Consider the following 57,671-nt stretch of genomic DNA (forward strand, 5'->3'; position numbering starts at 1 on the left):
GCCGACTCAGCAAAGATTATGAATGTGACTGTTCATCGGCCGAATCCTTTGTGTATCTGGCGAACATTTATCGCATTAGCCGTAAAATTTAAACAGGTTCTTAGTTGATGAATATAATAAGGGAGTCCGTTTTCCGCAGTTACTTTTCTGGATTTTTGGCTTTCTTGGATTTGGTGCTGGTGCAGTTTACTCTTTTTTTCAAAAAGCAGAAACAGTGTACCTAACTGGCGGCAACACTGTACTTAAGCTAGATGCTCTCAATCCAACACCAGACGTTGTCGAAGATTTCATCAGGATACTTCATTTCCAAATCAGATCTTATTTGAAACAAAAGTATGGAGTTGTTGACATAGCACTTTCTAGAGAGGCCTCTATACATAACTTTAAGTGGTTAAGGGAAATCAATGCCCTTAATGAAGCTGAATACAAAGAATTGATTTATGAATTAAATACCAAGGATTTATTATGATTCAATTCCCAATTGCGTTCTGTAAAAGCAGGCGTTTGGCGACGGACCGCACGTCCAAAGATGATTAACTATAACAAAGTTGTAAAGGTAGCAGCGTAACTGTCGACCGACAAATACACCTTGTTAGGCAACTTTAGGCTTCCATTTCCCACCTATGCCCGGCGGTTTTCCTCCTGCGCTTTTTTTCGGTAAGCCCTTGGCGACAGGCCCGTCTGTTTCCTGAAGAAGCGCGAAAAGTAAGCCGGGTCTTTCAGATTCAGCGAGTAAGTAATTTCAGACAGCGACTGGGTGGTGTGCAACAGGTATTTTTTAGCCTCAGTAATCAGGTAGCCGTGAATGACCGCCAGCGCCGATTTTTTCACCAAAGCCTGACAGATCCGGTTCAGATGTACGGTTGTTATGTTGAGTTCCTGCGCATACTCCTTAACCGATTTTACCTCGTGAATAGATTTGCGGATCAGCTTCTGAAAAGAATGAAAATACTGTAGCGTCCGGTTGTCGGATGGATACACCTGCCGGTCGGCTTCGAGGCTGATGCGGTACAAGTGAATCCAGAGCAGGTGAATCAGTAGTTGTAAGGTAACGGCCCGTTCCAGATCTCCCCGCGCCAACTCCCGGCATATTTTTTCTCTGATGCTTACCAAGTCCGCAAATGCTTCCGCTCCTTCGGCAAACGTGAACTGATGGAGCCGGTTTACTTCCAGTAATACATGCGGAGAGGCCTTAAACAGGGTATCCAGGATCGGTTCAGGTAACGTAAATACCTCACCTACCATATCCGGCTCAAAATCGAATCCGTGCAGCGTGTTGGCCGGAATCAGCAACACACAGGGGGGATGAAGGGCCACCCGCTGCTGATCGGCCAGCAGCACCCCATTGCCCGATGTAAAAAAGAAAACCTGGACCAGATCGGTATGCAGATGCTCCCCGATAACCCAATCGTGCAGGCGGCTGCGCACTTCCAGCCATTCGTGGTGGATCAGTCCGTCGGTAAGGAGTTGCCGGTTGTCGCCGTAAAGGCCTTCAAACGTTTTAAAGGATGCAGGCATTTATGTTCTAAAAAGTCAACTATGGCCGTGAATTTGGGAAGAATGTTCTGTTTGTCCAAATTTCTTTTTTATTTATCCAAGATGATCTATGACAATCCCGGTAGCTTTGTGGCTGGTCCTAAACAGAACGTTTCCGTTTCTTTATGAGCCAACTCATCTATAATCATTTTGACCGGGACGTACACCCACCGTATCTGGCCCCCGGCTACAAATCGACGGTGTTGCGGGCGCCTACCCAGCCGTTAGTCGTCATTAAACAATCCCTGTCTGAGCTCACTGGTCCTGTCTTCGGCGATATGCATGTAGGGCCGCACGACCACGACCTGACCAAAAACTCGGTTAAAAACGGGCAGCCGCTGGGCGAGCGCATTGTCATCCATGGCTACGTGCGCGACGAAAACGGACGACCCATTCCGCACACCCTGATCGAAATCTGGCAGGCCAATGCCGCTGGGCGGTATGTGCACAAGGTGGATCAGCACGACGCGCCACTGGACCCTAATTTCCTGGGGGCCGGCCGGGTCATGACCGATGTTGAAGGGTATTATAAATTCTATACCATAAAACCGGGCGCTTATCCCTGGAGCAATCATTACAACGCCTGGCGCCCCAACCACATTCATTTTTCGTTGTTTGGACCGAACATTACCACGCGTTTGGTCACCCAGATGTATTTCGCCGGTGATCCGCTGCTGCCCTACGACCCGGTTTACCTGAGTATTCCGCCGAAAGGCCGCGAACTGTTGCTTTGCCAGTTTGATCTTGGGGTAACAGAACCGCATTTTGCCTTAGGCTACCGGTTTGACTTTGTGCTGAGAGGCCATAATGAAACTCCCTTTGAGACCAGATGATTGTTAATTGGTTCATTGGTTGACTTGTTAACCAGCGAACCAATCAACCAATGAACCAATTAACCATGACACAAACTCCTTCACAAACAGTAGGCCCCTACTTTGCCTACGGCCTGGTACCGGAACAGTACCTGTACGATTTTAAAAGCCTGGCCGGAAATCAGTTGGCAGATCCACTCAACGAAGCGGGAATCATCACTCTGACAGGAAAGGTATTTGACGGAGAAGGTCAGCCTATCTCAGATGCCATGATTGAGCTTTGGGACGCCGGTAATAAACGCTTCGGCCGTTTCGGCACCGGCACCGATCCTGAGAACCGGTATATCTTTTATGCCACCAAACCCGAATCCGTAGAGGGTCAGGCACCTCATTTCTCCCTGATCGTCTTTATGCGGGGGCAGTTACTGCATTCGTATACCCGGCTGTATTTTCCGGACGAAACCGAAGCCAATGAAAAAGACGAGGTACTGAACGCCGTTCCGGCCGGACGCCGGCAAACGCTCATCGCCCGCAAAACACCAGGCGGGTACGAATTCAACATTTATATGCAGGGCGAGCACGAAACTGTTTTCTTTGAGGTATAATCCAACTCATAACCTAACGCTCTGTGAGCCTGTATTCCGACCTATTTTACAGTGCCGAGATCCGCTATCTCTTTTCGGAAGGCCATGCTGTCGACCGGATGCTCCAGGTCGAAGCCGCTTTGGCTGGGGCTCAGGCGGCTTATAACATCGTACCGCCGTCGGTAGCAGACGTAATTCAGGATTGTTGCCGGGTAGAACTTATCAGCATGGGCAAGCTGAAAGAAGGTATTACCCTGAGTGGCAATGTAGCTATTCCGCTGGTCAAACAGTTGACGCAACTTGTACAGGAACGCGATCCCGAGGCCGCCAGATATGTGCACCTTGGTGCTACCAGTCAGGATATTGTCGACACGGCGACAGTATTACAAATCCAGGCTTATCTGGAATGGATTAAGGAGAAGCTAATCCATCTGGAAAACCTTCTGGTAGTGCTTACCCGAAGGCACCGCCAGACGCCGATGATTGGCCGGACGCTATTGCAACAGGCTAAACCCATTACCTTCGGTTTAAAAACTGCTTACTGGCTCGACGGTGTCAGCCGCTCGAAAAGCCGACTTGAAGAGACGAAGAAGCGAGTGCTGGTGGTCCAGTTAGCCGGTGCGGCTGGTAGTCAGAACAGCCATATTCCGAACGAGGTAAAGGAAGCATTTGCCCACATACTGGATTTGGATACGGCTAACTCATGGCACACCCAGCGGGATAACCTGGCTGAACTGGCATCGGTACTGGGGATACTGAACGGCAGTCTGGGCAAAATCGCCAAAGATGTTTCGCTGCTGATGCAGACCGAAATTGCCGAAGTGCTGGAAGGAAAAGCCGAAGGGAAAGGGGGCTCCAGCACCATGCCCCACAAGCGGAATCCGGTGACGTGTACAGCCATCCTGGCCAACGCCAACCGGGTACCCAATCTGGTGGCTACCATGCTGGCAGCAATGCCCCAGGAAAACGAACGCTCAGCCGGACTCTGGCATTCAGAATGGGAAGTGCTCCGCGACATAATGCAGCTAACTGCCGGGACGGTGGAGCGGAGCCTGGAACTCCTCAGCCAGTTAGAAGTAGACGATCAGCGCATGCGCCGAAATCTGGAGGTAACTAATGGTCTGATCTATGCCGAAACTGTCTCGCTGGCATTAGCACCAAAACTCGGCAAAGCTCAGGCACATGCGCTGGTCGAGAAAGCATGTGCGCTGGCTATCGACCAGCAAAAACACCTCAAAGAGGTGCTATTCGACCAGCATGTTGATTTGCCCAATCTGGAAGATTTGTTCAAACCTGAAAATTCTATCGGTCAGAGTCTCAACATCATCGACACCATTCTGCACCAACACGAATCCGGCAAACCTGACTAGCCTCAGCCAGCGATAAACCGCTCTTTCACTCAATCACTCTTTCGCTCTTTATGACTATCCATTATAAACTGCAAGGCACGCCAACCAGTCCGGTCCTGATTTTTTCAAACTCCCTGGGGTCGGAGATGATGATGTGGGACGACCTGGTACCGTACCTGCTGCCGTACTTCCGGATACTCCGGTACGATACCCGCGGGCACGGTGGCAGCGACGTGACGGACGGCCCGTACACCATCGACCTGCTGGGTCAGGACGTTATGGATCTGATGGATAAACTGGGTATTCAACAGGCGTACTTTTGCGGGCTGTCGATGGGGGGACTGATTGGGCAGTGGCTGGGTATTAACTACCCGGACCGCATCAGGAAACTGGTAATCAGCAATACCGGTGCGAAAATCGGTGACGATGAGCGCTGGAACAGCCGTATTGAGACCATTACCCAACAGGGCATGCAGGCCATTGCAGACGATACCATGGAACGTTGGTTCACTGATAGCTTTAGGATCAATAATGCGCAGCGCGTGGCCGAAACCAGAGCCATGTTTCTGCGCAGCCATGAAGAGGGTTATGCAGCCTGTTGTGCGGCCATTCGCGATGCCGATTTCCAGCAAACACTTCCGCAGCTTTCGGTGGAAACACTGGTGATCACGGGTGATGAAGATCCGGTGACCAACGTGGAGCAGGCCGAATTCCTGGCGACCAGTATTCCCAATGCCCGCCTTCAGGTATTGCCCGCCCGGCACTTAGCGGCTACCGAATTACCGCAACAATACGCCCAGGTACTGATCAACTTTCTGGTAGGTGAGTCGGTATTTGATCAGGGTATGCACGTTCGACGGACGGTGCTGGGGGATACGCATGTAGACAAAGCAAACAGTCAGATCAACGACTTCAACCGCGACTTTCAGGCATTTATTACCCATTACGCCTGGGGTGAAATCTGGACCCGGCCTGGTCTTTCCAAGCCTAACCGCAGCCTGATCACGATGGCCATGCTGATTGCCCTGAACCGCAAAGCTGAATTTCAGATGCACGTCCGGGCGGCACTGAATAACGGTGTGAGCGTGGCCGAGATAAAAGAAGTGATTATGCAGTCGGCTATTTATTGCGGACTCCCGGCTGCCAACGAAGCCTTTCACGCTGCCCTCGACGTTTTCGAGACGGCCGGCATCAGCCCTTCTTAGTCATGAAGCAGATTAGAACTCAGGTAGGTATTATTGGCGCAGGGCCGGCGGGTCTGACACTGGCGCACTGGCTCAAACAGCAGGGTATCGAGTCGGTTATTATTGAACACCGGAGCCGGGACTACGTGCAGGCTCGCGTCCGGGCGGGTTTGCTGGAACAGAATACCGTCGACATTCTGAAAGATCTGGGACTGGCGGACCGGCTCGTACGGGAAGGTCACGCCCATCACGGTGTGTACCTGAGCTTTGACGGCGAGCGCATTCGTGTTCCGTTTGATACTTATACCGGTGGCCGCCATATTACCATCTACGGGCAGCAGGAGGTGGTTAAAGACCTGACCGACGCCTGGCTGGCCGGTGGAAATACGTTACTGTTTGAGGCTCCCGCGCGCCAGATTGCAGACTATGACACCAAACAGCCCAAAATCTATTTTGAGCATGAAGGCGAAGAAGGAGTCGTAACATGTGACTTTGTAGCTGCCTGCGACGGTTTTCACGGCATTGGGCGCAAAACCATGCCTAAAAACAGCTACAACGAGTATTCCATAACCTACCCGTTTAGTTGGCTGGGTATTCTGGCCAACGTAGCCCCTTCTTCCGAAGAACTGATCTATGCCTACCACGAACGCGGCTTTGCTCTGCACAGTCTTCGCTCATCGACCGTCAGCCGGTTGTACATCCAGGTGGAAAACGAGGATCATATCGATAACTGGACGGACGATCAGATCTGGGAAGAATTATCGGTTCGGTTAGGAACACCGGGCTGGCAGCTGCACAGCGGGCCTATTTTCGAGAAAAGCATCACGCCCATGCGCAGCTACCTCATCGACAACATGCAGATAGGGCGCTTATTTCTGGCGGGTGATGCGGCTCATATTGTGCCCCCGACTGGTGGCAAGGGATTAAACCTGGCTATAGCCGATGTGAAGCATTTGGTAGATGGCTTTGTCGAGTATTACCGGCAGCATTCATACCGTGGTTTGGAGCACTATACCCAAACGGCGCTCCGACGCATTTGGCGGGCGCAGGATTTCTCCAACTTCATGACCACCCTGTTTCACAAACAGGATGATCACGGTTCTTTTCAGTACCGGCTGCAACGGGCCAAATTTGATTACATCCGTATGTCAGACGCCTACGCGGCTACCATTGCCGAGAACTACGTGGGTTTACCGTTTGACGCATTAACCAGATTTCCATGAAGCAAGTACCTATTATTGATGTTTATACAGCCGCTAAACTCGTGAAAGACGGCGATACGCTGTTACAGGGTGGTTTTGGCATGACCGGCAATCCGGTTCACCTGATGCACGCGCTGGCGGAAACCGGAACCAGACACTTAACGTTTATTGGGAACAATACGGGGGAAGCGGGCCTGGGTGGTGGACGGCTCCTCCGAAACGGTCAACTAAAAAAAATAATTGGCTCGTTTTTTACCTCAAATCCAGATGCGGTGAAAGCCGCTCAAAGTGGCCAGGTTGAGTACGAACTCCTGCCGCAGGGTACCCTGGCCGAAGCCATTCGGGCGGGGGGCGCCGGTATTGGAGGTTTTTATACGCCTACTTCGGCTGGCACTCCGCTGGCGCAGGGTCGCGAAACCAAAGTTATTGGTGGCGTTGAGCAGGTATTCATCCCTAGTATACGGGGTAATGTGGCCTTCATCCGGGCCTGGCGGGCCGATACAGCGGGTAACCTGCAATATCGTATGACGGAGAATAACTTCAACAAAGCCATGGCCACGGCCGCCGATCTGGTTATTGCTGAAGTGGAAGAGATTGTACCGGTAGGGGAGATTGCCCCGGAGCATGTGCATACACCCGGTTGCTTTGTCGATTATCTGGTACAGGCTACACTTACCCTGGAGGATCTGGGCACGTCGGCGTCGGTATCATCGTCCAAGAAAGTAGATGACCTGCGCATGAACATGGCGCGTCGGGCGCTGGCGGAATTGAAAAAGGGGGATGTAGTTAATCTGGGTATCGGTATTCCGACGCTGTTGGCTGACCTGATTACGGAGGAACAGGGTATTATTCTGCATACCGAAAACGGGATGCTGGGCGTGGGTCCGGTTCCGGCCGACGGCGGTGGCGCGATGGATTATCCCGTCAATGCCGGTAAAATACCCGTAACGGCGCTGAAAGGAAGCAGCTATTTCGATAGTGCCGATTCCTTCGCCATGATCCGGGGTGGGCATATCGATGTCGCCATCATGGGTGGCCTGGAAGTAGACGAAGCCGCAAACCTGGCCAACTGGGCTGTTCCGGGTAAACCGCTGCTCGGCGTAGGGGGAGCGATGGATCTGGCCAAAGGAGCCAAACGGCTGATCATTACCATGACGCACACCAATCCCGATGGTTCGCCCAAGATTGTGCCACAATGTACGCTGCCCCTGACGGCCACTGGTGTAGTCGATCTGGTCATTACCGATCTAGCCGTTTTCGCCTACCCGGCCGGTAAACTTACGTTGCTGGAGCTTATGCCGGGCGCAACCCTGGAGGAAGTAAAAGCGAAGACGAAGGCGGAGTTTTTAAAGAGTGAAAGAGCGAATGAGTGAAAGAGTGAATAGCTCCGCCACATTTCGCTCTTTCACTCATTCGCTCTTTCACTCTTTATATTATGGACGCATTCATCATTGACGCCATCCGTACCCCCATCGGAAGTTTTGGGGGAAGCCTGTCGCCCGTGCGGGCCGACGATCTGGCGGCATTACCTATAAAAGAACTGCTCGGCCGAAATCCGAACATTCCGGCTAATGCTATTGACGATGTCATTCTGGGCTGCCACAACCAGGCCGGCGAAGACAACCGCAACGTAGCGCGTATGGCGCTTTTGCTGGCCGGACTACCCTACACTGTTCCGGGGGAGACCGTAAACCGGCTGTGTTCGTCGGGCATGTCGGCCATCATCCACGCCAACCGGGCGATTAAGGCAGGCGATGGTGACGTCTTTATTGCCGGCGGCATGGAGCACATGACGCGGGGCCCCTGGGTGATTTCCAAAACGTCGAAGCCATTTGGTAACGACGCGCAAATGTTTGACTCGAGCTTTGGCTGGCGGTTTGTGAACCCGAAGCTGCACGCCATGTACGGCACCGACGCGATGGGAGTCACGGCAGAAAACCTGGCTGAGTTGTATGCCATCAGTCGGGAGGATCAGGATCTGTTTGCTTATAACTCTCAACAAAAAGCTACTCAGGCTCAACAGGTGGGCCGGTTAGCTGCGGAAATTATTGGGGTAGAGATCCCGTCGAAGAAAGGACCGGCTACGATTTTCGATACCGATGAATTTGTGAAACCCCAAACCACGCCCGATGTGTTGGCCAAATTGAAGCCGTCCTTTAAAAAAGAGGGTGGAACGGTTACGGCCGGTAACTCATCGGGGCTCAACGATGGGGCCGCAGCTATGTTCATTGCATCTGAAGACGCTGTGAACAGGTACAACCTGACGCCCAAAGCCCGCATTGTAGCCTCCGCCGTAGTTGGTGTTGAGCCGCGCATCATGGGCATTGGACCCGTTCCGGCTACGCAGAAAGTGCTGCAGAAAACCGGGCTTACGCTGAATGATATGGACGTAATTGAACTGAACGAAGCCTTTGCCGCTCAATCGCTGGCTTGCATCCGGGCGTTAGGGCTGGCAGACAACGACCCCCGCATTAACCCCAATGGCGGAGCCATCGCTTTGGGGCACCCGCTGGGTATGTCAGGTACCCGGCTGGTGCAAACCGCTACGCTGGAGTTGCATCGGCAGAACAAGCGTTACGCCCTGGCTACCCTGTGCGTTGGTGTAGGCATGGGGTATGCAATGATTATTGAGCGGGTGGTATAATTGACGAAAGACTTTTTTATTGCTGAAACAACAAGGGAGCAAACTGGTACAGGTTGTTACGCCAGGCTAAATAGGTATGGCCGCCCGGTACCTCCGTGTACCGGTACTTGATACCGTATTTATCGAACAGCGCCATGGTGTTCTTGTTGTTCTGGTAGGCAATGTCCTTGTCTCCACCCATCGCAATCCAGAACAGCTTCCAATTATTAATCTGCGGATTTTTCAGCACCTGAGCATATTTGGCTTCCAACTCCGACAAGACAGGCGGGAAATAACCGGTACTCAGCGGCAAGACGTAGCTGAACTTTTCGGGATTCCACAACGCGATGTTCATCGTCTGGATACCGCCCATCGACAGACCCGCCAGTGCCCGGTGCTCGCGTTGGCTGGATACGCTGTAGTTCTTTTCGACGAACGGGATAATGTCGGTCAGCAGGTCTTTGGCAAAGGGGTCCTGCTCCGGACCGGCACCCATCGCCAGGGCGGTACCCGGTACATGCCCGGCCGGCATGACCACGACCATCGGCCTGATTTTGCCTTCGGCCAGCAGATTATCCAGGATAAAGTTGGCCTTTCCTACCGTAGTCCACGACGCATCATTGTCTCCACCACCGTGCAGCAGGTACAGCACGGGTAACTTTTCTTTTAAGGTAGCGTAGCCCGGTGGGGTATACACGTGCATCCGGCGCGTGATACCCAGCGATGAAGACGGATACCAGACCGACTCGACCCGCCCGTGCGGCACATTTTTCACCGCCAGGTAATCGGTATCCTTCCCCGCCAGTTCAAAGATGTTTGATATGCCGTTCTGCGATTCTTTGAACTTCGGGTTTTTCGGGTCGAAGGTTTTGACGCCATCCACCGTAAAGTCGTAGGTGTAGACATTCGGGCTCAGTGGCCCCAGCACCAGCGACCAGACACCGGTTGGCTCTTTGGTGAGTTTCTGATTGGGAAAGCCGCTGGGAAAATCACCTGACACGGTAACATCAGACGCTTTGGGCGCGTAGATGCGAAGCTGCACCCGATTCTCAGGCAGCAACTTGGGCGAAACCAGCGTGTCATTGGGCGTATTGCTGCGAAAATTCGGCTGGGCATTAGCCCAAACGGGTAGCATTAGCAGGGTAAGGAGGAGTAACCGGGGCGTCATGAGTAATTAGTTGAGTGGTTAATTAGTTTGTCGGCTCTTGTGTGAATATTTATCGTCAGGGGGCTTTGGTGAGGAGGCCGTTGAAGGCAAGCCATTCGCCGAAGCGGTCAATCCAGCTATCGACCGGCAGGTTCTGCTTCCGCATACCAAACCCATGCCCACCTTTAGCGTACATATGCAATTCGGCGGGTTTGCCGGCCGCGATCCAGTCGTTGTACAGTTTGGTGCTCTGCGGGGCAAAACCCAGTTGATCATCTGTGGCCGCTGCCACAAAGAGCGGTGGCGCATCGGCCGGAACCTTGGAGTTATCCAAAGCACCCGTATAGGCATAGATTGGGGCTACAAAGGCAGGCCGGTTGGTTGCCGTATACGAAAACGCCACGCCAGCTGCGACCGTACCACCGGCCGAAAAGCCAATAATGCCGATGCGGGTGGGGTTGACCCCATACTGGGCTGCGTGTTCCCGGATATACTCAATCGCTTTCCGGCCGTCCGCAATTGCCAGCGGAACGACAGGTGCGTTTTCGGCATCCAGTTTTTTCATGCCGCGCATCTTTGGCATCAGTTCGGCAACGGGGTCATCCGTTATACTGCGGACTACCCGGTATTTGAGCACAAAAGCCGTTACGCCTTTAGCCGCCAACCATTTGGCTACGTCAATGCCCTCGCTATCGATGGAAAGGGTGTGAAACGCACCGCCCGGGCAGATTACGATGGCGGTGCCATTAGCTGTGCCGGGCTGAGGCTGGTAGACGGTTAAGGATGGACTAACTACGTTATATACCACCCTCGTATTAAACATATTTTTAGTGCTTTCCTTTTCCTGCCAGTCCCAGCCTTCGGAGCCGGGTGCCTTGCCGGAGTACAACGGAATTACCTGCTGAGCCTGGGCAGACCAGCCACATAGCAGCAACAGAGCGAGGGTTTTCGTAAACAGATGCATCGTAGGTATAGCTTGAGTTAGGAGAGACTAAGACTTTTGTACTGATTTCCGGTTCAGGGTTTCTTTGTCGAACCCGGCAATCTGACGGTACCGGTCCATGACGGCTTTCAGTTCTTCGTAGGGAACAGCATCGTTCGGATCGTTAAATCCGTCCGGGGCGGCTTCTTCCATCATGTCCAAAATCTGGTCCGGGCCTTTCTGCCGGTTTTGCAGCACCACCCTGGCCGTTGCCGGCAGCCGCTCGCGTTCATACCGCTCCAGCGCCTGATTGGCATCCATTTCTTCGACCAGGGCTTGTGTTACCGCTTCGGCATCCAGAATGGCCTGAGAGGCACCGTTGGAACCGATAGGATACATCGGGTGGGCAGCATCGCCGAGCAGCGTTACCCGGCCATATGTCCAGCGGTCCAGCGGGTCACGGTCTGACATCGGGAACTCATACACCGCCTTTGCGTCCGCAATCATGGCGCGTACATCCAGCCAGTCGAATTGCCAGTTCTGGTAGATGCTTACTAACCGCTCCTGGTCGGCCTGGCGGTTCCAGTCGCGAATTTGCATGTGGTAATCGTCCGGCTCCCGCAGATTGGCTACCCAGTTGATGAGCTGAAGACCGGATTCGTCCACTTCCCGAATGGGATAGGCAACCATTTTTTGCTTCAGGCTCCCAATCATAACCATGGACCGGCCTGTCAGGAAGGGAGGCATTACCGTGGTGCCCCGGTACAGCACATTCCCCGAAAAACGTGGCCCTGCTTCGTTCGGATACAATTGTTTACGCACCACCGAATGAATACCGTCGCAACCAATGAGCACATCGCCGGTATCGTTGCTGACTACCTCACCCGTTTCCCGGTTGATGAAGGTGGCGGTTACCGCTGTATCGGTCTGCGCAAACGACGCCAAATGATGACCCGTGCGAACGGCATCCGGACCAATTACCCGCTGTACCTGTTCAAACAACAGCCATTGGAAGTCACCCCGGTGGACCGAGAACTGTGGCCAGTGGTAACCGGCATATCGCCCGCGGGGTTCTTCCCAAAACAACTGACCGTGCTTGTTGTAGTAGCGGAGGTCCTGGGTCTCGACGGCGATTTGCGCCAGACGTTCGGCTAATCCCAAATCCGTTAGTACCCGCACACTATGGGGTAACAGATTGATGCCGACACCCAGGTGCTTTATCTGAGCGGCTGATTCATAGACCTGTACGGTGAAACCTGCCTGATGCAAACTGAGGGCCGTAGTCAGGCCGCCGATACCTCCGCCAATAATAAGTACTCTCATGCGTTTACCTGGATGATACACGGCCATTCAACCACAGATAGTCGTGTATGGCTTGCAAAAAGATAAAAAGGTAAGGATATAATCTAATCGGATTTTCTTACTTTGTAATAAGGATTACCTATTGATTGCCAGTGACGACCTCCTTGAAACAGGACACAAAGAAAATAGCGCCCCTATCGCCCCGCGAACTGAACGTACATCATTTCGGGGGAGAGGGGCAAATGCCCATGGCTGATTTTCACCACCTGTTTCATATAAACCGGATTGAAGACGTTAGCAAAAAAATCAGATTTCCCCTGCAGCCTCACCGGAAAACGGTATATGACTTCCTGTTTCTGACCGAAGGTCACACAATCCGTAGCAAAGGATTGCATCAGTACGAATTTTCCGGAAATACGTTCTTTTTTCTGCCGGCCCTGCAAATCTCTACGCATGAATACCTCAGCCCGGATGCGAAAGGCTTCTTCTGCCACTTCGACGGCATGATTTTCAACAAGCTGTTTCCGAATACACCGTTCTACGAAGAATTTAGCTTCTGGCATTTTTCAGGCGACCCCCTCGTCCAGATAAGCGACTCCCTGCAGCAGCCGGTGCTGAATATTCTGAATCGTCTGCTGACCGAATACGAACCTACCCAGTCGCTGAACACCAATCTGATCACGGCCTATTTGCTGACCCTGTTTACGGAGCTCAGCCTTGTCCGGAAAGCCAGGGGACCTATGGCCCAGAATGCAGCCGTCAGAGTCACGGAGAAATACAAGAACCTTTTGTCGCAGCATATTTATCAGACCCACAAAGTCACCGAGTATGCGTCTATGCTCGCCGTCACGCCCGACCACCTGAATAAGTGCGTCAAAGCAACCATCGGTAAAACCTCGCAGGAGTTGCTGGCCGATATGATTGTGCTAGAAGCGAAAGTGCTGCTTAGACAAACCCCGCTCTCCATCAGCGAAATCGCCTTCAAGTTCTCCGAAACCAATCCTAGTGATTTTACACGTTTTTTTAAGGCCAAGACCGGCCTCACCCCCAAGGAATTCCGGCAGCAGGCCGACTAAGTTACCAAATAATCAGCTAATTAGATAAAGCAACGGAGTGTGGTCAGCCATTTGTATCGCTTCGGGCAAATGCCGGATTCTGCATAGTTATTGCCGTTAAATGCTAATTTTTCCCGGTGCTGTCCTACTAGTTTTGTGAAACATATTACCCGAAAAATATAAAAAGCGAACAGTGCCTGCCAGCACCGTTCGCCCAACATAGGGTAGTTAACTGTCCGTTTCACAAACCCAATCAAAAAAATGCAAAAAAACAGACTTACCAAAGGAGTCATCCCTTTTTGGGTGCTCTTTCTGCTCTGCGTTCCTCTTTTTGCCCAGACCGGTTCTATTTCCGGCCGGATCATAGATGCCAAAGGAGAAGCCCTGGTAGGTGCTACGGTGATTATTAAGGGAACGAACAAGGGAAGTACGGCCGACCAGACCGGGGCCTTTACCATCAGCAACGTCGATAATGGGCCACATGCCCTCGTCGTATCCTTTATCGGTTACAAAACGCGGGAACTTGCCGCTTCGGTACCGCAATCGGGTAATCTGGCCATTACGCTGGAGAGTGATGTATCGGCGCTGGATGAAGTGGTAGTGACCGGGGTTTTCGACCGGCGGACCCGGATGGAGTCGTCGGTGGCCATTTCGACGCTGAATGCCCGCCAGCTGGAAGCGGTAGTGCCCAACAGTGCGGCCGATCTGCTCAAAAACCTGCCCGGTGTGTACGTTAACACCTCCAGGGGAGAAGTCGGCAACGCAATTTACACCCGTGGGCTGAACCTGAGTGGCGGCTTTTTCTACGTCTCCATGCAGGAAGACGGGCTGCCCATTATGGGGATTACCGGCCTGGTTAACCCCGATGGCTACTTACGGGCAGATGCCACCATTCAAAAGGTAGAGGGCGTACGCGGTGGTACAGCCTCTATTCTGGGGCCTAATGCGCCGGGCGGTATTTTCAATTACGTATCGAGAACCGGCGGTACCAAACTGGAAGGCGAACTACGGACCCGGCTGGGTCTGGAAGGCAATGGCCGTCACCCGTATTACCGGGGCGATTTCACCGTGGGCGGACCGCTGTCGGCCGACAAATCCCTGACGTTTAACATTGGCGGTTTCTATCGCCACGCCAACGGGGCCAAGTACCCGGGCTACCCGCTCAGCTACGGTGGCCAGGTAAAAGCCAACATCGTAAAAAATTACAGCTCTGGCTCCCTCAAGCTGTACGGCAAGTTCCTCGACGACAATACGGCTCCGTTTGAGTTTACGCCGACCGTCGACTTCTCGAACCCGCGTCCGGCCGGCAGCTTCACCAATACCAGCTCTACCCTGATTCAGTCACACCAGTTTACGGTACCGGGTTCCATTACCGGGGGTAAAACCTTCGAGTACGACACTCGTAAGGTTGGCGCGTACAACGACAAAGCTATTGGTCTGGTCTGGGAGCAGCAATTTGGCACCGGGTGGACGTTTACCAACAATGTTAAATTATCATCGAAAGACCATATCGCCCAGACCACGGCCGTGGTGTTTCCGTTCCGGGTCGACCAGCCTACGTTCTACGGTGTAACCAGCAATATCGCCCGCTTTGGTACCTATAACTTCTACGACCCGGCAACGGGCCAAAGCTACGGCACCGTTCAGCAGTTACCGCCGGCCGGAGCCGGGCAGCCGCTGCGGTTCATCCCCAGCAACCTGAACCTGCCCGGTGGAGATGTGTTGCCCAACGCGCTGTTCTACAACCCGAACCCGTATGGCGAGGTAAAGCTGAACGACCTGATCAACCAGGCGTCGCTGACGAAGCGGCTCGACAAAATGAGCTTTACGGCTGGTCTGTATTACGCATCCACCAAAGCAACGCGGTTGACCATGGTTCCGGCCGCTCAAAGTTTTGCTACGGTAGAAGACCGCCCGCGTTCGGTAGCCGTCAGGTACACCAATCTGGCCGGCGCTACATTTGACCTGACCAACGCCAACGGCATCACCAACCTGGGTGGCAGTGGCATTTACAACAACGAGGCCCGGATCAACCAGACGGCCGGCTTCTTCGGGCATAACTGGGAGATCACGGATAAGCTGAACCTGGACTGGGGGGTACGCGCCGAAAAGTTTGTGATCGACTCGAAGTTCACCACCCCGCGCCGGCTGGCCGACAATACCACCGGCGGGGCCGACGGCAACACATCGACGCTGTATGACGTCCGGGTGTGGACCAGCAACCCCGAGCAAACCTTCAAAAAAGACCTGCTCACCGTTTCGTATTCCGCCGGTCTGAATTATAAGGTAACTGAAAACATGGCGGTATACGGCCGCTTCTCGCAGGGCCGTAAATCACCGGATCTGAGCTTCTTCATGGATATTGCCAACCAGCAGCTTACGTCCGATATTGCGGTAGAAGCCCAAAGTATTCAGATGGCCGAACTGGGCCTGAAAATGCGTAAGGAAAAATACAGCCTGTTTGTAACACCCTTCTATACGCTGCTGAGTAATGTACCCAACTTCCAGATTTTCCAGAACCCGGACCTGACGTACTATGCCCCTCCCCGGGTGTACCAGAAGATTAGAACGGCCGGGGTCGAACTGGAAGGAACGTACACGTTTACCCCCAATTTCAGTTTGCGAGCTGTGGGCGTTTTCCAGAACTCGAAAGCCCTGAACTACGCCGTCTACCTGGCCAAAACCAATGGTCCGCAGGATGACGAACGGGTAACGTTCGACGGCAATTTCAACGATAACGTCGGTACCATGCTGACCATTACGCCGACGTATACGGTGAATAAGTTCATGGCGTCCATCAACTACCAGTATATGGGCAAGCGCTGGGCCAACGTGGGCAATGCCTTTGAGTTGCCGGCCTTCAGCGCCTTCGACCTGAATACGTCGTACCGCTTCAACCGGCATTTCCAGCTGAACGGTTCGATCAACAACATCCTGAATACCTACGGAATCATGGGATGGGCCGCACCGGGTGGTTTCCCGGCGGCCCTGGATACGCAGGGCTTTACAAAACAGATGCTGGAGGCTAACACGCAGGCCATATACGCGACCCTGCCCATTATGCCCAGAGCCTATTACCTGACGCTGAGTTACAAGTTTTAAATAAGACTCAAAAAAGCAGGAATAGGCAGCTTGATGGTTGTCTATTCCTGCTTTTTTGAGCATACTGTCTTAAAGCCGGCTGGCTGGGCGAAGCAAAGAATTCGCCGACTAAGCAGTATGGATCTGGAAGTAACTGACTTTAACCCTTATCATGCGGAATAAACCCTTCACCTACGAAAACGGCATTGTGGCCCTGATGGCGCTGACGTTTGGCTGTTTGTTTTTTGACCGGCTGGCGCTGAATTTTCTCATCCCCTACGTCGCGAAGGATCTGGATCTGAGCGATACGCAAATCGGTTTGCTGGCGGGGGCTTTGTCGCTGGCCTGGGCGCTGTCGAGCTATTTTTCGACGGCCTGGGCGGAGGCTAATAACAAGAAAAAAGGGGTTTTCCTGGTCGCCGTCGTTACGTTTTCGTTGTGTTCGGTGGGGTCGGGTTTGGCCGTTTCCTTTGGTACACTGCTGCTGGCCCGGCTGATTATGGGTTTCTCCGAAGGCGCTGTGATTCCGCTGGCGCAGAACTTTGTCGAACGCGAGTCGTCCCCGCATCGATTAGGGCTGAATGCCGGTATTTTGCAAGGAGTTGGGTCGGCTCTGTTCGGGTCGATTCTGGCTCCGGTTATTCTGGTGCAGATTGCCGAAAATATTGGCTGGCGTAATGCCTTCTACATCGCCGGAGTACCAGGTCTGCTGTTGGGGCTGGTTGCGTGGAAATTTATCAGAAAATCTACGGCGGAAAGCACCGTCGGCAAAAATACATCATCGACCGGCTTTGCGGAATTGCTACAATACAACAATGTCCGCTGGGGCATTGCGGTGGCCTGCTGCGTGTTTGGGTGGTGGTTTGCTACGCTGCCGTTTATCGCCAAATACTTTGTCGATGTACAGGGTATGAGCCCAGACCAAATGGGCCAGACCATGGGCCTGTTGGGCGTCTCCGGATTACTCTCCTCTATAATTGTTCCGGCGCTGTCGGACCGGATCGGGCGTAAGCCGGTCATGTTTATGTTTATGGGACTGGGGGCACTGTACCCTGTCTCCGTTTATTTTCTGAGTGGCTCGGCGTTTCAGTTGCCGGCCATGTTCATTACCTATTTCATGATGGGCTGTATTGCCATGATAGCCGCCGTAATACCGTCGGAAGCCGTTCCCGAACACCTTAGAGCAAAGGCAATGGGCTTAACCATGGGCGTCGGTGAAATTGTGGGCGGAGTGCTGGTGCCCGCGCTGTCCGGTGTGCTATCCGATACCATTGACCCCTCGGCGTTTCTGTGGGTGTCAGCGTCGCTGGCCGCTCTGGGACTGCTTTTTGTCACGAGGCTTCACGAAAGTCTCAAAAGCCGGATTATACAAGAAGAACTTATACTTAATTCCTGACCCAATGAAGAACGTCGTTGCGGGTATTGCTTCCCTGTGTTTAGTAACCCCTTTCGCACTTGCGCAGAAACCCGCTCAGCCGGTGTTGGGCAAACGCAGTGCCGAGGTCATAACTGACAAATCGCTGCAGTTTAAAGACCTCAACAAAAACAAAAAGCTCGATAAGTACGAAGACTGGCGACTGCCCGTTGAGGTTCGGGTCAACGACCTGCTGTCGCAGATGACGCTGGAGGAGAAAATCGGCTTTATGCTCATCAGCACCACCCGCATGGGCGGTGATAATGCGTTTGGACCCAATGCGAGCGGAGCCAGAGCCCAGATTACGAGCGCGTTTAACGAGGAGGATATGGTGACGACGAACAATATCTTTACCCGCAAGCCGCTGCCCGCCCCTATGATGTCGGCGGCTGGCACTACCAAAGGTATCATGCAGGCTCACCTGCGGCACTTCATCCTCCGCGCCAACACGGCACCGCGCACCATTGCGGAGTGGGCCAACAACCTGCAGGCCCTTTGCGAAACCTCCCGGCTTGGTATTCCGGCCATTGTGGCGTCCAACCCCCGAAACCATATCACCATTGATGCCGCCGTTGGCCTGAGCGTGGGCACAACGGCGTTTTCCAAATGGCCGGGTGAACTGGGCTTATCGGCTATGCATGATCTGAAACTCACCCGTGAGTTTGCCGATATTGCCCGGCAGGAGTGGTCGGCGGTGGGTCTTCGTAAAGGCTATATGTACATGGCCGACCTCGCTACCGAACCCCGCTGGCAACGCATCGAAGGCACCTTCGGCGAAGATGCTGACTGGGCAGCCAATATGATTCGCGAAGTAGTGCTGGGTTTCCAGGGCACTAAACTGGGCAACGGGTCTGTCGCCATGACGACCAAACACTTCCCCGGTGGCGGACCGCAGGAGGGTGGGCAGGACTCCCATTTCGACTGGGGTAAGTTCGCGCACTATCCCGGAGGTATGTTCGATTATCACGTGAAGCCGTTCAAAGCCGCGATAGAAGCCGGAACCTCATCCATTATGCCGTATTACTCCAGTCCTAAAGGCAAAGAGTTTGAAGAAGTCGGTTTCTCGTACAACAAAGCCATCATTCAGGACCTGCTGCGGAAGAAACTGGGCTTCAAAGGCATTGTCAACTCCGATACCGGACCCATTGAAATGATGCCCTGGGGTGTCGAAAACCTGTCGCTCCACCAGCGCTACCAGAAAGCGATCGAGGCTGGTGTCGATATCTTCTCCGGAACGGCCGACCCTACCATCCTGCTGGAAACCGTGAAGCAGGGTCTGGTTTCGGAAGCCCGCATTAACGAGTCGGTGGCCCGCCTGCTGAAAGAGAAATTTGAGCTGGGCTTGTTTGAAAACCCGTACGTGGATGTAGAGAAAGCGGAAAAGCTGGTCGGTAACGCGGAGTTCCAGAAAAAGGCGGACCTGGCCCACCGCAAGTCCATCGTGCTGCTGAAGAACGACGCGAAACTGCTGCCGCTGGCTCCCAAAACAAAAGTGTATTTTGAAACCTATTACGACAACGGGCGGAACAACAACCCCATCAGCGTGCTGAAGCCGGCCAATAACCCCGCGTTTGAGTTTGTATCGACCAAAGAAGAAGCCGATGTGGTGCTGGTATGGCTCGTCCCCAACGGGGGCGGCTTGTTCAGTTCAGCCGGCAAATCCATTGAACTAAGCTTATCGAAGAACCGGGTTGATGTCAAACACATTAACGACCTCATTAAAGGCAAACCGTCCATCATTGCTGTCAATTTCTCCAATCCCTGGGTGCTGGATGAACTGGACGGCGCATCGACCAAAACCGTGCTGGCAACGTTTGGGGCAACCCCGGAAGCGCTGCTCGACATCGTGAGCGGAGCGTATAAACCCACCGGTAAACTGCCGTTTACCATACCGGTCTCCCAAAAAGCAGTCGACGAAAACAAATCCGATGTGCCGGGATCTCAGGAGCCCAACGGCTACGCACTCTTCAAGTTCGGGCACGGCCTGAGCTACCAGACCGGTCAATAACCGGACCAATACGTACACATGCTGATTCGACACAACGCACCCAACCCGCTCAAAAACTGGCAGGTCAACCGCAACGACATCCGCTTTCTGGGCCGGAACCTGCAACGGCCGGAGTGCATCCTGACCGAACCCGACGGCACGGTCTGGTCGGCCGATGCGCGGGGTGGCCTGGTCCGAATGACGCATAGCGGTGAACAGGAAATCATCAACCCGTTTCAGGATACCGGAACCGAGCTCAATACGGCGGATAAGCAAGCCGATTCAGCGCGTTACATCGCATCGGTGGGTTCGCTCCCCAACGGCGTTTGTTTCGATAGCAACGGTAATTTCATCATTGCCAACTGGGGGACCAACCACCTCGAACGCATGACCCGCGACGGTCGGATGACGACGCTGCTAACCGAAATCGATGGTCAACCGCTTGGCAAAACCAATTTTCCGCTCCGTGACGCCAAAGGCCGCATCTGGTTTACGGTAACCACCCGCACCGAGCCCTGGAGCGACCAGATTAACACCCGCGCCACCGACGGCTACATCGCTCTACTGGACGAGACCGGTGCCCGCATCGTGGCCGAAGGCTTCTGCGGCACCAACGAAATCCGCTTCGACGACAACGAGGAGTGGCTGTACGTGGTCGAAAGCTCGGCTTGGAAGATTAGTCGCATGCGCGTAAAACCCAACGGCGACCTCTACGACCGGGAAACCTACGGCCCCGAACGACTGGACGGCTTTCCGGATGGATTCGCCTTCGACGCTTACGGCAACCTCTGGGTTACGCTCATCTTCACCGATGTGCTCGTAGCCATTACCCCCGATGGTGAGGTACTGACTTTACTGGACGACAGCAATCCCGATACCAGGAAGCGGCTGTTTGACGCCTACGAAAGCCGCTCTGTTACGCCCGAGATTCTGGCCGCTACGCAGGGAACGATTTGCCCCTGGATGGCCAGTCTGAGTTTCGGCGATACCGATTTGAAAACGGTGTACCTCGGCAGCTTACGGGGAACAAGCGTGCCCTACTTTCAAAGTCCGGTGTGTGGCCAGAAAATGATTCACTGGCGATGAGCAGCCTGGCTGACTTAACGGTAATTAGCACTATGAACCTTTCAAAACAGACCGAACTTGTATTGGCTCAATACCATCAGCGGATGGAGGAGGAAGCCCAACTGATGCAATCACTACCGCTGGAGGAGGGCATGCGCCGACGGGATGAATTTCTGCTGTCGGTGGGCGAAGAAACCGCTATGCTGCTGTATAGCCTCGTCAAAGCAGCTAAGCCCCGGATCATTCTCGAAATAGGTACGTCGTACGGTTACTCAACCCTGTGGCTGGCCGAAGCGGCTAATACCTACGACGGTCACGTCATCAGCCTGGAAATGGACGCGGCAAAGGCTGACTATGCGCGTCAGAAGATCCGGGAAGCCGGACTGGCCGATAGAGTTGAATTTGTCGTTGGCGATGCGCTGGATTATCTGGCAAAAACGGCGCAGACATTCGATTTTGTGCTGGTTGACCTTTGGAAAGAGCTGTACACTCCGAGTTTTGACCTGTTCTTCCCTAAACTTCAGGCCGGAGCTTACGTCATCAGCGACAACATGCTTTTCCCGCCCCACTCCAAACCGGAAATGGACGTGTACCGAAAACACCTTGCCGATACTCAGGCCTTTGATACAGTGCTCTTACCCATCGGCAGCGGCATCGAAATCAGTAAGCGGAGATGAAACGATTTGAGCAAAAGGTAGCCCTGGTCACCGGAGCCGCATCGGGGATTGGCCGCGCTACCGCCCTTTCGTTTGCACAGGAAGGTGCCAACGTGGTTTTGGCCGATGTTACTCAGGAAGCCGGAGAAGCCGTCGCGCAGGAAATCAGAGCTTCCGGGGGCGACGCCTTGTTTGTGCCCTGCAATATCGGCGAGAGAGCCGACATTGTTAACCTCATTCACCAGACAATTCAAACGTTCGGGCGTATTGACTGTGCCGTCAACTGCGCGGGTATTGCGGGGAAGGTATCCAAACCGGTTCACGAGTACCCGGAAGAAGACTGGCTGCAGCAGATTCAGATTAACCTGGTTGGTACCTGGTACTGCGTTAAGTTTCAGCTCGAACAGATGCTGACGCAGGGCGGTGGTACCATTGTCTGTGTTTCGTCGGCGGCCGGTCTGGTGGGGCAACCTGAGAACTCGCCCTATGCCGCTTCGAAGCATGGGGTAAACGGACTGGTCAAATCGGCCGCTATCGAGTACGCGACGAAAAACATCCGCATCAATGCCGTTTGCCCCACAGCTATCGAGACGCCCATGATTATGCACGGCCGGCGGAAACTGGCCGAGAACCCGGAAGCGTTGCAGCAGGCCATCAATTTTCAGCGCATGAAACGCATGGGCCAGCCGCAGGAGGTAGCCGATGTGGCGCTGTGGCTGTGCAGCGACCAATCTTCATTCATTACCGGACACTGCATGGCGGTAGATGGTGGCGCGTTCGCCTGAAAGTAGGCTGGTTCAGCCGCAAAGACGCTGACCTGAGGTCCTACTATTTAAACTTTTGGCTTATTTGCGGTATGGAAGCAGCAATACCGACAGTCAATGTGTCAAAGGCCTACCTGGCTACCCGGTTGATTTTTCTGGTCTGTGGCCTGGGTATGTCGAGTTGGGCACCGATGATTCCCCTGGCGAAAGACCGCTTAGCCCTAAACGACGCCAACCTGGGCTTGTTATTGCTGCTACTGGGTGCCGGGGCTATGCTGATGATGCCAACCTCGGGTTGGCTGGTGAGTCGTTTCGGTAGCCGCATCGTCATGGCGGGTGCGGGGGTGGTCATGGCGCTTACCCTGCCGCTCCTGCTGATTCTCTCCTCTACGGCGGCTATGGCCGTAACCCTGTTTATCTTCGGTGCCAGCATCGGTACAATCGACGTAGCCATGAACGCGCATGGCGTACAGGTGCAGAACCTGTCCGGAAGACCCATCATGTCGTCGTTACATGGCCTCTTTAGCGTGGGTGGGTTGTTCGGTTCGCTGGGCCTGGGCTTTCTGATTAAGCTGGGCCTGAACCCGGTCTATGCCATTGGCAGTATTGCCACGCTGATGATTGTCATTACCCTAACCCAATACAAAGACTTATTTCCTTTAGATATTGAAAAACAGGCGATTGCCCGTTTCTCGGCTCCCAATACGCAGACGACAACGAACAATCAGCGCTTCGGCTGGCTGCGCGGCCCGGTCTTGTTTCTGGGGATGATGTGCTTTGCCATTTTTCTGGCCGAAGGAGCCATCCTCGACTGGAGTGCTATCTTTCTGCGGGACATCAAAGCCATCACGCCGGAGTTTGCGGGAGCGGGTTATGCCGCCTTTTCCATTGCCATGGCCGTAATGCGATTGACCGGCGACAAACTGGTGGCCCGCCTAAGCGGCAAAACGGTGGTGGTGGGTGGCAGCCTGCTGGGGGCGGTTGGCTTAGGCGTCACCATCCTGAGTCCCTGGGTATGGGGCGCTATGGCCGGCTTTGTGCTGCTGGGTTTGGGAGCAGCCAATATCGTACCCATATTTTTCAGTGAAGCGGGCCGGCTACCCGGCATTTCGCCGACGGTGAGTATCCCGGCCATAACGACCATCGGGTATACGGGACTACTGGCCGGTCCGGCTTTACTGGGTTTTATCGCCCAGCAGTTTTCCCTGCCTACCGCGTTCGGCTTCTTAACCGTGCTATTGCTGCTGGTCGCGCTGAGTTATGGTGTGAAAGGGAAAGGCTGATACCTGCAAATCGCTTGAGTTAAGGTAGCTAAGACTTTCCAAGGCAAGCTTTGATTGACAAAGGAAATTTCAAAAATGGGAAAATCGCTCAAAATAGGCCAAAGAGAATTCAAATTTAAGAAAGACGCAATTGTCTTTTACAGAACAATTCTCAATGCTTACGACTTCGACCAATCGTTAAATGAAGCTGATTATGGAGCTGTTGTTGACTTACTTCACTATGGTTATATAAACCATGCAAGCGCTGACCCGGAAGGCGATGAAGATAACGAAATGGTCGAAAATGAGCCCATTGAAAGCGAAGATGACATTTTCATTGAAGATGTCAAGGTAGCCCGTGTTCAATTTAACACTAAGTGCTTTGAGGTCTTCTATAGTGACAACACTAGTGCATACATATCCTATCTGATGTTGATTAACAACAAGCAATACGACCCGGAAAAGTTGTTTTATGTCGCCTGTAGAAATTCGGTACATACTGATATTTATGCAGTAAAACGTGGATATTTTGATACGCATTCGGTAAAAGGCCAAGTGAAATGTCAAGAAACAGGTATTTTGTCGACGTGGACTGAGTTAGCTGTCGACCACAGGCAACCTAATACGTTTTCGATAATTGTTGAGCGCTTTAAAGAGGTGAATAACTTTGATTTGGAAGCAATAGAATATGATTCAAACCAGCACAATCACATCATCTTTAAAGATGAAAATTTGACTCAACGCTTTAGGGATTACCATAAGGCCAAGGCGAACTTACGGATTGTTAGAAAAGAGTGTAATTCAAGTCGGTCGGGATTCGCCAGAGTTAAAAAGACGGCCAAAGATTTGACAGTAAAGTGAGAGTGGAGAGTCTCCACCGGGCTACAGGCAGCACCTCGCAGATTTAATCTTTGCAACCCAACCGGCTGGCCATATTAGTCAACGCTCCCTACTGTCGCCAGTGACACTCATGGTTGTTGGTTAAACTGGATGCACTATCTAAGCATCTGATGTCTGGACAGCTACGAGCTGGAGGTCACCCCATCTTCTTCATACCCGTCTATCCAGTAGACTAAATGTTAGATACGGTCCGCCGTGCGCTTGGACATCATTACCGCAGTCAATCAGGTCCGGCATCTAGCGATAAATAGCCTACCTTCCCAATAACGCACGTATAGTCAGTAGCTTACGGTTAATACGTATTCTGCGTGCAGCGGTTTCACGATGTACCTGGAGTGAGGGGTTTCTTGTTAATCTTCGGCAAAATTGCCGGATTTTGCATAGTTTCTGCCGCTTTCCGCCTGTAATAAGGCTTACTATCTCATTAGTTTTGCAATATAAAATAGCCAAATAATTGTACGGTATATGGCAAAGAACCCGCATTACTTTTCGCATTTAGCGCACGTGGAGGTGTTGACCTCCGACCTCAATAAATCCGTTGAATTTTTTAGAGACGTCGTTGGCATGGACGAAACCGGCCGGGAAAACGACTCGGTGTACCTCCGGGCCTGGGGCGACTATTACCATCATACACTGAAACTAACCCAAAGCGAAACAGCAGGCTTAGGCCATATCGGCTGGCGTGCCGATAGCCCCGAAGCGCTGGACGAGTGCGTGGCTTACCTGGAGAGCATTGGTGCCGGCAAAGGCTGGGTCGATGGCGACCAGGGTCACGGTAAAGCATACCGCTTTCAGTCGCCGGATGGTCATACGCATGAGGTGTTCTGGGATGTGGTCTGGCTGCGCGAAAATGGCGAACGGGGCAGTGTATATGCCGACCGCTATGCCAGCAACCGCCTGAAAGGAGCCAATCCCCGGCGCATCGACCACGTCACCTACATGGTGGCCAAAGGAAAGTATGCCGCCGAGAAGGAGTTCTGGAAAGGTATGGGGCTGAAGAACCCGGACGAAATCAGGATGACCGACGACATGCCTCCCATTGGTGGTTTGTGGACAATTGGTAACCTGTCGCACGACATAGCCGTATTTACCGACCCCAACATCGGCGAAAACGAGGGCGTCCTAAATCACATCTGCTGGAACGTTGATAGTCGGGAGGAGGTCCTGCTGGCGCTGGATTATTTCATCGAGAAAGGCTACAAAAGCGTGATGGGAGCACCGACCCGCCATAAGGCCGACGAGGGTTTTTTTATCTACATCATCGACCCGGGCAGCGGAGTATTGTTTGAGTACTACGCCTGTGCCCGACTCGTTTTTGGTCCCGACCACCTGGACGTACACTACCTGAAAGACAATCCCAATGATGCCTGGGGCAGCGCCAACCCATTCGCCGAAATGGGCAAAGGTAAAAAGCTCGGCCTGACGGATGGCGTGGTTAAACCGGTGGATATTTAGTCTTCCTGATTCTACCAGTTAACCACTCAACAAATTAACCAACCTATGTGGCATTATTTCCCTGGGCAGTATATGCCCTCGTATCAGATAAACAGGGCCTTAACGCAAGCTCATTATGGGGGCGGAGAGTTCGCCGAAATCCTGGAAGTAGCGAGTGAAATTGACCCGCTCGACCGGGAAAGTTTTAATAAAGCGTGGGCTAAAATGGGCGACAACGTCTACGAATTAGCCGAAACCTATGCTGCAGCAGGCAAGCGGGTGTCGGCCCGGCGCACGTACCTGCGCGCTTTCAACTACTTACGGACGGCCGAGTTCTTTATGACGCTGCACGACGACCGGAAGATTCCATACTACCTCAAGTGTCGGGATGCCTTCCTGAAAGCCATTGATTTATTCGATGAGCGGCCGGTAACGATGGAGATTCCGTTTGAAGCCGGGCAGGCGTCCCTGTCGTTCCTGCCGGCTTACCTGTTTAAACCAGCAGGGGTGAAAAACCCACCTGTTATGGTCATGTTTGGGGGTCTGGATAGTTTAGCCGAGGAATTGTACTTCGGCATTGCCCAACACCTCAACGAGCGCGGTATCGCCATGTTGGCCGTTGACGGGCCGGGGCAGGGCGCAGCCCTCCGGTTAAACCACATTCATACCCGCTACGACTACAACGTGCCGGGTAGCGCCGTTTTAGACTATATCATCGAAAACCTTGGCGACCACGTCGATACGTCCCGCGTAGGTATCGGAGCCGTTTCGATGGGTGGGTATATGGCCGCGCGTTGTGCTGCTTTTGAACCGCGGTTTAAAGTATGTATGATTTTTGGAGCGGTGTGGTCGTATTACGACATCTGGAAAAATCGTCCCGACAATCACCCCCTGGCCGAAATTGTGCAACATATCGTAGGGGCCGATAACATGACCGAAGCCCGTGAGCGGTTGAAAAACTTCACGCTCGACGGGGTGGCCGAAAAGATAACCTGCCCAACCTACATTTTACACGGAGAAGATGACCGCCAGAACTTTGTAGAAAATGCCTACAAGGTAAACGCGGCCCTCACCTGCGAACAGGTGCTCGAAATCGTTCCGAAAGAAAGCAGTGGCTCAGCCCATTGCTCAGTAGATGATTTCACCAAAACCTTCAACATGTACGACTGGGTAGCGGAGAAGTTGAACCACTCAACCAATTAACCACATGGTACAACAAATCAAAAAAGGCATTACCTATGCCGAAAGCAAGGAAGCCGATGCGAAAGTCAGAGCGCTGGTCGAGGAGATGCTGGAGCAGGTAGCGACCCGTGGCGACGAAGCCGTCAGGGAATATTCGACTAAACTGGATAACTGGTCGCCGGAGAGCTTCCGGTTGTCGGATAGCCAGATTCAGGAGATTGTCGCATCGCTGCCCGAGCAGGTGATTGAGGACATCCGGTTTGCTCAGGAACAGATTCGCAACTTTGCCCAGATCCAGCGGGAAGCCATTCGCGATGTAGAGGTAGAAACCCTGCCGGGCGTTATTCTCGGGCATAAAAACATTCCTGTCAACTCGGTAGGCTGTTACGTGCCGGGTGGCCGGTACCCGATGGTGGCCTCGGCGCACATGAGTGTGCTGACCGCCCGGGTGGCCGGCGTTAAACGGGTCATCGCCTGTACACCGCCCATCAAAGGCGAGATTCCGGCTGCTACCGTGGCCGCCATGCACATGGCCGGAGCCGACGAAATCTACCTGCTCGGCGGGGTGCAGGCTATCGCCCTGATGGCGCTGGGCACCGAAACCGTTGATCCTGTAGATATGCTGGTCGGACCCGGTAACGCTTATGTAGCGGAAGCCAAACGCCAGTTGTTCGGTAAAGTAGGGATCGACCTGTTTGCCGGGCCTACCGAAACCCTGGTGATTGCCGACGATACCACCGATGTAGAAACCTGCGCTACCGACCTGCTGGGTCAGGCCGAGCACGGACCCACCTCTCCGGCCATTTTGCTCACCACCAGCCGGACCATTGCCGAAGGAATCGAAGCCGAAATTCAGCGGCAACTGGCCGTGTTGCCAACGGCCGATGTGGCCGGCGTTTCCTGGCAGGATTACGGGCAGGTAATCCTGTGCGATACCGTCGATGAACTGGTGGCCGAGGCCGACCGCATCGCCAGCGAGCACGTGCAGGTAATGACCGAGAACCCACGGTACTTCCTGGAGAAGATGACCAATTATGGCGGTCTGTTTCTGGGCGACAAAACTAACGTAGCTTACGGCGACAAGGTTATCGGTACCAACCATACCTTACCGACTAAAGAAGCTGCCCGCTACACCGGTGGTCTCTGGGTAGGTAAATTCCTGAAGACCTGTACGTATCAGGAGATTCGTACCCCCGAGGCTAGTGCCTTGATTGGCGAGTATTGCTCCCGGTTGTGCGCCATTGAGAACTTCTGGGGACACAAGGAGCAGGCCGACCTGCGCGTGAGAAAATACAAAACGGTTGACAGCGAACAGCCTGTAGCCTAAGCCCAAAACCAAATGGCGGAAGAAGGACAGAAGGTAGTTCTGGTCACCGGTGGGGCTGGTGAAATCGGCTCGGCCATCTGCAGGAAGTTTGCCGAAAATGGCTATTCGGTCGTTGCCACGTACAATTCCAATCAGGCGAAAGCCGAAAAGCTGCTGGCGGAGTTGGGGAGTGGCAATCACCGCATCGTCCAGGCACCAACCACGGATGCCGCAGCGGTAGACCGGCTGAAGCAGTTCATTACAGAAACGTGCGGACGGCTGGATGTGCTGGTTAATAATGCCGGCATCACCACGCCCGTATCCCACGATGATCTGGAGGGCCTCACCGACGAGTGGATCGACAAGATCATGCAGACTAACTTCCGGGGAAGTTTTGCGATGGTACGCGCTACCCGGTCCCTGCTGGAAAAAGCGGCTGAACTGACAGACACGCCTTCACTCGTCGTCAATATTTCATCTATTGCGGGTATATATGGCATCGGCAGCAACGTCGCGTATTGTGCCTCCAAAGCTGCTCTTGATTCCATGACCCGTTCGCTGGCGAGGGTGCTGGCCCCTAAAATCCGGATGGTTTCAGTATCGCCCGGCTTTGTCGAAGGTGAATACACAAAAAACTTCGACCCGGCATTCCTGCAAAACCAGCGCGACCATACACCCCTCGGGCGGTTTGCCACCGGTGATGATGTGGCCAGTGCCGTGTTTGCCCTGGCTTCTTCGCTCACGTTTTCCACCGGGAATATTATCACCGTTGATGGCGGAAGACTTCTGAAATAATCCACAGAAAGACCCAATTGACCATGAAAATCATAGACTTATCGGTAACTATATCCGAGAAAATAAAAGAGCCGCTGCCGACCAAGATTGTCTACGAAGACCACAAGGAAGGCGCGAAGAAAATGGGCGGTAAGCTTTTTGAAGGTATTCAGGGCGATGTTTTCATCGACGGCAACGGTCCGGCCGGTGAGTTTCTGACCGTGACCAGCCACTGTGGTACGCATGTCGATGCGCCTTACCACTATTTCCCCACCAGCGAAGGCAAGCCCGCCCGTACCATCGACCAGATGCCGCTGGAATGGTTTTTCAACGATGGCGTAGTGCTGGATTTTACCGATAAACCCGACGGCTACATGTTCGAGCCGGAGGATTTGCATGAAAAGCTGGATGCCATCGGCTATACCTTAAAGCCCTTCGATATTGTCTTGATTCGCTGCGATGCCGACAAGCGCATCCACGATGATGACTATGTACGGATACACGTCGGCGCTTCGGCCAAGGCAACTCACTGGCTCATCGACCAGGGCATCAAAGTGATGGGAACCGACGGATGGGGCTGGGATATTCCCCTGCACATTCAGGCGGCCGACTACAAAGCCAACCCCCGCGACGGTGTCATCTGGCAGGCTCATTATGTTGGCATCGAAAAAGAGTACTGCCAGATTGAAAAGCTGGCTAACCTCGACCAGTTGCCGCCATACGGCTTCAAAGTAGCCTGTTTCCCGGCCAAGATTGAAAAAGCCAGTGCGGGCTGGACCCGGGCTGTAGCCATTATCGAAGACTAATCCAACAGCACTTATGGTACTGGAATTAGCAACCATCGACATAAAACCACAAACCAACCAGGAGTTTTTGCAGGCGCTCGAACAGGCAAAAGAGGTCATCTCAAGGTCAAAAGGATTTATCCGGATTGAGGTGAAAACCTGCATTGAACAGCCTGACCGGTATGTCCTGCTCATTTACTGGGAAACGCTGGAGGATCATACGGTTGGTTTTCGGGAGTCCGACCTATTCAAAGAATGGCGGGCGCTAATCGGTCCTTTCTTTGCGACTCCCCCTTTTGTACAACACTATTGGTGATTGGTTGAGTGGTTCATTGGTTAACTGGTTTATTGGATGCCCGGTGACACCACTTCCAGCCAACTAATTAGCCAATGAACCAATAAACCAATTAACTAATCAACCAATGAACCAGTCACCTAGACCCATAAAGAACGTACTGATTGTTGGCGGTGGCATCGGCGGGCAGTCGGTAGCCATTGCGCTGAAAAAAGCAGGATATGAACCCGAAATTGTTGAGGTTCACCCTGAATTCAATGTATACGGCGTAGGGATCATTCAACAAGCCAATGCGCTACGGGCACTAGATGCCATCGGCGTAGCCGACGAGGCTATTCGGCTCGGCTATCCGTACGGGCGAGTAAAGCTTTGCATTGCGACCGGTCAACAAATCGGGGAGGCAGGCACTCCACCTATTGGGCGGTTCCCAAGCCATAATGGTATTTCCCGGCGAATTCTGCACGATGTGTTATTTGCGGAAGCGCAGAAAGCCGGCGTAAACTACCGGATGGGTCTCTCCGTAGAGCGTCTGAATAACCAACCCAACGGGGTGGATGTCACCTTCACGGATGGCAGCATGGGCAGCTACGATATCCTGATTGCGGCTGATGGCATCAATTCTAAAATCCGCAGCATGGTATTTGGAGAGTATAAGCCCAATTATGTTGGCCTATCGGTATGGCGTTATGCCTTCCCCAGGCCCAAAACCCTGGATACAGGATACATTTTTTTTGGGAAACAAAGCAAAATAGGGGTAATCCCGATGACCGCCGAATCCTGCTATATCTTCGTAAACTCGGCCGAAGGCGAAAATCCCTATATCCCGGAAGACCAATTAGTTGACAAACTGAAATCGTATATGCGGGCGTTTCCGGTACCCCTGGTTCAGGAGTTAATCGAACAGGTAACCGACCCAAAACTGGTTAATTATCGTCCGCTGGAAACGCTGAAGCTCCCGGCCCCGTGGTACAAAAACCGGGTGATTGTGATTGGCGATGCCGCTCATGCCACTATTCCTCAGTTGGGTTCCGGGGCCGCTCTGGCTATTGAAGATGCGGTTGTGCTGGCCGACGAATTACAGAAAACCGAGACCGTCGAACAGGCTTTCGCCAACTTTATGGAACGGCGCTTTCAACGCTGTCAAATGGTCGTGGAAGCTTCTGAAACCCTCGGTCAATGGGAAGTACTAGAATATTCCGGTCAAAGCCTTCCCGAAGGTGCCAATATGGGTGCCCTGATGGGCAAAACCACCATGGCCCTTACAGGGGAAATATAGCTGATTAGGTCATTAGTTAACCGGTTAGTAAGCCATTGACTTAATCAGCCAATTAACCAAACTATGAAACTCGTAACCTTTTTAGATAAAAATCAGGAGAGCCGGACCGGCTGGCTGGTCGGTGACCAGGTCGTAGATATGCAGCTGGCGAGCGATCAGCTACCGACAGATATGCTCTCGTTCATCGATAGGCACGAAGCGTATTCTCAGATCATTAAAGATCTGGGCGAGGTGAAGCCGCACTATGCCCTGTCGGAGGTAAAGCTGCTGGCTCCCTTACCCAATCCCCGTAGCTTCCGGGATTATATCGGTTTTGAGATGCACATGCTCAATGCCTCCAAATCGTTCGGGCATACCATTGGACCGGCCTGGTACGAAATGCCCATTTTTTATTTTACCAATCACCAGGCTATCTACGGTCCGGGCGACGATATCAGCCGGCCTGCCAACGAAACAAAGCTTGATATTGAACTGGAAATAGCCTGTATCATAGGCAGGAAAGGGAGCGACATCAAAGCCGAAGAAGCCAACCCATACATCTTCGGATACACCATTTTTAATGACTGGACGGCACGGGCCATTCAGAAGCGGGAAATGGAAGTGCCGCTGGGGCCGCATAAAGGCAAAGACTTTGCGAATGCCATCGGCCCCTGCATCGTCACCGCCGACGAAATGGAGCAGTTTCGCTGTACCATCTCCGAAGCCGACTTTCCCGACCCGCTCCGTTTCCCACATGGCCCTAAAGATAGATTGGACCTGACGATGCAGACCCGCATCAACGGGATGACGGTTTGCGAGGGCAACTACAAAACGGCCTTCTTCAACTTCGGACAGATGATTGAACGCGCTTCGGAGAACGGTGTCAACCTGATGCCGGGCGATGTGCTGGGCTCCGGCACCGTGGGCTGGGGGAGCTTGATTGAGAACAACTTCACCGTACACCGGCCGCTGGAACCGGGCGATGTGGTAGAACTGGAAATTGAAGGCATTGGCGTGCTGCGTAACCAGGTTATTTAGCTTATTGACAAATCGTTCTTTTAACCGCTTTACGTATGATGAAGAAGTCAGCCCGCGTAAGTACCCTGCTTGCTGCCGTAGCAGTAGGATGGATTAGCCTTCTGTCCGTAAATGCGCAGACAACCTACCCGTTCCGGGACCCGAAGCTGACGATGGACAAGCGGATTGATAATCTGATATCCTTGCTGACGCTGGACGAGAAAATCGGGCTGATTACCGACTTTGCGGTTCCGCGATTAGGGATCGTGTCACCCGGCAATGCCGAAAGTATCCATCAGGTAAAACTTAACTTACGGCCCGGGCAGCAGAGTTCGATTCAGACAACTTCCTTCGCGCAGGTGTATGGCATGGGCGAAACCTGGAACCCCGAGCTCATTAAACGGGCGGGAGCGGTCATGGGATACGAAGCCCGGTATATGAGCCAAAGCGAAAAATACAAGCGGAACACCCTAGTCCTGTGGGGCCCTACCTCCGACCTGGCCCGCGACCCGCGCTGGGGCCGCAACGACGAAAGCTTTGGCGAAGACCCGTTCCTGACCGGCACCATGGCCGTCGCGCTCACGAAAGGAATTCAGGGCAATGATCCCCGTTACTGGCAGGCGGCTGCTCTGCTCAAACACGTGTTCGCCAATAGCAACGAAACCACCCGCGCCCGGTCTTCCTCGAATTTCGATACCCGGCTGATGCGCGAGTATTACTCCGTGCCGTTCCGGATGGCGTTCACCGAAGGCGGGGCAATTTCGTACATGGCTGCTTATAACGCCTGGAACGGGGTACCGATGACGATTCATCCCATCCTGAAAGACGTAGTAGCCAAAGAATGGGGTGCCGACGGGATCGTTTCGTCGGACTTCGGTTCCATGACTCACCTGATTCACCAGCATAAGTACGTCAAGAACAATAAGGAAGGGTATTCGGCGGCTATCAAACTGGGCATGAATCAGTTTCTGGCGTTTGGTGACACCATTCCAACGATTGTCAAAAGCTCCATTGCTGATCGCCTGCTGACGGAAAATGAGCTGAATGCTTCCCTAAGGGGTAAAATCAAAACCTTAATCAAACTGGGCGTGCTGGACCCGCCGGCGCAGGTGCCGTATACCAAAATCGGCAGCGAAGGTGAGCCGGAGCCCTGGTTGTCGGAAAAGCACAAAGCTGTGGCTCGTCAGGTTGCCCGCGAATCAGTGGTGTTGCTCAAGAACAATCAAAATGTTCTGCCGCTGACGAAAGAAAAGCTTAAATCGGTGGCGGTTATTGGCCCAAGGGCCGCCATGGTGTCAACGGACTTCTACGGCGGGCCTACTCCGTATAACATCAGTGTATTACAGGGAATTAAAGACAAACTTGGCGCAGGCGTAACGGTCAACTATAAAGCCGATAACGAATATAATGCTGCCGTAGATGCGGCTAAATCGTCAGATCTGGCTATTGTGGTGATTGGTAATGACCCCATGTGCGGAACCGTCAACTTAGGTGAAGCCTTTAACCGCGACGGCAGCACCAAGCCCTGTCCCGAAAACGGCGATGGCCGGGAAGGACGCGACCGGCAGTCGCTGGATATTCCGTCCGAAGACCTCGTCAAGGAGGTCTATGCGGCCAACCCCAACACCATTGTCGTACTAATTTCCAGCTTTCCCTATTCTATAAACTGGACGCAGGCACATGTACCGGCGATTCTGCACATCACGCACACGGCGCAGGATCAGGGTACGGCCATTGCCGATGTGCTGTTCGGCGACTACAATCCGGGCGGTCGGCTGGTGCAGACCTGGCCCAAATCGCTGGCACAGCTTCCTCCCTTATCGGAGTATAATATTCGCAACGGTCTTACGTATCTGTACAGCAAAGAGGAGCCACTTTATCCGTTCGGCTATGGCCTCAGCTACACGAAGTTTGATTATTCGGGACTGAACCTCCCCGCACAGGGTTTAACGAAAAACGGTACCGCTACCATTCAGGTTAGCGTAAAAAACACCGGTAGCCGGGAGGGCGATGAAGTCGTACAGCTTTACGTGCAGTATCCGCAGTCAAAAGTAGCGCGTCCCATCAAAGAACTGAAGGGTTTCCAACGCGTACATCTAAAACCGGGCGAAACGAAAACCGTTTCCATTCCGCTCAAAGCCGAGTCGCTGGCGTTTTGGAATGAAAAGACAAACGGCTGGGAAGTAGAAGGCGGACCCGTCAACATCCTGGTCGGTGCGTCGTCTGCCGATATTCGGCTGCAAAAGACCTTGCCGATAACGAAATAGCCGCTAAAGAGAAGTTTTCTATTGACCACATACTGTACAAACTTGCCCAAATGAAGCTTTTTTCGCTTGTTGCCCTCATGCTGCTAACCGGCTTTTCACTGTTTGCGCAACCGTATAAACAGCCTCCTCACCTGGGGAAAAAGGGAAATACCATACAACTGGTGGTGAAAGACAAACCCTTTCTGGTCCTGGGCGGTGAGCTGCACAACTCCACCGTTTCCGGTGCGGCTTACATGCGGCCGGTATGGGCTCAGATGAAGAAAAAACACCTGAACACGGTTTTAGTGCCGGTTTACTGGGAACTGATCGAGCCGCAGGAAGGCAAGTTTGATTTTGCTTTAGTGGATAGTATGATCTATGGGGCCAGAAAGCAGAACCTGCATTTGGGTATTCTTTGGTTTGGGGCATTCAAAACGACCTATTCCACCTACGTGCCATCATGGGTAAAGACCAATACCGAAAAGTACCCAAGGGCTAAAAATAAGAAAGGAGAATCGCTGCCGCTGCTCTCCGTCTTCTCCCCGGCCACCTTACAGGCCGATGCCAAAGCGTTTAAAGCGCTGATGCAGCATATCCGCCAGATTGATGAAAAGCATCAGACCGTCATCATGGCCCAGGTGGAGAATGAGGTAGGTTTGTTTTACGACCCGCGTGACTACAGCGATCAGGCCACCAAAGCTTACCAGCAAGGTGTTCCGGATGACCTGATGCGTTATCTGGGTACCAATAAAGGAAAACTGCAACCGGAACTCGACAGTGTCTGGAAGGTCAACGGCTACAAGACGGCAGGCAGTTGGGAAGCCGTATTTGGGAAAAGTTTGCTGGATGAGAAGAACCCCAAAGTCCTGTCATACCTGCCGGAGGAACTGTTCTCCGTGTACCATTACACCAAATTTGTGGGCCAACTGGCGGCTGCCGGTAAAGAGGCCTACCCCATACCCATGTTCGTCAATGCCTGGCCTAAAGCAACCGGCTTTACAGGCATACCTGGCAAGTACCCCAGCGGAGGTCCTGTTCCGCATACCCTCGACATCTGGCGGGCCAACGCCCCGGCTATTGATTTTATTACACCGAATGTGTACGGGCCGAAACAGGGAGTTTACAACCTGGTGGAGCAATACCACCGCCCCGGCAATCCGGTATTTATCCCCGAAATCAGGCAAGGGCTGGAACCCGCCAATCTGGCCTTTTGGATTTATGGTCAGCATGACGCCATTGGGGTGGCCCCCTTCGGCATAGACGCTACCCCGGCGGACGAGGACCCGTTCACCAAAACATTCGCCGTTCTATCGCAAGTGCAGGACCTTGTTCTGCAACACCAGGGGAAAGGAACCATGGCGGGCATCTTTGTCGACACCACGGCTAAGTCGCAAGCGGTTACGCTGCCGGGCTATACCGTAAAAGCCGATATGGTGATCCCCAGGGCCATGCCGGGTATGGCTCTCGCGGCAAAAGGTGCCGCCCTGGCCGGAGGCATTGTTTTCGCGGTGGGGCCGGATGAATTTATTGCCGTTGGCAGAGATTACGAATTAACCTTTACACCGGTAAACGCTGATGCCCAAAAACCATATATGGACGTTGATTTTATGGAAGAGGGCTCTTTCGTAAATGGGAAATGGGTAGTTGCCCGGCGGTTGAACGGGGATGAAGGTACGGGAGGTGGCGGTATTGGCGTTCTTGTCAGTAAAAACACAAAAGTCGGAGCGCTGCGTTTCCAGAAGAAGCCAAACGGCGATTACAGCATTGTGCGCATTAAGTTTTACAGGTACTGATACGCCCGCATCAGTTGAGAAAGGTGGTTTAGGTTTACCGGCTTTTTCGGATTTCGCTGGGATTTACATGCATCTTCGTTTTATAGATTCTGGAAAAATAGTAGACTGATTCAAAACCACATTGAACGGCTATCTCCGATAATGTATTAGTTGTTTCGTGAATCAGCTCTTCGGCTTTTCTTAATTTCAGAAGCAGGTGATATTGGTTGAGAGAAGTACCTGTAATTTCTTTAAACGTTTTTCTCAGCCAGGCATAGCTGGTGTGGTATCGTTCGGCAAGTTGTTCGAAGTCTATATCCTGGTTCCAGCTCTCATTTATTTCTTTTTTGACTTCGCCAATAATTTTCTCTTTCCGGCTTATCTTCTGATTGGATAGTAAGACGGATGTATATACAATTCCCAATAACTGCAACAACAGAAAAGACGCGAGTTTCTGATACGATTCTTCCCGTACTTCTACCACATCGAACAGACGCTCAAACGTAGCCAGAAACTCGACATTGAAGCCGACCTTAACAATTGGACTCTGGGGGTTAAAGCACTCCTGCTCAAGCAGGTGACTAGCGTAAGACCCTGAAAAGCCTACCCAATATTCCTCCCAACCGGTATCCTCGGTCGGTTTATACCGGTGCCAGACCCCCGGATACAACAGAATGATAGTACCGGCCTCAATTACCTGTGGCGGCATTCCGGTTGATTCAAAGACTCCTTCGCCCTTGCAAATGTATAGTATCTGATACTCCTTGAGACTACGGCCTTTTTCCCAGTTAAACAAATGACTGTCCGGGTGTTTTACGTCCGGATAAGGTGTATAGGCAGGGTGCACATGGTGGCCCAGCGTGTGGATGATCACACTGAGCGATTTGTCGATATGCTCCTCATTAAAATTGAAATAACGCCGGAAGACTTTCATTTCAACGAATACTGATACTATCACAGTAAAAATAGCGGGTATTTGATCAAAAGAAAGGGTGACGCTTCCGGTAAGTTTTTCGCGGCTGGTAACAGTTACGCTTGCGGGCGTGGGCTTCTGTAAATCCGCCAGAACAGGTGGAGACTGCTGGCGATGATCCACAGGATGAACATCATCAGCGACAACCCTCCGGCTTGGTGCAGGATATGCTGGCTCTCGAAGGTGCCGGCGGTGGCAAACAGGGCTACACTGACCAGGCCGGCCCAGATGGATACCCAGCGAGCCGTCAGCCGGCTTTGAAACGTGCCGATGGCCGCTAATAGCAGAAAAGCAGCAATGGGGTATGAAAACAGGTGGGCCGATACGTGGCCTACCTCATCGATGCCCCGGATAACGGCCCCCGATCCTTTGTAATGAGCTACGCGTGCTTCCACCGACACACAGGCCTGTGCCAATAGCAGCAGCATAGTAGCCACCAGCCCCAGCCCCTGCATTACGGTCGGTAGCAGCGCGTCGTTGCCCAGTTGCCGGCGCAGCGTTTGACTCATCCCATACAGATAGCCCAGGAAGAACAGGAGCGCAATAGTGCTGACCGAGGTAGCCAGAATGAACCCGTCGTAGCTGTTGGCATAATAGTCAAAAAAGACCTGGTCTGAATTATAATGCGGGGGCGGTGGGGGCACCAGTGATCCGGCTGTCATGAACAGGACTACGAACAACAGGCCGCAGCTAATCCAGATACAGTCGGCCAGGCGGAGCGACCGGCGAGTAGTTGCCTGGTGGGAGGCAGGAGGGGCAAGCGTGGAAACCATGGTTATAGGGTTTTGTGTGGTTGAAGCCCCAAAGTACCGTTCATCAGGCTGCAATAGCCACCGGTTCCTGCGTTAACTGATGAAGCCGCTGCATGAATTGAGAAAAGCCTATCCCGAATTGTGTATGGGTGCGCCAGGCATTCGTCGGTATTACCAGCCTCCGGTGGACAGAAGGGCTACTACCGGCTCACCAGAAAATTGATTAAGGAATGGTTATCTTTACCGTACGCTGCGTGAAGCAGCCGTTCTTCATTCTATGATTTATAATGTTTATTTCGGGGCGGCCAGTACGATTATCCTGCTGAACCTGGTTCAATGGAGCCTTTCCCGCGACCGGATTTATGGAATTTTTACATTTCAGTCCTTATTATGGTTTACCCACGCCGTTCTGATGGGTATTATCACCAGCGATAATCAGTCACTGGCTGCTCTGACAACGATCAACGGGCTGGTGATCATCTGCTACCTGGAGCTGGTATACCGGTTGTTTTCTCCCCTGAACGATAAAATGCACCGCCGGTACCGCTGGATACAGGCAGGTATACTTGTGTATGTCGTCATCGAAGGTGTGCTGACACTAACCGCGGCAGATCCCTGGCAGACGTCTCCGGCGCACCGTCTTTTTTCGCTGCTGTACTGGGGTACGCTGACGGGCTGCTGCCTGCTGGGCATTAAACCCGCGGCTCAACGGCGCGATGCGGTCGGGCGTTTTTTTGTGGTAGGCAGTATACTCCTGATGGTCAATGAAGCCCGCGTCCTGGGCTATTATGTCAGTTCGCTTCTGAGCATTGAGTGGTACGCGACCGTACTGAACCAGGAGTACGTAGGGCAGATCCTGGCGGGTGGTTTTATTGTCAAACTGCTTTGTTTTTCCCTCTGTCTGGTCTTCCGTCAGCGGCAGCTCGCCGTAGCACAGGCCGTTCGGCAAACGCGTACGGAAGAGCAACTGGTGCAGGAACGCCTGCAGGCGGAGCTGACCCAGCGCCGGCTTGAGCAGGAAAAGGCGGAGGTTCAGCTTCGGGCCTTACAGTCGCAGGTAAATCCCCATTTCCTCTTCAACGCGCTTAACTCCCTATCGTCGCTGATCAGCGAAGAACCAGCCCAGGCGGAGGAGTTTGTGGACAAACTGAGTGACGTATACCGTTACGTATTACGGGCAAACGAGCAATCGCTGACGACCGTAGCCGCCGAACTGCAGTTTATTGACGCGTATTTTCACCTGCTCAAAACCCGTTACGGCCAGGGTATACACCTGACCATCGACGTTGATCCGGTGTACAACGACTGCCAGATCCCTCCGCTGACGCTGCAACTGCTGGTGGAGAATGCGGTCAAACATAATGTGGTGTCGGCCAAACGCCCGCTGAGCATCCGCATAACCACGTCCGAAGCGGGTGAACTCACCATCAGCAATACCTTACAGAAAAAGCAGAGCCGTGTCTTTTCCAATGGGGTGGGACTGACCAACATTGTGGTGAAGTACCAGATGCTGAACCTGCCGGCTCCCGCCGTGGCCGAAACGGACGACACATTTACCGTAGTGCTGCCAATGGTGGCCTACGCCCATCAGCCAGACTAATCCCGAATTTTCCCTTATCTTGCTTTTTCTGACCCACACAAAGCGATGAACGTATTAATCATCGAAGACGAAGACCTGGCCGTCCGCAAACTCCGTAAAATGGTGGCGGAGGTCGATCCCTCCCTGACGATTCAGGGCGTTACCTCCAGCATTGAAGAATCGGTTGAGTGGCTCCAGGCGAACCCCGCTCCTGATTTGATTTTTATGGACATCGAACTGGCCGACGGCCGGAGTTTCGAGATCTTTGATCAGGTGGAGGTGCGCAGCCGCATTATCTTCACGACTTCCTACGACGAATACGCCCTGCAGGCTTTTAAAGTCAACAGCATCGACTACTTGCTGAAGCCGATTCAGCGCCAGGACCTTGAGCGGAGCCTGCGCAAGCTGCGCGAGCTGACGGCCGGGAGCCTGCCGGCTGGTCAGGCACCGGAGCCGTCGCTGCAGAACATTGAGAAACTGCTGCGGCAGATGCAGGGTACCGGCGGTCCGGAGGCTAAAGAGTACCGCAAACGATTTCTGGTGAAGCAGGGGCAAAAGCTACTCTCGATAGGGGTGGGCGATATTCTCTATTTTTATACCGACGAGCGTTTCAGTTTTTTCAGGACCCGTACCAACCAGAAGTTTCTGGTCGACTATACGCTCGACGAACTGGCCGAGGTGCTGGACCCCGAGCAGTTTTTCCGGCCCAACCGGGGGCTTATTGTTACCCACGACGCCGTCGATCAGATTCAGCCCTATTTCGGTAACCGGCTGGCGCTCACGCTCAGACCCCCTTACGAAAAAGAGGCCCTTGTAAGCCGTGAGAAAGTAAGCGATTTTAAGACCTGGATGGGTAAGTGACCCGATGAAAATAGATTAGCTGAAAGATGCTCTGCTCTTCACCGGCCACGCACAAACAGCAGATAACAGCGTCGCTCGCAGCGGGGAAGAAACGCCAGCGTATCGTTGCGGAGAGAAAAATCCTGGGTAAAGTTGGCATGCTGCTCACCAACGTAGAACCGGACAAGGGGCGTAGGCTGAACGTCTTCCCGGCGGTAGTAGCGGGCGGGCCGGTAATACTCCAGTTCTTTGCCCTGGCTGCTGACGGCACCCTCGGCGGTGAACGTGATGGATTGCTCGGGCGTGGCGGGTATGGACCGGACCACCAGTGCGGTGTCGCGGGTGTCGGCCCGCTCAACCAGCCGCCAGGTGCCGACGAGTTCCGGAGCGCCCTGACCTAACGTAAAAGGCTTATCCTTACAGGCCAGTATGGCGAGCAGCAGGCTTAGGCTGACACCTGTTGACAAACTGAGGAATCGTGTTTTAACCATAGTATCCTGGGTAAAGACCGGCGGCTACCTGGCGCGGCTTAGGGTAACGATTAGCCGTTAAAGATAAGCCTGTTCTGCTTAGATCGTGCAGATTACCCGAATTTTCGCCAAATCTTCTCCCGGTCCAGCTGTTTGTACTTCGACTCAATACCGGAAAACAGCAGGGTTTCTTTGCTGCCCAGCGCCAGGTAGCTGAGGGGCCCCAGACTCTCGTCGAACAGCTTCAGCACACGCTCCTGTAACACTTTGTCGAAATAGATCAGGACGTTGCGGCACACAATCAGGTCAAACTCGTTGAACGACTGGTCCGATACCAGGTTATGCGTGGCAAACACCATGCGCCCGGCCAGTTCGTCGCTGAACTTGACGTGCCCGTATTGGGCGGTATAGTAGCTGGAGAAGTCGGCGGTGCCGCCTGAGAGCAGGTAGTTTTCCGAGTACTGCTTCATCGGCTGTAGGGGATAGATACCCCGGCGGGCAGTTTCCAGCACGTCGGCGTTCAGGTCCGTGGCGTAGAGCAGGGATTTGGGTAGCAGCTGTGCTTCCTTCAGCAGGATCGCCATGGAGTATACCTCTTCACCGGTAGCGCAGCCGGCATGCCAGATGCGGATGAACGGCTTGGCCGCCAGGGTCTTTATTACCTCGGTCCGGAGCGTCTTATAGAATAACGGGTCGCGGAACATCTCCGTGACATTTACCGTGATGCCTTCAACAAACCGCTTGAGGTAATCCGGATCAGAACGTACCCGGTAGCGCAGCTCGGCAAAGCTGGGAAACCGGTCCATCGTCCACAGGCGGGTAATCCGGCGCCGGAGCGACGCCCGTGCGTAGTGCGTAAAATCGTACCCGTGTATATCCAGCAGGTCGGCCAGCAATAACTCAATTTCCTGGTCGCCAATCATCGTTCCTGAACCACTCACTTCCTGTCTCCCGTTTCTCTTGTCATTTCTTTTTTCCTATCACCGCTCATAGAGCCACACCCGCAGCAGCGATAATAACTGATCAATATCGACCGGTTTGGTGATGTAATCCGATGCCCCGGCCTCAATACATTTGTCCCGGTCACCCGCCATAGCTTTGGCCGTTACGGCAATAACCGGCAGCGACCGGTACCGGGGTTGCTCCCGGATACGCCGGGCGGTTTCGTAGCCGTCCATCTGCGGCATCATCATATCCAGTAGCACCGCATCGACGCCAGGATTTTCTTCCAGCTTCTGCAGGGCTTCTTTTCCGTCCAGGGCAGTCACCACGGTCATGTTATACTGCTCCAGCGCTTTCGTCAGCGAAAAGATGTTCCGCACATCGTCGTCGGCAACAAGCACCGTCTTACCGGTCAGGATCTGACCGAGGTCACCCAGTTTACCGGCCAGCCCATGTCTGTTTTCGGGCTGTTTGTGTTCGTCCACCAGGTGCAGAAACAAGGACACTTCGTCCAGCATTCGCTGGTAGGAGTGGGCCGTTTTGACCACGATAGAGTCGGCGTATTTCCTGATCTTCAGCTCCTCCGCCATCGACAGGCTGCGGCCGGTGAAAATAATAATGGGCAGGTCTTCGAGGCCAGGGTTCTGTTTGGCTTCTTCCAGTAATTCGTAGGCGTTGCTGTCGGGGATGCCCATGTCCAGAATTACGCAGTCGACCTCGCGGTTCTGCAGGGCGTTCACGCCTTCGGCAACGCTGCTTTTCAGTTCGGAGGTGATATGGAAGGTTTCCAGGAAATAAGCCAGCGCCCTGGCGTGTTTAGGGTTGTCTTCTACGATGAGTACCTTTTTGGGATTGCGGCTCAGCACATCTTCTATTTTCTGAAAAACGGCCTGCATCTGCTCATACCCAACGGGTTTGTCCATGAAGTCAACGGCCCCTTTCAGCAGGCTTTCTTTTTTGAGCCGGTGCGACGACATAATGTGTACCGGTATGGGCCGGGTCTGCCGGTTGGCTTTCAGCGCGTCCATCACCTCCCATCCGCTCATCACCGGCAACTGAATGTCGAGCAGAATCGCTTTGGGCTGGTAAGAAATAGCCAGGTTTAGGCCTTCGTCGCCCCGCACAGCCACAATACCTTTGTAGCCTTTCTGGCGGGCAAAGTCCAGCAGCGTCCGGGCAAAATACGGGTCATCCTCAATGATCAGGATTACCTTGTCCTGCTCCGCCAGGCTGTCGCGGTCGTCGGGGACCGGATCAGGAATGACGGAGGAAAGGTACCGGTTCGGCTCAGTCTGGGCCGGAACCGGTTGGTCCGATTGGAACTCCGGGACTGGCTGCTGTCTGACCTCGGGGTAGGGTCTGGCAGCGGTCTGCAGAGCCGGTTTCAGTCCCGAAACGGGCAGGTGCAGGATAAACTCGCTGCCTTTACCGGCCTCGCTGGTCAGGCCTATGTCGCCCCCGAGCAGTTTAGCCAGTTCACGGCTGATGGAGAGCCCCAGGCCCGTGCCGCCGTATTTTCGTTTGGTGGAGCCGTCGGCCTGCTGGAAGGCCTCAAAAATAAGCGGCTGCTTTTCGGGCGGGATGCCGATACCCGTATCGCGGACCACAAAGCTCAGGCGATCGGCCTGCGGTGACGGCTTCCGGACGGTCAGGGTAACGCTGCCGGTGGCCGTAAACTTCAGGGCGTTGGCCAGCAGGTTTTTCAGGATCTGCCCCAGTCGCTGGCGGTCGGTTACCAGCATCGTAGGTACCTCCGGCTCCACGGTGATCGAAAAGTCAAGCCCTTTTTCCCTGGCTATTACGCCAAACAGGGACTGCAATTCATCCATCAGATCGGGCAGCGATACGTCCTGATAATCCAGTTTCATCTGGCCGGCTTCAATCTTGGAGAGGTCAAGAATTTCGTCGATCAGGCTGAGCAGCCCGTTACCCGATGATTGAATCACCCTGGCGTATTCGGTCTGGTCGGCGCTCAGATTGCCGTCCGTATTCTCCGCCAGCAGCCGGCTCAGGAGCAGGATTGAGTTGAGGGGAGTCCGCAGCTCATGCGACATATTGGCCAGGAATTCCGATTTGTAGCGGTTGGCCTGTTCCAGTTCGCCGGCTTTTTTCTGAATGTCCTGGTTTCGTTCTTCCAGCAGGGAGCCCCGTTCTTCCAGTTCGCTGTTGGCCTGCTGCAGCTCCTCCTGCTGTACCCGCAATTCCTCTTCCGAAAGCTGAAGCCGCTGCGCCTGAGCTTCCAGTTCGGCATTCACAGCCTCCAGTTCCGTTTGTTGGGCCTGAAGTTCCTCTGCCTGCGCCTGCGTCTCGTCCAGCAGGGTCTGGAGCTTTCCGTAATTCAGTGCCGCATTGACACCGATGGACAGCGACTCCTGGTTCCGTTCCATGAACTCGATATCGAGGGGAGCCGGTTTACGGAGCAGCCCCAGTTCAACCGCGCCCAGGCACTCACCGGCAAACACCAGCGGGGTGATTACCACAGCCGCCGGAGGGGCCTCCCCCAGCGAAGAACTGATGCGGCTGTAATCGGCCGGCAGGTCCTCCGCCACAATTAGCTTTTTTTGCGCAATGGCCTGCCCGACCAGCCCTTCTCCGGATTTGATAACGGCTGGTGCCTGCCGGGTAGCGTACGTGCCCGCCAGGGTGTACTGGCCGTCGTCAGCCGTCAGGTAAACCGTTCCCAGGGGGGCATTCAGGTAAGCAGCCAGGGTATCAATCATCCGGCCGGCCATGTTGTGGAGGTTGCGCTCGCCCCGGATAGCCTCGCTCAGGCTGACGGAGCCGGTTTGCAGCCAGTCGCGGTTCCGGAGTTCGGTAAACGTCTGTTCCAGGGCCTTCGCCATCGTGTTCAGCGCGGTCGATATGCGGCCCAGTTCGTCGTCGCTGTCGTCCGTGCTGCGGATGCTGTAATCGCCGTCGGCAATGCTGCGGGTGACCTCCTCCATCGCCGAAATGCGGCTGGCAGTTTCGAGGTATTTTGCTTCGGCCAGTTTATGTTGAGCGATGCGGTTGTCCAGATCTTTTTTGATGCGCAGGAAGGCAAAGGCCGTAATGAGCATGGAGATGATGGCTGAAACCAGCAGCAGCATAGGCGTGAAGGTGATATACCGCTCCTGCTGCTCTGTGCGGGCTACCAGTTGACTGGCTTCCTGCGCTTTAACGCGGTTCACTTCTACCCGGATGTCATTCATCAGCTGCTTGCCCCGTACCAGTTCCCGGCGCAGGGTGGCCGTATCGTTGCGGGTAGCCAGGTTGGTGCGCAAGCCAATTACGCGCTCCAGTTGCGCGTACCGGCGCTCATACATCGCCTTGACCTGGTCCAGATTTTTTTGTTGCCGGGGGTCTTCCTGGGTTAGCTCCCGCACCCGGTTATAGCTGCCGGTGATGCGACCGTAACTGCCCTGGTAGTATTGCAGGAACGAGGGATCGAGCGTAAGCAGGTAACCCCGCTGTCCGGTTTCGGCATCTTTCAGGTAAGAGATTACATTTTCGGCCTCCAGCATAACCTGCTGGGTGTGGTTAACCAACCGGGAGTTATCGATCAGCTTCTGAATGCTATAAAACGAAGCGATCAGACTGACGAGCAGCAGTCCGGTTGATACGATGAAAACGAACTGTAACTGTCGGATTACAAAATTTGGGGTAGACGGTGAGGTCATGCGGGGGCTGGTTTCTGAATTAGTTTGGGTGGGTAGGCGGGGTTTGCGTCAGGGGTAAAACCAGGAGAAAGGTGGCGCCTTCGCCGGGCCGGCTTTGCGCTGAAATCAGACCCTGGTGCTTATCCATATTCTTCTTGGCAATGGCCAGCCCGATGCCGGTACCTTCGTAGCTGGTCTGGCTGTGCAGGCGCTGAAAAAGGATAAAAATCCGGTCGAGGAATTTTTCGTCGAACCCGATGCCGTTATCCCGCACTGTGATCCGGCAAAAGGAGCCATTGGCGTCCGGCTCGCCGTCGATCGCTTTGGTGGCGATACGTTCGGCACTGATGCGGATAACCGGCGGTACGTTAGGCCTGACAAACTTCAGGGCGTTGCTGATCAGATTCTGAAATACCTGCCGGATACGGCCCGGAATGGTGTCCAGGGCCGGAATATGGTCGACGGTTACCACGGCTCCCAACTGGCGGATGCGCTCATCGAAGTCCAGCAGCAGTTCGGCCAGCAGCGCGTTCAGGTCGGTACGCTTAAATACCTCCGGGGCCGATAATTGCGAATAGGCCAGCAGATCGTCGATCAGCCGGGCCATGCGGGCCGACGACCGGATGGCGCGTTCGAGGTACGAAACGGCTTCATTATTGTCTTTCAGGAATTTTTCCCGGATATGGTCGTTCAGGATCTGGATTTTCCGCAGCGGCTCCTTCAGGTCATGCGATACCACCCAGGTAAACTGCTGCAACTCGTGGTTGGTGCGTTCCAGTTCGGCATTGTTGAGCCGCAGTTCGCGGGTACGCAGGGCTACCTCCTGTTCGAGCAGTTCGGCCGCCTGCTTCTGCGGGTGAATATCGGTGAAAGTACCGATCCAGCGGGAAACGAGTTGCTGCTGGCGGATGGGCAGCAGGCGCAGCAAGTGGTAGCGATATTCGCCGGTGCTCAGGTCGCGTAGCCGGACCTCACGGGTAAACTCCGTACCGCAGGCCAGGGCTTTATCAAGGTCAGTGCGGAGGTTATCGTCGCCGTGCGTCACCGGCAGATGCGTTGAGTCCACGGCGTATCGAAACCAGTGTTCATTGACGTACTCCAGCCGCCCGTCGGGGGTGACGGTGAAGGCCATTTCGGGGAGCGACGCCAGAATGACCTGCAGTTCCTGAACCTGACCGGCCAGTTGCTCCTGCGCCTGCCTGCGGATGTCGATCTCCCGGCGGAGCGACTCCTGCGCCGAGCGGAGTTCCTGCTGCTGCATATACAGGCGGTGCAGCGTTTTTACCTTCAGCGCCAGAATATCCGGGTCAACGGGTTTGGTCAGGTAGTCGATGCCCCCGGTGGTGTAGCCCCTGGTAATGAATTTCTTTTCGGTGTTGACGGCCGACAGAAAGATGATGGAGGTGTCTCTGGCTTTGCTAAAACCACTGATGGCATTGGCAACTTCGAAGCCATCCATTTCCGGCATCTGCACGTCGAGGATGATGACGGAGTAGGCCGATTTCAGGATTTTCTTCAGGGCTTCCTCGCCGGATTCGGCGGTATCGACCGCAAAGTCATGCAGCTCAAGAATCTTCTTCAGCGGGAGAATATTTTCCGGTCTGTCGTCGACAATCAGAATCATAGAAAACAGGGTAGTGCTCAGATCTGGGCCGGCAATATCCTAAAAAGGAACCGTAAAACCGGCCTTTTCAAGAGGATTGAATGGCTGTATCACCTTAGGAAAGCGGCCTGCCAATCATACAAGTAGGGGGAACTATGCTTTCACGTTAATAAAAATATACATAAGTACTTAATAATGAACAGGTAATAATACCATTGGCTAAGCTTTAGACGGGTAACTATACACGTTGGCATGGGGAATTGCCGACCAAAAAAGCCAAAAGCTGTGGAAAAATCTGGACAGTAAAAGTGCAAAAAAATCTATAATATGCACAGTATCAAGCTCTATCGGATTGGCATAGATTTTGGCGTAGGTGGGTACAATTAAATTTGAACCAAAAAACTCAACTATTATGGCATCATTAGGAAAGCAAATCTCTGATTTTTTCTCGGGAGGAAGTAGTCATAACGATGAAGGCCTGCGGGGTGTATTTATCCACGAATTAAAGGCTGCTTATTATTGCGAGAAGCAGGCAGTCGATGCTTTAGGCGAGCAGGCCGACGCGGCTACAACCGATGTGGTACGCAACGCATTTTTGCAGCACCAGGAAGAATCACGGAATCAGATCAACCGGCTGGAGCGTGTATTCGACAGCATTGGCGTAGATGTAGATGATCTGGAGAGCGATGCCATCGATGGTCTGGTAGACGACGCGCAAACCATGATCGCTGCGACCGAGTCGGGCTCATTGAGCCGCGACGCTGCTCTGATTGTTGCTGCTCAGAAAGTAGAGCACCTGGAAATCGCAACGTACGGTTCTCTGCATACCATGGCCCGGTTGCTGGGCTACAGCGAGGCTGCCAATCTGTTGGAAGAAACCCTTCGTGAGGAAAAGAATACTGACCGCAAATTGACCGAAATAGCCGAGTCGTTTATTAACGAGCGGGCTAAATCGGAAGGTCGGGATGTGACCGAATATGGCCGCAGCCATACCGACTATGATCGGGATATGTATTCCGGATCAATAGCCGGGGCGGGTACCGCTTACAGTGGCCGGGAAACTGATATGAACCGGGGTACCAACTGGAACTCGAGCAGCGGCAGCAGCAATTGGGACAATGATACCAATCGCGGCTCTTACGCCGGTTCCGACATGGACCGTAGTAGCGGTAGCGGTTACTCCGACAGCAACATGAACCGGGGTGACGATATGGATTCCAACGTGAATCGGGCTGGCTATTCAACCGGTTCGTCATCGTCCAGCGGTAACTACAGTGATACCGATGAGAACGACATGAATCGTAACCGCGACCGGACCTCCGGCAGCAATTACGGCAACAGCAACGACCCGACGCTGGGTGGCATGACTGGCGTGTAAGCCGGCGCGAACTCCAATACCATAAAAAAAGGCACTTCCACTGCGGAGGTGCCTTCCTTTTTTTAGGAGTTACTACGGCCGGTCCAGCGTTCCTGATCGTCGTTGGTGGCCGGCGGCCTTTCGCCAAAGTTGTTACCCGATGGCGCCGACTCGCCAATGTCGTTGCTGTCGGGTAGGGTCTGGGTGCCGTCGTTGTTACCCAGGCTGGTACCGGTGCCAGGTGCCTCTTCGGCGGAGGAGGTATCGGGTTGATACCCATCATCGTCGACCAGACGCGACAGGTCCTCTTTTTCTTCTTTGGTGAGTTTCCGGCCTTCACCCGCCAGTACCGTCGGGTATTGCCTGTACTGGCGGGGATTGGTTAACCGGCCTGTTGTTTCCTGATGAAGCGTTTCCATATCGGGGTATTTAAAAAAGAAGGCATCTCACAGTGAGATGCCTTCTTTATAACCAAACCTATTTATAAAGCGATATAAAATCTATTGATTGGCCACCTAGCCGCAGAATGCCTCCCACAGGCGCTGGTACAGTAGCCGGGCGTACCGCCGGATACCCATGCCGGAGGTTTTAATGGCAAAGGGAACAAACTTTCCCCTGGCTTTGGGTAAGGGTTCTATCCGGATGGTTGTGTCGACAACACCCGTACTGGTTAGCCGGAGACCCGCGTCCGGCAGGTCTACCTGCACGTTTTCGGGATGCGACTCCACCGTAAGCTGCTGCACGAACTGCTGCAACTGGTTGGCGTCGAACCAGGTGAGCGGGGGCATCTTCTTCTGATCGGGCTGGTTGTCGCGCGAGCAGAGAAACTGCACCCAAAGCAGGGACTGACCTGCCTGGGGCCGGGTTTGTACCTGCACGTCGAGTAACTCATAAGGGAGCAAGTCTTCTGAAGTAGAAGGAGCTATGTTCATACGTTGACGAAGATTAGAATAGAAAGTACCATTAAAACTCGAAATGGGAACAAGGTGTTTTACACGTAAATCATCTTTCGGGTCATTCCGCCATCAACGATGAAGTTCTGCCCGGTGATAAACGAATTCTCTTCGCTAATCAGGAACAGAATCATCCGGGCAATATCTTCGGACCGGCCAACCCGGCCCGCCGGATGCTGGGCGTGATCCTCGGACCGGAGCTTCTCGGGTTTGGCAGCCGCCGGTTTCTTGATCGCCGATACATCAATCCAGCCGGGACTGATGCAGTTGACCCGAACGTCGGGCCCAAGGCTGACCGCCAGCGAGTGCGTTAGCGCCAGAATTCCTCCCTTCGAGGCTGAGTAGGCAAACGTCTGGGGCTCCGATTGCAGCGCCCGTGTCGAACTGATATTAACGATGCACCCTTTCTGCTCCGCCAGATGCGGTGCCGCGTATTTGGTGCAGAGAAATGTTCCGGTCAGGTTCACCCCCAGCACCCGGTTCCACTCATTGAGCGAGAGCAGGTCGAGTGGTTTGTCGTCCTGAATGCCCGCGTTATTAATCAGCGCATCAATGCGGCCGAAATGATCAACGGTGCGTTCGGTTGCCTTGCGGACCTGCGCTTCTGACGATACGTCGCAGGGTAGCGCCAGTAACTGTTCGGCTGGGGTTTTCAGCGTTTGCTGCAGGTCAGAAAGCGCGTCGGAGTCTGCTTCCCAGACCGCCACCCGGTAGCCGTGCGTCAATAAAAAATAAGTCGTAATGCGGCCGATTCCCTGACCTCCGCCCGTTACGATAACTGTCCTCATGTATGGTTGATGAAAGAAAGGCAATCTACGTTTTCCCGGTAACAGATTCCTGTTTTTTCCAGTTATCCAGCAGAGAATCTATCGAACGGAACCCGCTGCTCAATGCTGCCTATTGCCTACGCGCCCATCTACCGCCACCCCCTGCCCGAACAACACCGTTTCCCGATGGGCAAGTACGAACTGATCTACGAACAATTGCTCTATGAAGGCACCTGCACACCCGATAATTTCTTTGCGCCGGAGCCGGTAGATGACCGCTGGGTGCTGGGTGTCCATTCCCCCGCCTACGTGAACCAGCTAAAATCGCTGAGCCTGCCGGCCGCCATGGTGCGCCGGATCGGCTTTCCGTTATCGGCCGGACTGATTGAGCGGGAGTGGGTGATTACGCAGGGAACCATCGACTGTAGCCTGCTGGCCATGCAGCACGGCATTGCGCTGAACGTGGCCGGGGGTACGCACCACGCGTATCCGGATCGGGGGGAGGGATTCTGCCTGTTGAACGATGTGGGGGTAGCGGCTTATTTTCTGCTGGAAACCGGCAAAGCCCGGAAGGTTATGGTCATTGATCTGGATGTTCACCAGGGCAACGGAACGGCGGTGATGTTTCAGTACGACCGCCGGGTGTTTACCTTCAGTATGCACGGGCGTGACAACTATCCGCTCAAAAAAGAATCTTCGGATCTGGACATTGCCATGCCGACGGGTACGGCCGACGATGTGTACCTGAGTACCCTATACGCCACGCTACCCGGCCTGATCGACCGCGAAAAGCCTGATTTTCTGTTTTATGTGTCCGGGGTAGATATCCTGGAGTCCGACCGGCTGGGCAAGCTGAAGGTGTCAATGGATGGGTGTCGCCGGCGCGATAGGTTCGTCTTTGAGCAGGCCCGGCGCTATGGACTTCCGATTGCCGTCTCCATGGGCGGAGGTTATTCGCCCCGCATCGCCGACATTGTCGACGCGCACTGCAATACGTTTCGCGTCGCAAGTCAGCTTTATTAGTTTCAGGATTCAGCGGGGCCGCCCCGCTGAATCCTGAAAGGAACTTACATCGTTTGCTTCGCCATCTGGTTCACGGTATCCGTAGCGATCCGGGTCAGTTTTTCGTCGGTGCTCTTTTCTTCCTGCAGGGTTTGCTCCAGCAACTGTGCGATGTCCTGCTTACCGGCCAGCTGCGCCAGCGTCCGCACGGTACCGTAGCCGGCAATTTCGTAGTGCTCTACTTTCTGGGCGGCACCGATCAGGGCCGCATCCAGCAGTTTGTCGTCCTCGATATCAGATATCAGGTTTTCGGCTTCTTCCAGCAGCCCCTGCATACCCAGGCAGGTTTCCCCCTCCGGTTCGCAGCCGAGCATCTCGCAGGCCTGCTCCAGCCGGCGGATCTGCTCTTCGGTTTCTTTCAGGTGCGTTTCAAACGCCTGCCGTAACTGGTCATTGCTGACCCGCTGAATCATCATGGGCAGCGCTTCGGTAATCTGGGTTTCGGCCGAGTACAGGTCCTGCAGCTCGTGTTCGAGCAGTTCATTGAAGTTCTTCATAACAAATGAAGTTTGGAATTGACTAAATGTTTGTAGCGTCTTACCAACGTGGTAAGCTCACCGGTTTGAACAGGAAGCATCAGCCGTTGTTTAGAATTTTAATGGCTTTCTGAGGCTGCGGTATGTAACCGCTCAGTATAGGTAGTGTGACAGTTTAAAGGGACAAGTAACTGGTAATCGTTCGTGGCGAAAACGGGTATTTAGGTCATTCGCAAACATTTTCTCCCTGAATTGGTCGTGTATTGTACCTTTGGCCCTGATTAAGCCGAAAGGCAAACCAACCACACTATGCACCTTCCGTTCATCTGCCTGAGTCTCTGGCTAACTATGCCGTTCATAGCCACTGCCCAGCAAAAAGAGACCCGCACCACAAGCCGGACGGTAGTGACTACCACGACTACCCCGGCAGCGTACAAAGACCGTGATGCCATTACCGCCCTGCTGAAACGGCGGATGACCCTGATTCATGAGGGCCAGCTGGATGCATTACCCGAAACCACCACCGCCGATGCTGAAATCCGGATAGGCAGTCAGCCCCGCCAGTCGCTGTTGGCCCTGATCAATACACACCGGGCGCAGGCGGGCCGACTTGTACTGAGCAATCACCAGGTTAAACGGCTTAATCTGGAGAACCGGAATGCCACCGCAACCGAAACGTTCGACTACGTCTATACGCCGGCTGGCCGGGCGCGGGAAACCGGCGCGGGAACCATCAGCAACAGCCTGATTAAGGGCGACGATGGCCGCTGGCGCATCACCCGCTCGCAGGTTACTCATTCCAGAAACTAATAGGCAGGTTGTTAAAGCTTTTGCCGGCTTATCCGCCTTGCGGGAAGGTACCCAATTCACGCACCACACCATGTATAACCTGGGGATTGACATTGGAAATACGTTTACGGATTTTGTCTTACTGGAAACCATCAGTGGTTACCTGGCTTTCGGCAAAACCCTGACCACCCACGACGATCTGACGCAGGGTGTTCTGGTGGGTTTCGACGAATTGCTGGAGCGCAACGAAGTAGAACCGGCGGAAATCCACGCTGTTTATCTGGGCTCTATGCTGGTCGATCAACTGGACATCAGCAAGCTCCGCAACCGGCTGGGGGCGCTGGACTTTCAGGGAAAATTCTGGCTTATGACCGCCGGTGGCTGGCTGGTTTCGCCGGACCAGACCCCGCAGCTGACACCGGCGAGGCTGCGGTCGGGGTCGGCGGGAGGAGCTATGGCCGGCGCGTTTTTTAGTTACATTGGACGTTATGCTACGCTGATTACGATTGATGTAGGGGGCGCCAACGCCGAACTCTCGCTGATTATCCAGCACCAGCCGCAGTATGTGCTGGCCCCTTTACCCGACAGCCAAACCGGAACGTTGCCGGCCCAACCCGTTATTGAGGTAACCGAAGTACCCGTAGGCGGCCGGAGCATAGCCTGGCTGGATGAACAGGGACAACTCCGGTTAGGGCCGGAGATTGTACCACATGAGTTGGGACCGGTCTGTTTCAACCGGGGAGGGACGCAGCCAACCCTGACCGACGCCAGTCTGGTACTGGGCTACCTTGGCGAGAATTTCTTTCTGGGTGGTGTGATCGAAATCAGCCGGGATGCGGCCATTCGGGCCATTGACGAACAGATTGCCCGCCCCCTGGGGCTTAGCGTCGAAGAAGCCGCCATGGCGATTCACGAGCGGGCTAACGACCAGATTGCCGCTGCGGCCCGCAAGTTGCTGGCACACCTGACCCTGGATCGGGGCTCAATCAGTCTGATGGCCATTGGCGGGGGCGGTCCCCTTCACGTGTATGAACTGGCCCGGCTCCTGCAGATGCCTGAGGTGATGGTGCCGGTCGGTGCCGGCGTTACGTCGGCCCTGGGCTGCCTGGTCTCGCCGGTGGCCGCCGAGCGTATCCGGCAGCACTTTAGCCCCCTGGAAACGATCGACTGGGATTTTCTGAACGGAATGCTCGGGCAAATGGCCGAAGACGCCCGGACCGAGTTACGGAATGCCGGTCTGGACCCTGATGAGGCCAGGATTACGCGAGCCGGATTCATGCGGTTACTGGGTATCCACGACGAGGTGTTCATCCCCCTGCCTGATGGGGTGCTCAGCCCTGAATCGCAGCCAGCGATTCGGGAGCTGTTTGTCGAGGCATACCGGCGCCGGGGGCGGTTTGTGGTGGAAGGCCGGACCATTGAAGCGGTTGCCTGGCAGGTGCTGGTCAGTATGCCGGCGCTGAAGTTTGGCCCCCGGCGGGTAGATGCGTTTAACAAGTATTCGATTGGCGGAAAAGACTTCTCGGCGCTGAAAGGGTACCGGCAGGTGTACTATCTGGGAGACCCCGTGCCCTGTTCCTGTCCGGTGTACGACCGCCACCGGATCCGGCCAAATGATACGTTATCCGGCCCCGTCATTATCGAGGAAGATGAAACCACCGTTGTCATCGGGCCTAAAACGTACGTTCGCATGGACACCAACCGAAACCTGTTCATTACGGTCCGGCTATAAGGCAGCAGTGTTTATCCGTATGATAATATTAATAAATTCCCTTTGGCTGATTGGCTCAATTTTCTAATATTGTGCATTAGTAAACCTTCATATTTTACCTATGCTGATTATCAGGCACTTATGTTTTTGAAAAGCAATGTTTTCGTTAGGAAATATTGTTTGACCACAGGCTAAAAAAAGCCGCCCTTTTTTACACACGTATAGTTTTTGGGTAAACCGACACAACGTATAACCAAACAGCGTCCTATTTATGCAGAGATTATCCCTGCTTCGACCCGCCCTCGGCGTATTTTTGATGGGTATGTTATTTTCCTTACCGGCGCTGTCTCAACAGACAGACACCGTCCGTACCAGTGGATTACGGGCAGACACCGCTACACTTGCTCGGGACCGATGTGAGCCCGTCGAGAGAATCTGGCGTCTTGGTAAAGGAACGTACACTGATACCGTCCGTAGGTCTGATTTTAAGGCCCGTAACAGCAACATTGCTGAAATTAATGATTGCGACACGACAATTCAGACATTCGTTCTGATACGCCGGCCATCGCCCTGGCGCATCGGTGGGTTTATCGGCCCGAACGTGGCTTACTGCGGTACGTTTCCCAACACCTTCGGTCCCAATCCCCGCGACAATACCACGTACAACGGTATCGGGTTTAACCTGATGGGTAATGTCGATTATTTTCTGACGCCGTCTACGCGCCGGCTCCGGTTTGCGTTGGGAACCGCCTTTGGCTACCAGAATTACTGGATGCGTCAGGGGTACAAGGACAATTTCCTGGATCGGGGGGTGGCTTTAGGGTATCAGCGAAATCAGATTCAGATCCGCGCCCGTGCCGGTGACGACTTCTACCTGACGATTGGTCCGATGCTGTCCTGGACATTTGCCCGCAGCCGTCGCAATCCAACCTGTACGTCGTTCCTTGAATTAGCGCTTCGCGGAGGTCTGTTCCGCTCAGAATCAGCGCTGATTGCTGCGTATGTGCCGTCAACCGCCAATCCCGGTCAGAATGAGCTGGTGCGCATGGTGACGCCAACCGATCGTATCTGGAAGCTGGGTGGCCTTGGGTCACTGGGCGTATTCTTCCCGCTGCGTAACAACTGGCACCTGGGTGTGCAGGGCAACGTTTTCTACACCAAAGTCGATTATTTCATTGTCGATGGTGTGAGTCCCGTCAGCATACCGGGTGAGCGGAACATCTTGTGGGAGTTCTCCCGCAAGCATGGTGGGTTCAGCGCGGGTTTAGCCGTACGGAAGGGTTTTGTTCAGAAGAAGCTGATCCCGAAAGCTCCGATTGTGTGTCCGACCTGCGATTCCATTCCGGACCTGCGGGTAAGTTTCAACAATATGTCACTGGCGGGTATGACATTGCGTTACGACAGTATACAACGGAACACATTGCCCATTATGAGCTGGCGGAGCACGACGGTCGCCCCCCGCAACGAAACCTTTACGGCTCGTCTGCATTACAAATCAGATTCGCTTGAAGCTTCGCCGGAACGGATCATTGCCGAAGTGGTTAATTCCAGCGATACATCCCTGGTCTTCCCGGCTGCTTACGTTGATACAGCCGGCCGGCCGCTGCGCGGTTTCTACTACATAACCGTTCACAGTCGTCAAGAGGCACAATGCGGATCCTGTGTAAGTGAGGTGGCTACAGCAAGCTGGGCGATTGTGGCTCCTCAGGGCTGCGAGTACCGGCATAACTACGATCAGCTCACCTTCAAGTTCCACCTGACGTACGACGATACCTTCACGGTATTCTGTAACTGTCCGGGTCAGGAGCGTCAGCCAATTGGTACGGTTAAGGGCCGCCGGCGGTTCTACAACTGGAGCAGCCTTGGTCTGGACAGTCTGAGAGGAAGCTCAACTATGAACACCATCACCGTTCAACTGGGTGACACTTTGGATTTTGTAACGAAAGATCCGACCGCCCGCCTGACCGATGCGGCTTACTCAGCCGTGAGAGCAACACGTGATGAACTGGCCAGAAGAATTGAGCAGGCTGCTCAGAACAATCCGGCTCTGCGTGGTAAGCGCCCGAGAGTGGTATTTGACGAAATCCGGGGTAGCTACAGCATAGAGCAGACTAAACCGTGCAACGGTGAGAACACGGTGGCACCTGTTCAGCGGTACAACTACTACTATTTCAACAAGACCAACGATTATACGCTGGATTACCTGGGTACCAATACCCTGACTGTACCGGCTCCGCAGCTGCTGCCGCAGACCCAGTTACAGCGCAGAACTACCCCGGCTCCGCGGAGAACAACAACTCCACGGCGCAGACGGTAGTCCATTATCTGCCCAACAAGAAAAGCCCCGGAATTTCCGGGGCTTTTCTTGTTGGGCAATTCTGAAGCTTTCCTTATTCATTCACCACCGTAAACGAGGCAATACCCTCGTAGGATTTTACCCGTTCTCTGGCGGGGCCTTTCGGTTTGGCAAACACGTAAAGCGTTGATTTACCCGCCGGCATTTTCACCTGCAGCGAATACGAATTACCGCTTTTCCGAACCGTAACGGGCAGGTTATGGGCGGTTGATCCGCCGGGGCGGCTGTAAGAGGCCATAAACTCCACCGGCTGTTCGGCATTGTCCAGCGTCAGCGAAACGGTGCCCGATGCCCGGATCAAACCATTTTTCGGAAAGTCATCGTCGAAGCCCAGCCGGAAATAGGCATCGTAGAGCTTCGGATAGCGGTCAAACTCAGCCTTGGTAACGGGCGCGCCCAGCAACTGCCAGCGCGGCTCGGCGGGGAAGTGAGCGGCCACAAAGCGTTTGGGCTCGGTGAGAAAATAGAAGTCGTTGGGTTTACCATTTTTCA

The 57,671-nt window shown here is 53.8% G+C and carries 48 protein-coding genes (1 of these 48 running past the window's edge); 33 read left to right on the forward strand and 15 right to left on the reverse strand.

All coding sequences use genetic code 11. The features are described from left to right. Positions 1 to 621 precede the first annotated feature (621 nt). Positions 622 to 1,518, reverse strand: coding sequence for a helix-turn-helix domain-containing protein (locus ABD949_RS25060; protein WP_345248202.1), 897 nt, complete (start codon positions 1,516 to 1,518; stop codon positions 622 to 624). Between the two features lie 143 nt (positions 1,519 to 1,661). Between ABD949_RS25060 and pcaH the strand changes: the two genes are divergently transcribed. The 7 genes from pcaH to pcaF all read left to right on the forward strand — a co-directional run bounded on the left by pcaH (position 1,662) and on the right by pcaF (position 9,311). Continuing rightward, positions 1,662 to 2,369: a protocatechuate 3,4-dioxygenase subunit beta gene (pcaH, locus tag ABD949_RS25065; protein ID WP_345248204.1), complete on the forward strand. Its 708-nt coding sequence runs from the start codon at positions 1,662 to 1,664 to the stop codon at positions 2,367 to 2,369. A gap of 50 nt (positions 2,370 to 2,419) precedes the next feature. After that, complete coding sequence (locus ABD949_RS25070; RefSeq protein WP_345248205.1) at positions 2,420 to 2,953, forward strand: peptidase associated/transthyretin-like domain-containing protein; 534 nt, start codon at positions 2,420 to 2,422, stop codon at positions 2,951 to 2,953. Positions 2,954 to 2,976: 23 nt separating this feature from the next. Beyond that, positions 2,977 to 4,302, forward strand: coding sequence for a 3-carboxy-cis,cis-muconate cycloisomerase (gene pcaB, locus ABD949_RS25075; RefSeq protein ID WP_345248207.1), 1,326 nt, complete (start codon positions 2,977 to 2,979; stop codon positions 4,300 to 4,302). 50 nt (positions 4,303 to 4,352) lie between these two features. Further along, positions 4,353 to 5,486 (forward strand): bifunctional 3-oxoadipate enol-lactonase/4-carboxymuconolactone decarboxylase PcaDC, encoded by a 1,134-nt coding sequence (gene pcaDC / locus ABD949_RS25080; protein ID WP_345248209.1) that lies wholly within the window; start codon positions 4,353 to 4,355, stop codon positions 5,484 to 5,486. 2 nt (positions 5,487 to 5,488) lie between these two features. Beyond that, complete coding sequence (locus tag ABD949_RS25085) at positions 5,489 to 6,688, forward strand: 4-hydroxybenzoate 3-monooxygenase (protein ID WP_345248211.1); 1,200 nt, start codon at positions 5,489 to 5,491, stop codon at positions 6,686 to 6,688. Then, a complete protein-coding gene (locus ABD949_RS25090) occupies positions 6,685 to 8,040 on the forward strand; it encodes a 3-oxoacid CoA-transferase (protein ID WP_345248213.1) in 1,356 nt (451 codons plus the stop codon). The genes ABD949_RS25085 and ABD949_RS25090 overlap by 4 nt, the downstream gene beginning before the upstream one ends. 62 nt (positions 8,041 to 8,102) lie before the next feature. Continuing rightward, positions 8,103 to 9,311, forward strand: coding sequence for a 3-oxoadipyl-CoA thiolase (pcaF, locus tag ABD949_RS25095; protein ID WP_345248215.1), 1,209 nt, complete (start codon positions 8,103 to 8,105; stop codon positions 9,309 to 9,311). Positions 9,312 to 9,327: 16 nt separating this feature from the next. On the opposite strand, the gene ABD949_RS25100 is transcribed toward pcaF, so the two are convergent. From ABD949_RS25100 to ABD949_RS25110, 3 genes are read right to left on the reverse strand one after another with little or no spacing between them, the layout of a single operon-like run. Beyond that, a complete protein-coding gene (locus ABD949_RS25100) occupies positions 9,328 to 10,458 on the reverse strand; it encodes an esterase (RefSeq protein WP_345248217.1) in 1,131 nt (376 codons plus the stop codon). 55 nt (positions 10,459 to 10,513) lie between these two features. Then, positions 10,514 to 11,401: an alpha/beta hydrolase gene (locus tag ABD949_RS25105; protein WP_345248219.1), complete on the reverse strand. Its 888-nt coding sequence runs from the start codon at positions 11,399 to 11,401 to the stop codon at positions 10,514 to 10,516. A gap of 27 nt (positions 11,402 to 11,428) precedes the next feature. Continuing rightward, entirely contained in the window at positions 11,429 to 12,682 is a 1,254-nt protein-coding gene (locus tag ABD949_RS25110; RefSeq protein WP_345248221.1) for a flavin-dependent oxidoreductase, read from the reverse strand. A 143-nt stretch (positions 12,683 to 12,825) separates the two neighbouring features. Between ABD949_RS25110 and ABD949_RS25115 the strand changes: the two genes are divergently transcribed. From ABD949_RS25115 to ABD949_RS25205, 19 genes are all read left to right on the forward strand, one after another. Beyond that, positions 12,826 to 13,737 carry a helix-turn-helix domain-containing protein gene (locus ABD949_RS25115; protein ID WP_345248223.1) on the forward strand — a complete coding sequence of 304 codons (912 nt, stop codon included), beginning with the start codon at positions 12,826 to 12,828 and terminating at the stop codon, positions 13,735 to 13,737. A gap of 240 nt (positions 13,738 to 13,977) precedes the next feature. After that, positions 13,978 to 16,818 carry a TonB-dependent receptor gene (locus tag ABD949_RS25120; RefSeq protein WP_345248225.1) on the forward strand — a complete coding sequence of 947 codons (2,841 nt, stop codon included), beginning with the start codon at positions 13,978 to 13,980 and terminating at the stop codon, positions 16,816 to 16,818. Between the two features lie 151 nt (positions 16,819 to 16,969). Then, on the forward strand, positions 16,970 to 18,193 hold the full coding sequence (locus ABD949_RS25125; RefSeq protein ID WP_345248227.1) for an MFS transporter: 1,224 nt from the start codon (positions 16,970 to 16,972) through the stop codon (positions 18,191 to 18,193). Positions 18,194 to 18,197: 4 nt separating this feature from the next. Then, positions 18,198 to 20,219 (forward strand): glycoside hydrolase family 3 protein, encoded by a 2,022-nt coding sequence (locus tag ABD949_RS25130; protein ID WP_345248229.1) that lies wholly within the window; start codon positions 18,198 to 18,200, stop codon positions 20,217 to 20,219. 18 nt (positions 20,220 to 20,237) lie between these two features. Beyond that, positions 20,238 to 21,284: an SMP-30/gluconolactonase/LRE family protein gene (locus ABD949_RS25135; protein WP_345248231.1), complete on the forward strand. Its 1,047-nt coding sequence runs from the start codon at positions 20,238 to 20,240 to the stop codon at positions 21,282 to 21,284. Positions 21,285 to 21,316: 32 nt separating this feature from the next. Further along, the gene (locus ABD949_RS25140; protein ID WP_345248233.1) at positions 21,317 to 21,940 is read left to right on the forward strand and encodes an O-methyltransferase; all 624 of its coding nucleotides are present in this window, start codon (positions 21,317 to 21,319) and stop codon (positions 21,938 to 21,940) included. After that, positions 21,937 to 22,704, forward strand: a complete 768-nt coding sequence (locus ABD949_RS25145) for an SDR family NAD(P)-dependent oxidoreductase (protein WP_345248235.1) — start codon at positions 21,937 to 21,939, stop codon at positions 22,702 to 22,704. Before ABD949_RS25140 ends, ABD949_RS25145 begins: the two co-directional genes overlap by 4 nt. A 98-nt stretch (positions 22,705 to 22,802) precedes the next feature. Continuing rightward, on the forward strand, positions 22,803 to 23,966 hold the full coding sequence (locus ABD949_RS25150; RefSeq protein WP_345248237.1) for an MFS transporter: 1,164 nt from the start codon (positions 22,803 to 22,805) through the stop codon (positions 23,964 to 23,966). 75 nt (positions 23,967 to 24,041) lie between these two features. Further along, entirely contained in the window at positions 24,042 to 24,806 is a 765-nt protein-coding gene (locus tag ABD949_RS25155) for a DCL family protein (protein WP_345248239.1), read from the forward strand. 504 nt (positions 24,807 to 25,310) lie between these two features. Further along, positions 25,311 to 26,300, forward strand: a complete 990-nt coding sequence (locus tag ABD949_RS25160) for a VOC family protein (RefSeq protein WP_345248241.1) — start codon at positions 25,311 to 25,313, stop codon at positions 26,298 to 26,300. Between the two features lie 45 nt (positions 26,301 to 26,345). Next, positions 26,346 to 27,482 (forward strand): alpha/beta hydrolase family protein, encoded by a 1,137-nt coding sequence (locus ABD949_RS25165; protein ID WP_345248243.1) that lies wholly within the window; start codon positions 26,346 to 26,348, stop codon positions 27,480 to 27,482. A 4-nt stretch (positions 27,483 to 27,486) separates the two neighbouring features. Beyond that, positions 27,487 to 28,788 carry a histidinol dehydrogenase gene (gene hisD / locus ABD949_RS25170; RefSeq protein ID WP_345248245.1) on the forward strand — a complete coding sequence of 434 codons (1,302 nt, stop codon included), beginning with the start codon at positions 27,487 to 27,489 and terminating at the stop codon, positions 28,786 to 28,788. A 12-nt stretch (positions 28,789 to 28,800) separates the two neighbouring features. Further along, positions 28,801 to 29,562 carry an SDR family NAD(P)-dependent oxidoreductase gene (locus ABD949_RS25175; protein WP_345248247.1) on the forward strand — a complete coding sequence of 254 codons (762 nt, stop codon included), beginning with the start codon at positions 28,801 to 28,803 and terminating at the stop codon, positions 29,560 to 29,562. Positions 29,563 to 29,585: 23 nt separating this feature from the next. Then, complete coding sequence (locus ABD949_RS25180) at positions 29,586 to 30,347, forward strand: cyclase family protein (RefSeq protein ID WP_345248249.1); 762 nt, start codon at positions 29,586 to 29,588, stop codon at positions 30,345 to 30,347. 13 nt (positions 30,348 to 30,360) lie between these two features. Then, positions 30,361 to 30,642 (forward strand): antibiotic biosynthesis monooxygenase family protein, encoded by a 282-nt coding sequence (locus ABD949_RS25185; protein ID WP_345248251.1) that lies wholly within the window; start codon positions 30,361 to 30,363, stop codon positions 30,640 to 30,642. 106 nt (positions 30,643 to 30,748) lie between these two features. Beyond that, a complete protein-coding gene (locus ABD949_RS25190) occupies positions 30,749 to 31,897 on the forward strand; it encodes an FAD-dependent monooxygenase (protein WP_345248253.1) in 1,149 nt (382 codons plus the stop codon). Positions 31,898 to 31,960: 63 nt separating this feature from the next. Continuing rightward, positions 31,961 to 32,914, forward strand: a complete 954-nt coding sequence (locus ABD949_RS25195; protein WP_345248255.1) for a fumarylacetoacetate hydrolase family protein — start codon at positions 31,961 to 31,963, stop codon at positions 32,912 to 32,914. A 35-nt stretch (positions 32,915 to 32,949) separates the two neighbouring features. Beyond that, entirely contained in the window at positions 32,950 to 35,160 is a 2,211-nt protein-coding gene (locus ABD949_RS25200) for a glycoside hydrolase family 3 C-terminal domain-containing protein (RefSeq protein ID WP_345248257.1), read from the forward strand. Between the two features lie 50 nt (positions 35,161 to 35,210). After that, entirely contained in the window at positions 35,211 to 36,932 is a 1,722-nt protein-coding gene (locus ABD949_RS25205; protein WP_345248259.1) for a GH35 family beta-galactosidase, read from the forward strand. 34 nt (positions 36,933 to 36,966) lie between these two features. On the opposite strand, the gene ABD949_RS25210 is transcribed toward ABD949_RS25205, so the two are convergent. Both ABD949_RS25210 and ABD949_RS25215 read right to left on the reverse strand, forming a co-directional pair. Continuing rightward, positions 36,967 to 37,869, reverse strand: a complete 903-nt coding sequence (locus tag ABD949_RS25210) for an AraC family transcriptional regulator (protein ID WP_345248261.1) — start codon at positions 37,867 to 37,869, stop codon at positions 36,967 to 36,969. Positions 37,870 to 37,940: 71 nt separating this feature from the next. Next, positions 37,941 to 38,657: a hypothetical protein gene (locus ABD949_RS25215; RefSeq protein WP_345248263.1), complete on the reverse strand. Its 717-nt coding sequence runs from the start codon at positions 38,655 to 38,657 to the stop codon at positions 37,941 to 37,943. A gap of 256 nt (positions 38,658 to 38,913) precedes the next feature. Between ABD949_RS25215 and ABD949_RS25220 the strand changes: the two genes are divergently transcribed. Both ABD949_RS25220 and ABD949_RS25225 read left to right on the forward strand, forming a co-directional pair. Continuing rightward, on the forward strand, positions 38,914 to 40,236 hold the full coding sequence (locus tag ABD949_RS25220) for a sensor histidine kinase (RefSeq protein ID WP_345248265.1): 1,323 nt from the start codon (positions 38,914 to 38,916) through the stop codon (positions 40,234 to 40,236). Between the two features lie 45 nt (positions 40,237 to 40,281). Further along, the gene (locus tag ABD949_RS25225) at positions 40,282 to 41,076 is read left to right on the forward strand and encodes a LytR/AlgR family response regulator transcription factor (protein WP_345248267.1); all 795 of its coding nucleotides are present in this window, start codon (positions 40,282 to 40,284) and stop codon (positions 41,074 to 41,076) included. Between the two features lie 38 nt (positions 41,077 to 41,114). On the opposite strand, the gene ABD949_RS25230 is transcribed toward ABD949_RS25225, so the two are convergent. The 4 genes from ABD949_RS25230 to ABD949_RS25245 all read right to left on the reverse strand — a co-directional run bounded on the left by ABD949_RS25230 (position 41,115) and on the right by ABD949_RS25245 (position 47,729). Beyond that, positions 41,115 to 41,546: a hypothetical protein gene (locus ABD949_RS25230; protein WP_345248269.1), complete on the reverse strand. Its 432-nt coding sequence runs from the start codon at positions 41,544 to 41,546 to the stop codon at positions 41,115 to 41,117. Positions 41,547 to 41,638: 92 nt separating this feature from the next. After that, on the reverse strand, positions 41,639 to 42,448 hold the full coding sequence (locus tag ABD949_RS25235) for a CheR family methyltransferase (RefSeq protein WP_345248632.1): 810 nt from the start codon (positions 42,446 to 42,448) through the stop codon (positions 41,639 to 41,641). Positions 42,449 to 42,505: 57 nt separating this feature from the next. Continuing rightward, on the reverse strand, positions 42,506 to 46,126 hold the full coding sequence (locus ABD949_RS25240; RefSeq protein WP_345248271.1) for a response regulator: 3,621 nt from the start codon (positions 46,124 to 46,126) through the stop codon (positions 42,506 to 42,508). 19 nt (positions 46,127 to 46,145) lie between these two features. Then, the gene (locus tag ABD949_RS25245; protein ID WP_345248273.1) at positions 46,146 to 47,729 is read right to left on the reverse strand and encodes a response regulator; all 1,584 of its coding nucleotides are present in this window, start codon (positions 47,727 to 47,729) and stop codon (positions 46,146 to 46,148) included. Positions 47,730 to 48,120: 391 nt separating this feature from the next. Between ABD949_RS25245 and ABD949_RS25250 the strand changes: the two genes are divergently transcribed. Then, positions 48,121 to 49,086, forward strand: coding sequence for a YciE/YciF ferroxidase family protein (locus ABD949_RS25250; protein WP_345248275.1), 966 nt, complete (start codon positions 48,121 to 48,123; stop codon positions 49,084 to 49,086). 62 nt (positions 49,087 to 49,148) lie between these two features. Here ABD949_RS25250 and ABD949_RS25255 read toward each other — a convergent pair whose 3' ends face one another. The 3 genes from ABD949_RS25255 to ABD949_RS25265 form a co-directional block, all read right to left on the reverse strand. After that, positions 49,149 to 49,484: a hypothetical protein gene (locus tag ABD949_RS25255; protein ID WP_345248277.1), complete on the reverse strand. Its 336-nt coding sequence runs from the start codon at positions 49,482 to 49,484 to the stop codon at positions 49,149 to 49,151. A 96-nt stretch (positions 49,485 to 49,580) separates the two neighbouring features. Continuing rightward, the gene (locus ABD949_RS25260; RefSeq protein ID WP_345248279.1) at positions 49,581 to 49,997 is read right to left on the reverse strand and encodes a hypothetical protein; all 417 of its coding nucleotides are present in this window, start codon (positions 49,995 to 49,997) and stop codon (positions 49,581 to 49,583) included. 59 nt (positions 49,998 to 50,056) lie between these two features. Beyond that, positions 50,057 to 50,806 carry an SDR family oxidoreductase gene (locus ABD949_RS25265; protein ID WP_345248281.1) on the reverse strand — a complete coding sequence of 250 codons (750 nt, stop codon included), beginning with the start codon at positions 50,804 to 50,806 and terminating at the stop codon, positions 50,057 to 50,059. A 102-nt stretch (positions 50,807 to 50,908) separates the two neighbouring features. Between ABD949_RS25265 and ABD949_RS25270 the strand changes: the two genes are divergently transcribed. Further along, the gene (locus ABD949_RS25270) at positions 50,909 to 51,808 is read left to right on the forward strand and encodes a histone deacetylase family protein (RefSeq protein ID WP_345248283.1); all 900 of its coding nucleotides are present in this window, start codon (positions 50,909 to 50,911) and stop codon (positions 51,806 to 51,808) included. Positions 51,809 to 51,852: 44 nt separating this feature from the next. Here the strand turns inward: ABD949_RS25270 and ABD949_RS25275 are convergent, their stop codons facing one another. Further along, positions 51,853 to 52,344: a YciE/YciF ferroxidase family protein gene (locus ABD949_RS25275; protein ID WP_345248285.1), complete on the reverse strand. Its 492-nt coding sequence runs from the start codon at positions 52,342 to 52,344 to the stop codon at positions 51,853 to 51,855. A gap of 288 nt (positions 52,345 to 52,632) precedes the next feature. Here ABD949_RS25275 and ABD949_RS25280 point away from each other — a divergent pair, with 288 nt between their 5' ends. The 3 genes from ABD949_RS25280 (at position 52,633) to ABD949_RS25290 (ending at position 57,140) form a co-directional block, all read left to right on the forward strand. Next, on the forward strand, positions 52,633 to 53,133 hold the full coding sequence (locus ABD949_RS25280) for a nuclear transport factor 2 family protein (RefSeq protein ID WP_345248287.1): 501 nt from the start codon (positions 52,633 to 52,635) through the stop codon (positions 53,131 to 53,133). Between the two features lie 70 nt (positions 53,134 to 53,203). Then, the gene (locus tag ABD949_RS25285) at positions 53,204 to 54,844 is read left to right on the forward strand and encodes a hydantoinase/oxoprolinase family protein (protein ID WP_345248289.1); all 1,641 of its coding nucleotides are present in this window, start codon (positions 53,204 to 53,206) and stop codon (positions 54,842 to 54,844) included. A gap of 250 nt (positions 54,845 to 55,094) precedes the next feature. Beyond that, positions 55,095 to 57,140 (forward strand): hypothetical protein, encoded by a 2,046-nt coding sequence (locus tag ABD949_RS25290; protein ID WP_345248291.1) that lies wholly within the window; start codon positions 55,095 to 55,097, stop codon positions 57,138 to 57,140. A gap of 73 nt (positions 57,141 to 57,213) precedes the next feature. On the opposite strand, the gene ABD949_RS25295 is transcribed toward ABD949_RS25290, so the two are convergent. Then, positions 57,214 to 57,671, reverse strand: the 3' portion of a protein-coding gene (locus tag ABD949_RS25295) for a transglutaminase domain-containing protein (protein ID WP_345248293.1). 574 nt of this gene lie beyond the right edge of the window; the window shows 458 of its 1,032 coding nt (coding positions 575–1,032); its start codon lies off the right edge, out of view; it ends in the stop codon at positions 57,214 to 57,216.

Source organism: Nibrella saemangeumensis (assembly GCF_039541915.1).
GTDB lineage: Bacteria > Bacteroidota > Bacteroidia > Cytophagales > Spirosomataceae > Nibrella > Nibrella saemangeumensis.

Coding starts and splice junctions, on each gene's coding strand:
- ABD949_RS25060 (WP_345248202.1), bottom strand. CDS start 1,518: ATGCCTGCATCCTTTAAAACGTTTGAAGGCCTTTACGGCGACAACCGG.
- pcaH (WP_345248204.1), top strand. CDS start 1,662: ATGAGCCAACTCATCTATAATCATTTTGACCGGGACGTACACCCACCG.
- ABD949_RS25070 (WP_345248205.1), top strand. CDS start 2,420: ATGAACCAATTAACCATGACACAAACTCCTTCACAAACAGTAGGCCCC.
- pcaDC (WP_345248209.1), top strand. CDS start 4,353: ATGACTATCCATTATAAACTGCAAGGCACGCCAACCAGTCCGGTCCTG.
- ABD949_RS25085 (WP_345248211.1), top strand. CDS start 5,489: ATGAAGCAGATTAGAACTCAGGTAGGTATTATTGGCGCAGGGCCGGCG.
- ABD949_RS25090 (WP_345248213.1), top strand. CDS start 6,685: ATGAAGCAAGTACCTATTATTGATGTTTATACAGCCGCTAAACTCGTG.
- pcaF (WP_345248215.1), top strand. CDS start 8,103: ATGGACGCATTCATCATTGACGCCATCCGTACCCCCATCGGAAGTTTT.
- ABD949_RS25100 (WP_345248217.1), bottom strand. CDS start 10,458: ATGACGCCCCGGTTACTCCTCCTTACCCTGCTAATGCTACCCGTTTGG.
- ABD949_RS25105 (WP_345248219.1), bottom strand. CDS start 11,401: ATGCATCTGTTTACGAAAACCCTCGCTCTGTTGCTGCTATGTGGCTGG.
- ABD949_RS25110 (WP_345248221.1), bottom strand. CDS start 12,682: ATGAGAGTACTTATTATTGGCGGAGGTATCGGCGGCCTGACTACGGCC.
- ABD949_RS25120 (WP_345248225.1), top strand. CDS start 13,978: ATGCAAAAAAACAGACTTACCAAAGGAGTCATCCCTTTTTGGGTGCTC.
- ABD949_RS25125 (WP_345248227.1), top strand. CDS start 16,970: ATGCGGAATAAACCCTTCACCTACGAAAACGGCATTGTGGCCCTGATG.
- ABD949_RS25130 (WP_345248229.1), top strand. CDS start 18,198: ATGAAGAACGTCGTTGCGGGTATTGCTTCCCTGTGTTTAGTAACCCCT.
- ABD949_RS25135 (WP_345248231.1), top strand. CDS start 20,238: ATGCTGATTCGACACAACGCACCCAACCCGCTCAAAAACTGGCAGGTC.
- ABD949_RS25140 (WP_345248233.1), top strand. CDS start 21,317: ATGAACCTTTCAAAACAGACCGAACTTGTATTGGCTCAATACCATCAG.
- ABD949_RS25145 (WP_345248235.1), top strand. CDS start 21,937: ATGAAACGATTTGAGCAAAAGGTAGCCCTGGTCACCGGAGCCGCATCG.
- ABD949_RS25155 (WP_345248239.1), top strand. CDS start 24,042: ATGGGAAAATCGCTCAAAATAGGCCAAAGAGAATTCAAATTTAAGAAA.
- ABD949_RS25160 (WP_345248241.1), top strand. CDS start 25,311: ATGGCAAAGAACCCGCATTACTTTTCGCATTTAGCGCACGTGGAGGTG.
- ABD949_RS25165 (WP_345248243.1), top strand. CDS start 26,346: ATGTGGCATTATTTCCCTGGGCAGTATATGCCCTCGTATCAGATAAAC.
- hisD (WP_345248245.1), top strand. CDS start 27,487: ATGGTACAACAAATCAAAAAAGGCATTACCTATGCCGAAAGCAAGGAA.
- ABD949_RS25175 (WP_345248247.1), top strand. CDS start 28,801: ATGGCGGAAGAAGGACAGAAGGTAGTTCTGGTCACCGGTGGGGCTGGT.
- ABD949_RS25180 (WP_345248249.1), top strand. CDS start 29,586: ATGAAAATCATAGACTTATCGGTAACTATATCCGAGAAAATAAAAGAG.
- ABD949_RS25185 (WP_345248251.1), top strand. CDS start 30,361: ATGGTACTGGAATTAGCAACCATCGACATAAAACCACAAACCAACCAG.
- ABD949_RS25190 (WP_345248253.1), top strand. CDS start 30,749: ATGAACCAGTCACCTAGACCCATAAAGAACGTACTGATTGTTGGCGGT.
- ABD949_RS25195 (WP_345248255.1), top strand. CDS start 31,961: ATGAAACTCGTAACCTTTTTAGATAAAAATCAGGAGAGCCGGACCGGC.
- ABD949_RS25200 (WP_345248257.1), top strand. CDS start 32,950: ATGATGAAGAAGTCAGCCCGCGTAAGTACCCTGCTTGCTGCCGTAGCA.
- ABD949_RS25205 (WP_345248259.1), top strand. CDS start 35,211: ATGAAGCTTTTTTCGCTTGTTGCCCTCATGCTGCTAACCGGCTTTTCA.
- ABD949_RS25215 (WP_345248263.1), bottom strand. CDS start 38,657: ATGGTTTCCACGCTTGCCCCTCCTGCCTCCCACCAGGCAACTACTCGC.
- ABD949_RS25220 (WP_345248265.1), top strand. CDS start 38,914: ATGATTTATAATGTTTATTTCGGGGCGGCCAGTACGATTATCCTGCTG.
- ABD949_RS25225 (WP_345248267.1), top strand. CDS start 40,282: ATGAACGTATTAATCATCGAAGACGAAGACCTGGCCGTCCGCAAACTC.
- ABD949_RS25230 (WP_345248269.1), bottom strand. CDS start 41,546: ATGGTTAAAACACGATTCCTCAGTTTGTCAACAGGTGTCAGCCTAAGC.
- ABD949_RS25235 (WP_345248632.1), bottom strand. CDS start 42,448: ATGATTGGCGACCAGGAAATTGAGTTATTGCTGGCCGACCTGCTGGAT.
- ABD949_RS25240 (WP_345248271.1), bottom strand. CDS start 46,126: ATGACCTCACCGTCTACCCCAAATTTTGTAATCCGACAGTTACAGTTC.
- ABD949_RS25245 (WP_345248273.1), bottom strand. CDS start 47,729: ATGATTCTGATTGTCGACGACAGACCGGAAAATATTCTCCCGCTGAAG.
- ABD949_RS25250 (WP_345248275.1), top strand. CDS start 48,121: ATGGCATCATTAGGAAAGCAAATCTCTGATTTTTTCTCGGGAGGAAGT.
- ABD949_RS25255 (WP_345248277.1), bottom strand. CDS start 49,484: ATGGAAACGCTTCATCAGGAAACAACAGGCCGGTTAACCAATCCCCGC.
- ABD949_RS25260 (WP_345248279.1), bottom strand. CDS start 49,997: ATGAACATAGCTCCTTCTACTTCAGAAGACTTGCTCCCTTATGAGTTA.
- ABD949_RS25265 (WP_345248281.1), bottom strand. CDS start 50,806: ATGAGGACAGTTATCGTAACGGGCGGAGGTCAGGGAATCGGCCGCATT.
- ABD949_RS25270 (WP_345248283.1), top strand. CDS start 50,909: ATGCTGCCTATTGCCTACGCGCCCATCTACCGCCACCCCCTGCCCGAA.
- ABD949_RS25275 (WP_345248285.1), bottom strand. CDS start 52,344: ATGAAGAACTTCAATGAACTGCTCGAACACGAGCTGCAGGACCTGTAC.
- ABD949_RS25280 (WP_345248287.1), top strand. CDS start 52,633: ATGCACCTTCCGTTCATCTGCCTGAGTCTCTGGCTAACTATGCCGTTC.
- ABD949_RS25285 (WP_345248289.1), top strand. CDS start 53,204: ATGTATAACCTGGGGATTGACATTGGAAATACGTTTACGGATTTTGTC.
- ABD949_RS25290 (WP_345248291.1), top strand. CDS start 55,095: ATGCAGAGATTATCCCTGCTTCGACCCGCCCTCGGCGTATTTTTGATG.